Origin of the sequence: Streptomyces sp. NRRL F-5630 (assembly GCF_000719475.1) — a bacterium.
Lineage (GTDB): Bacteria > Actinomycetota > Actinomycetes > Streptomycetales > Streptomycetaceae > Streptomyces.
This window is the reverse complement of sequence record NZ_JOGO01000023.1, coordinates 1-57,671: the sequence shown is the minus strand read 5'-3', so window position 1 is coordinate 57,671 and position 57,671 is coordinate 1. Positions and strand designations below refer to the sequence as shown.

General features: G+C 73.8%; 37 protein-coding genes and 1 other RNA gene (1 of these 38 running past the window's edge). 13 read left to right on the top strand and 25 right to left on the bottom strand.

The genetic code is table 11. From position 1 onward, the window contains the following. The 10 genes from IF99_RS0113770 to ftsE all read right to left on the bottom strand — a co-directional run. On the bottom strand, positions 1-776 hold the 5' portion of the coding sequence (locus IF99_RS0113770; protein WP_030996740.1) for an MDR family NADP-dependent oxidoreductase. The gene continues 280 nt to the left of window position 1, outside the view; only the first 776 of its 1,056 coding nucleotides appear in the window; it begins with the start codon at positions 774-776; its stop codon lies off the left edge, out of view. Beyond that, complete coding sequence (locus IF99_RS0113765) at positions 773-2,488, bottom strand: phytoene desaturase family protein (RefSeq protein ID WP_199806494.1); 1,716 nt, start codon at positions 2,486-2,488, stop codon at positions 773-775. Before IF99_RS0113765 ends, IF99_RS0113770 begins: the two co-directional genes overlap by 4 nt. A 283-nt stretch (positions 2,489-2,771) precedes the next feature. Further along, entirely contained in the window at positions 2,772-4,466 is a 1,695-nt protein-coding gene (locus IF99_RS0113755; protein WP_030996737.1) for a phytoene desaturase family protein, read from the bottom strand. An 83-nt stretch (positions 4,467-4,549) separates the two neighbouring features. Next, positions 4,550-13,954 carry a non-ribosomal peptide synthetase/type I polyketide synthase gene (locus IF99_RS0113750; RefSeq protein ID WP_030996736.1) on the bottom strand — a complete coding sequence of 3,135 codons (9,405 nt, stop codon included), beginning with the start codon at positions 13,952-13,954 and terminating at the stop codon, positions 4,550-4,552. Between the two features lie 142 nt (positions 13,955-14,096). Next, positions 14,097-15,020, bottom strand: a complete 924-nt coding sequence (locus tag IF99_RS0113745) for a sterol desaturase family protein (protein WP_051703479.1) — start codon at positions 15,018-15,020, stop codon at positions 14,097-14,099. Positions 15,021-15,438: 418 nt separating this feature from the next. After that, positions 15,439-15,825: a transfer-messenger RNA gene (gene ssrA / locus IF99_RS32270) on the bottom strand. 160 nt (positions 15,826-15,985) lie between these two features. After that, complete coding sequence (gene smpB / locus IF99_RS0113740; protein WP_030996734.1) at positions 15,986-16,468, bottom strand: SsrA-binding protein SmpB; 483 nt, start codon at positions 16,466-16,468, stop codon at positions 15,986-15,988. Between the two features lie 18 nt (positions 16,469-16,486). Then, positions 16,487-17,647: a S41 family peptidase gene (locus IF99_RS0113735; RefSeq protein ID WP_030996733.1), complete on the bottom strand. Its 1,161-nt coding sequence runs from the start codon at positions 17,645-17,647 to the stop codon at positions 16,487-16,489. A gap of 144 nt (positions 17,648-17,791) precedes the next feature. After that, positions 17,792-18,709 (bottom strand): permease-like cell division protein FtsX, encoded by a 918-nt coding sequence (ftsX, locus tag IF99_RS0113730; RefSeq protein ID WP_030996732.1) that lies wholly within the window; start codon positions 18,707-18,709, stop codon positions 17,792-17,794. 57 nt (positions 18,710-18,766) lie between these two features. Then, complete coding sequence (ftsE, locus tag IF99_RS0113725) at positions 18,767-19,456, bottom strand: cell division ATP-binding protein FtsE (RefSeq protein ID WP_007822907.1); 690 nt, start codon at positions 19,454-19,456, stop codon at positions 18,767-18,769. A gap of 244 nt (positions 19,457-19,700) precedes the next feature. Here ftsE and IF99_RS0113720 point away from each other — a divergent pair, with 244 nt between their 5' ends. Then, complete coding sequence (locus tag IF99_RS0113720; protein ID WP_030996731.1) at positions 19,701-19,901, top strand: hypothetical protein; 201 nt, start codon at positions 19,701-19,703, stop codon at positions 19,899-19,901. Positions 19,902-19,971: 70 nt separating this feature from the next. On the opposite strand, the gene IF99_RS0113715 is transcribed toward IF99_RS0113720, so the two are convergent. Both IF99_RS0113715 and prfB read right to left on the bottom strand, forming a co-directional pair. Further along, a complete protein-coding gene (locus tag IF99_RS0113715) occupies positions 19,972-20,664 on the bottom strand; it encodes an LPXTG cell wall anchor domain-containing protein (RefSeq protein WP_030996730.1) in 693 nt (230 codons plus the stop codon). A 294-nt stretch (positions 20,665-20,958) separates the two neighbouring features. Then, complete coding sequence (gene prfB / locus IF99_RS0113710; RefSeq protein ID WP_030996729.1) at positions 20,959-22,074, bottom strand: peptide chain release factor 2; 1,116 nt, start codon at positions 22,072-22,074, stop codon at positions 20,959-20,961. Between the two features lie 78 nt (positions 22,075-22,152). On the opposite strand from prfB, the gene IF99_RS0113705 reads away from it, so the two are divergent. Continuing rightward, entirely contained in the window at positions 22,153-23,013 is an 861-nt protein-coding gene (locus IF99_RS0113705; RefSeq protein ID WP_030996728.1) for an LLM class flavin-dependent oxidoreductase, read from the top strand. 74 nt (positions 23,014-23,087) lie between these two features. Here IF99_RS0113705 and IF99_RS0113700 read toward each other — a convergent pair whose 3' ends face one another. Together IF99_RS0113700 and IF99_RS0113695 are read right to left on the bottom strand one after the other, a co-directional pair. Next, the gene (locus tag IF99_RS0113700; protein ID WP_030996727.1) at positions 23,088-24,332 is read right to left on the bottom strand and encodes a serine/threonine-protein kinase; all 1,245 of its coding nucleotides are present in this window, start codon (positions 24,330-24,332) and stop codon (positions 23,088-23,090) included. Positions 24,333-24,716: 384 nt separating this feature from the next. Continuing rightward, entirely contained in the window at positions 24,717-26,429 is a 1,713-nt protein-coding gene (locus IF99_RS0113695) for a serine/threonine-protein kinase (protein ID WP_030996726.1), read from the bottom strand. Positions 26,430-26,857: 428 nt separating this feature from the next. Here IF99_RS0113695 and IF99_RS0113690 point away from each other — a divergent pair, with 428 nt between their 5' ends. Then, complete coding sequence (locus tag IF99_RS0113690) at positions 26,858-30,439, top strand: FHA domain-containing protein (RefSeq protein ID WP_030996725.1); 3,582 nt, start codon at positions 26,858-26,860, stop codon at positions 30,437-30,439. A gap of 329 nt (positions 30,440-30,768) precedes the next feature. Here the strand turns inward: IF99_RS0113690 and IF99_RS0113685 are convergent, their stop codons facing one another. Beyond that, positions 30,769-31,134, bottom strand: coding sequence for a hypothetical protein (locus tag IF99_RS0113685; protein ID WP_030996724.1), 366 nt, complete (start codon positions 31,132-31,134; stop codon positions 30,769-30,771). Positions 31,135-31,153: 19 nt separating this feature from the next. After that, complete coding sequence (locus tag IF99_RS0113680) at positions 31,154-31,363, bottom strand: hypothetical protein (RefSeq protein WP_234340686.1); 210 nt, start codon at positions 31,361-31,363, stop codon at positions 31,154-31,156. A 460-nt stretch (positions 31,364-31,823) separates the two neighbouring features. On the opposite strand from IF99_RS0113680, the gene IF99_RS0113675 reads away from it, so the two are divergent. From IF99_RS0113675 to IF99_RS0113665, 3 genes are read left to right on the top strand one after another with little or no spacing between them, the layout of a single operon-like run. Continuing rightward, on the top strand, positions 31,824-33,170 hold the full coding sequence (locus IF99_RS0113675; protein WP_030996722.1) for an ABC transporter substrate-binding protein: 1,347 nt from the start codon (positions 31,824-31,826) through the stop codon (positions 33,168-33,170). A gap of 4 nt (positions 33,171-33,174) precedes the next feature. Continuing rightward, entirely contained in the window at positions 33,175-34,587 is a 1,413-nt protein-coding gene (locus tag IF99_RS0113670; protein WP_030996721.1) for a carbohydrate ABC transporter permease, read from the top strand. Further along, positions 34,584-35,504: a carbohydrate ABC transporter permease gene (locus tag IF99_RS0113665; protein WP_030996720.1), complete on the top strand. Its 921-nt coding sequence runs from the start codon at positions 34,584-34,586 to the stop codon at positions 35,502-35,504. The genes IF99_RS0113670 and IF99_RS0113665 overlap by 4 nt, the downstream gene beginning before the upstream one ends. Before the next feature lie 211 nt (positions 35,505-35,715). Here IF99_RS0113665 and IF99_RS0113660 read toward each other — a convergent pair whose 3' ends face one another. From IF99_RS0113660 to IF99_RS0113640, 5 genes are all read right to left on the bottom strand, one after another. Then, positions 35,716-35,940: a hypothetical protein gene (locus IF99_RS0113660; RefSeq protein WP_030996719.1), complete on the bottom strand. Its 225-nt coding sequence runs from the start codon at positions 35,938-35,940 to the stop codon at positions 35,716-35,718. Then, positions 35,937-36,374 carry a hypothetical protein gene (locus IF99_RS0113655; RefSeq protein WP_030996718.1) on the bottom strand — a complete coding sequence of 146 codons (438 nt, stop codon included), beginning with the start codon at positions 36,372-36,374 and terminating at the stop codon, positions 35,937-35,939. The genes IF99_RS0113660 and IF99_RS0113655 overlap by 4 nt, the downstream gene beginning before the upstream one ends. Before the next feature lie 89 nt (positions 36,375-36,463). After that, entirely contained in the window at positions 36,464-37,300 is an 837-nt protein-coding gene (locus IF99_RS0113650; protein WP_030996717.1) for a helix-turn-helix domain-containing protein, read from the bottom strand. Then, on the bottom strand, positions 37,297-38,043 hold the full coding sequence (locus IF99_RS0113645; RefSeq protein WP_030996716.1) for a DUF6879 family protein: 747 nt from the start codon (positions 38,041-38,043) through the stop codon (positions 37,297-37,299). The genes IF99_RS0113650 and IF99_RS0113645 overlap by 4 nt, the downstream gene beginning before the upstream one ends. Positions 38,044-38,228: 185 nt before the next feature. Beyond that, positions 38,229-39,167 (bottom strand): MBL fold metallo-hydrolase, encoded by a 939-nt coding sequence (locus IF99_RS0113640; protein WP_199806492.1) that lies wholly within the window; start codon positions 39,165-39,167, stop codon positions 38,229-38,231. 287 nt (positions 39,168-39,454) lie between these two features. Here IF99_RS0113640 and IF99_RS0113635 point away from each other — a divergent pair, with 287 nt between their 5' ends. The 3 genes from IF99_RS0113635 to IF99_RS0113625 all read left to right on the top strand — a co-directional run bounded on the left by IF99_RS0113635 (position 39,455) and on the right by IF99_RS0113625 (position 43,320). Further along, on the top strand, positions 39,455-41,215 hold the full coding sequence (locus IF99_RS0113635) for a hypothetical protein (protein WP_030996714.1): 1,761 nt from the start codon (positions 39,455-39,457) through the stop codon (positions 41,213-41,215). Further along, positions 41,212-42,801: a glycosyltransferase family 2 protein gene (locus IF99_RS0113630; RefSeq protein WP_030996713.1), complete on the top strand. Its 1,590-nt coding sequence runs from the start codon at positions 41,212-41,214 to the stop codon at positions 42,799-42,801. Before IF99_RS0113635 ends, IF99_RS0113630 begins: the two co-directional genes overlap by 4 nt. A gap of 141 nt (positions 42,802-42,942) precedes the next feature. Further along, positions 42,943-43,320 (top strand): peptidase inhibitor family I36 protein, encoded by a 378-nt coding sequence (locus IF99_RS0113625; protein ID WP_030996712.1) that lies wholly within the window; start codon positions 42,943-42,945, stop codon positions 43,318-43,320. Positions 43,321-43,549: 229 nt separating this feature from the next. Here IF99_RS0113625 and IF99_RS0113620 read toward each other — a convergent pair whose 3' ends face one another. Next, the gene (locus tag IF99_RS0113620) at positions 43,550-44,275 is read right to left on the bottom strand and encodes a TetR/AcrR family transcriptional regulator (protein ID WP_030996711.1); all 726 of its coding nucleotides are present in this window, start codon (positions 44,273-44,275) and stop codon (positions 43,550-43,552) included. Positions 44,276-44,404: 129 nt separating this feature from the next. Between IF99_RS0113620 and IF99_RS0113615 the strand changes: the two genes are divergently transcribed. The 4 genes from IF99_RS0113615 (at position 44,405) to IF99_RS0113600 (ending at position 50,504) form a co-directional block, all read left to right on the top strand. Beyond that, entirely contained in the window at positions 44,405-45,364 is a 960-nt protein-coding gene (locus IF99_RS0113615) for an ABC transporter permease (protein WP_030996710.1), read from the top strand. Further along, on the top strand, positions 45,357-46,223 hold the full coding sequence (locus tag IF99_RS0113610; RefSeq protein WP_030996709.1) for an ABC transporter ATP-binding protein: 867 nt from the start codon (positions 45,357-45,359) through the stop codon (positions 46,221-46,223). The genes IF99_RS0113615 and IF99_RS0113610 overlap by 8 nt, the downstream gene beginning before the upstream one ends. 235 nt (positions 46,224-46,458) lie before the next feature. Then, the gene (locus IF99_RS0113605; protein ID WP_030996708.1) at positions 46,459-48,783 is read left to right on the top strand and encodes a CDP-glycerol glycerophosphotransferase family protein; all 2,325 of its coding nucleotides are present in this window, start codon (positions 46,459-46,461) and stop codon (positions 48,781-48,783) included. Then, a complete protein-coding gene (locus tag IF99_RS0113600; RefSeq protein ID WP_030996706.1) occupies positions 48,780-50,504 on the top strand; it encodes a glycosyltransferase family 2 protein in 1,725 nt (574 codons plus the stop codon). The genes IF99_RS0113605 and IF99_RS0113600 overlap by 4 nt, the downstream gene beginning before the upstream one ends. A 66-nt stretch (positions 50,505-50,570) precedes the next feature. Here the strand turns inward: IF99_RS0113600 and IF99_RS0113595 are convergent, their stop codons facing one another. The 3 genes from IF99_RS0113595 to IF99_RS0113585 all read right to left on the bottom strand — a co-directional run bounded on the left by IF99_RS0113595 (position 50,571) and on the right by IF99_RS0113585 (position 57,271). Further along, on the bottom strand, positions 50,571-55,544 hold the full coding sequence (locus tag IF99_RS0113595) for an NAD-glutamate dehydrogenase (protein ID WP_030996705.1): 4,974 nt from the start codon (positions 55,542-55,544) through the stop codon (positions 50,571-50,573). A 527-nt stretch (positions 55,545-56,071) separates the two neighbouring features. Continuing rightward, entirely contained in the window at positions 56,072-56,746 is a 675-nt protein-coding gene (locus tag IF99_RS0113590) for an HAD family hydrolase (protein ID WP_030996704.1), read from the bottom strand. Next, positions 56,747-57,271, bottom strand: a complete 525-nt coding sequence (locus tag IF99_RS0113585) for a DUF6912 family protein (RefSeq protein ID WP_030996703.1) — start codon at positions 57,269-57,271, stop codon at positions 56,747-56,749. Between the last annotated feature and the right edge of the window lie 400 nt (positions 57,272-57,671).

The following is a 57,671-nucleotide window of genomic DNA, read 5'->3' as shown; positions in this document are numbered from 1 at the left end:
CACACGGCGACCCTGCTGTCCACGGTGAGCATCGAGAAGACGGCGTCCGTGACGGCCCCGCCGAGGTTGTCGAAGTAGCGGTCGACACCGTCGGGCGCCGCCGTCTCCAGGGCCGCGCGGACGGAGGCGAGGCTGTCGCCGTGGCGGTAGAGGACGACCTCGTCGAAGCCGAGGCCGCGCAGGTAGTCGCGCTTGGCCGGGCTCGACGTCGTGCCGATGACGCGGGCGCCCGCGCCCCGGGCGAGCTGCCCGGCGAGGGCGCCGACCGCGCCGGAGGCGCCGCTGATGACGAGGGTCTGGCCGGGGCGCACGTCGAGGAACTTGCTCAGCGTGCCCCACGCCGTCATCCCGGGGCCGCCCATCGCGCCGAGCGCCGTCGAGAGCGGCAGGCCCTCGTCGTACCAGTCGGGCCGCAGCCGTCGGTAGGCGGGGAAGACCATCGGGAAGGTCCCGGTGGCCCACAGCTCCGGTTTCCCGTCGCTCACCAGGTGGGTGCGCCAGCCCCCGTACCCCTGCACCAGCTCGCCCTCGCGGAAGGGTGCCTCGGGCCCGGCTTCGAGCACTTCCATGATCGTGTCGGCGCCCATGTGCGCGCCGATCGGGGTGTCGAGCGTGATGCCCTGGAGGTAGGGGTCGACGGAGACGTACCGCGTGCGCAGGAGCATCTGGTGGGGCGCGAGGTCGGTGGGGAGGTCCTCGTCCACGCGCTCGTAGACACGCGAGACGTCCGGGGCGCCCGCGACGTGCTCGCGCACGACCCACTTGCTGGCCCTCACCGGGATTCCTCCTTCTGCGGGACGCGTACGGACGCGGCCCCGTCGCCCGCGGGCCCCGTCGCGGGCCCCGGCACCCTCGGCCCCACCGGGATGACCCGGTGCGTGGGCAGCGGGCCGTGCGTGTCCACCGAGGCGGTGAACTCCTTGCCGTCGTCGCGGCACACGAACTGCATGACGTGCCGCCCGGCCGCCGCCGCGCGGATGAGGCCGCCGGTCGTGGCCCAGACCCCGGACTGGTAGAAGTTCCCGAGCCCGGGGACGCCCGGCCCGTGCTTCTTGATCAGCTCCTCCAGCGTCTCGCCGCTCTCCACGAAGGGCTGCCAGCCGAGCACGGTCCCGTCGAAGTTGCCCGTGTAGCGGACCTGCGTGAGCGGCGTCGAGACGTCCCGTACGGCGATGGACTCGCTCAGCCCGGGGAAGCGCTCCTCCAGGAACCCCACGAGCGTGTCGCGGACCTGGTGCTTCGCCGCGTAGTAGCCGCGCCCGTGCCTGACGGGCAGGGTGTGCAGTTCCTCGCCGCCCTTGCGGCGCGTGCGCTGCTCGGGGCCCTCGTCGAGCGCGCGCCAGGGCGCGATGTCGCAGAAGTACGTGGCGTAGACGACGCTCGTGCCGGGCGGGGACAGCTCCGGGTAGTGCCGGTCGCGGAACTGGACGTTGATGCTGGAGTGCCGGATGCCGGTGAGCTTCCCGGCCGTGGCGTCGTCGAGCAGGTACGTCGTGCAGGGGTCGGCCTCGGGGAACTCGCGCTTGAGGCCGAGGAAGAGCGTCACGTAGCCGGGGAAGACCATGCCGGGCTTCTCGATCGTGTCGGTGTAGAGGCGCTCGTACTCCTCTCCGAGGTCGCGGCCCCTGAGCAGCGAGCGCATCGTCGTGGGCCCGTCGCACGCGGCGACGACGATGTCCGCGCGCACTTCGCCGCCGTCGCTCAGCCGCACCCCGACGGCCGCGTCCCCCTCGATCAGGACCTCCTCGACCTTCGTGTTGTAGGAGACCTCCCCGCCGAGCCGCAGGTATCGCTCCTCGATGGAGCGCGCGAGCCCGAGCGACCCGCCCTCGGGGACGCCGGCGGAGAGGTTGGCGTGCGAGGCCATCTGGAAGTGGGTCGGCAGGACAGGGAAGTTGGGGTGGCGCTCGTAGAGGACGTAGTTGAACGCGCGCCGCAGCAGCGGGCTCTGGAACCTCTCCGCGTAGTCCCGCATGAGGACGGAGATCGTCTTGCGGACCGCGTTGAAGTACGGAAGGAACCCGGCGAGCATCCGCATCCGCTCGACGCGGCCCATGAGCCCGACCGGCTTGAGGAAGGGGTAGACGGCGAGGGCCTTGCGGAAGGAGCGAAGGTTGTCGCAGAAGCCCTTGATGTGGCGGGCGTCGGCGGGCGAGATGCCGGTGAGGTGGGCCTGGAGGCGGTCGGGGTCCGAGTAGAAGTAGACCGCGCGCCCGTCGGTGTCGCGGACGACGTTGAACACGTCGAAGTGGCGGATCTCCTTGCCCTGGAGGGCGCCGAGTTCGAGCCAGATCTGGTGCATCTCGTTGCCCGGGCCGCTGCCGAGCAGCCAGCTCACGCAGGCGTCGAGGGTGTAGTCGCCGCGCTCCCAGGCGGTGCAGCAGCCACCGGGGATCTCGTGCATCTCCAGGACGCGCGAACGGTAGCCGTTCAGCTGCGCGTAGACGCCGGTCGAGAGGCCGCCGAGCCCCGCGCCGATGATCAGCATGGTCTCGCGGCGCCTCCCGTCCGGCGCGGGTGGGCGCTCCTCCCCGGCGCGCTGGGCCGGGCGGGCGGTGGGGCGGCTCGTCATCGGGCCCGCCCTTCGTCGTACGCGGTCGTCATCGGCCCGGCCATCCTTCGCGCTCGCTCCTCGTCGGTCCCCGCGTCCCCGCCCGCCCGTGCTCCGGCGGCCTCGTCCGCCCGTGTTCCAGCGGTCCCGGCGCCCCCGTCCGCCCGTGCTCCGGCGGTCCCGGCGGCCTCTCCCGCCCGCTTGTCATCGGCCCGGCTCGTCATCGGCCCCGCTCCTCGCGTTCGTTCCAGCGGTCCAGCTGGGGGAGGCTGCCGAGCTTTCCCGGGTGCCAGGGCTCGGTGTTCTCGCTCTCGAACGCCCGGAAGGGGAGGCCGAGTTCGTCGCACAGGTACTGGACGGCGAAGCGCCCGGTCGACGCGGCGCGGATGAGCCCGCCCATGCCGACCCACTGGCCCGCCATCGAGAACCCGGCGAGACCCGGCAGGCGCATCCGGTCCTTGCCGACGAGCTTCGCGGAGAGGTCGTCGGCCTCGGAGAACGCCTTCCAGGCGAGGATCGAGCCCTTGTGGTTGCCGGTGTAGCGGCGGGTCGTCGCGGGCGAGGCGACATCGACCAGCTCGATGCGCCCGGCCACCTCCGGCCACTTCCGTTCCAGGAACTCCCGGACGAAGGCGGCGACTTCGCTCTTGCGGGCGCGGTAGGCACGGCGGTCGGCCGCGCGCAAGTCCGCCCAGTACCCGTAGTCGCTGAAGTACGTGCAGTGCACGACGGACCTGCCCTCGGGCGCGAAGCCGTCCGCGTAGCGGGAGCGGAGCTGCACGACGATGCTGGACTGGAGGCCGCCGGGCAGGCGCGCCGCGTCCTCCTCGTCGAGGAGGTACGTCGTGCTGTGCGCCTCGCCCTCGGGCAGGTCCCCCTCGACGCCGACGAAGGCCGAGACGACGGCGGGGAACAACGACCCCTCCTTCTCCAGCAGTTCCTCGTACAGCTTGTCGATCCTGGGGCTCGTGTACCGGCCGCCGAGCAGGCCCTTGATGGTGGTGTCCCCGTCGGCCGCGGAGATGACGTGCTCGGCGTAGAGCCTCTTCCCGCCGCGCAGTTCCACCCCGATCGCGCGGTCGTCCTCGACGAGGACGCGTTCGACACGGGCCCGGTAGCGGATCTCCCCGCCGAGCCCCGTGTACCGCTCCTCGACCGAGCGCGCGAGCCCGAGCGAACCGCCTTGCGGGAAGCCCGCGTTGCCGTGGTAGGCGCTCGCCATGTTGAAGAGGTACGGCAGGACGGGGAAGCCCTCGGGGTCCTGGAAGAAGATGTTGCGGAAGGCGGTCCGCAGCAGGGGGTCCTGGAACCTGTCGGCGAAGGCGTGCATCGGGGTCGCCGCGGTGCGCCAGAAGAGCCGGAAGGCGGGCAGGACGGTGCGCAGGGTGCGCAGCCGCTCGCCCCAGGTCTTCAGGGCGGGCGCGGTGAGGAAGGGGTACAGCTCGATCGAGAGGAAGCGCCGCAGGTCGCGGCAGTACGCGCGGATGTGCGGGGCGTCGGCAGGGGAAAGCTCCAGGAGGTGCGCTTCCAGCCGGTCCGGGTCGTTCCAGAAGACGACCTCGCGCCCGTCCGTGCCGACGACCTTGTTGAACAGCGCGAAGTTCGTCACCGACTTGCCGTCGAGCGCCCCGAGTTCGCGCCAGACCTGGTGCGCCTCGTTGCCCTCGGCGGTGCCGATGAGCCACTCGATGCAGTAGTCGAAGACGTACCCCTCGCGCGACCACGCGGTGCAGCAGCCGCCGGGCAGGACGTGCTTCTCCAGGACGAGCGTCCGCAGCCCGCTCATCCGCCCGTACGAGCCCGCCGCGAGCCCCGCGAGCCCGGCCCCGATCACGAGGACGCGGGGCGGGGTCCCGGGGGTGCGCTCGCGGGACTCCCAGTCGGTGGCGGGCGCCCCGCCCCGGACGCCCGGCACCCCGGCCGCCTCCGCCCCCACGGCCGACCCCGTTCCGGCCGCCTCCGCCCCCACGGCCGCGCCCGCCTCCGTCTCGGCCGCGCTCACGACGTCACCTCCGCGTCGAGCAGCCGCCGCACCAGCTCCGCGTTGCGCGGCAGGTGCTCCGCGTCGAGCATCTCGGCGTGCGTCCCGAAGCCGCACAGGACCCGGTGGCCCGCCGCCGATGACCCGTGCCAGGAGCCCGGCACCCCTTCCTCGTACAGGTCCGCCTTGTCCTCGTCCGTGAGCACGCTCACGGGTGCCGCGAGCGTCCCCGTGTTCGGTGTGCGCCCGCAGAAGCGCAGGTACTCGGCGGCGTGCTCCATGACCGCCGCCGTGACGATCTCCGAGCCGGTGTGCTGGTGGAGGTGGTGGCCGAGTTCGGTCTCGAACGCCTTCAGGACCTCGGGGCCGGGTTCGTACGCCTCCAGGGTGCGGCGCGAGTCGAGCACGACCACGTGAGCGACCTCCCGTCCGCGCGCCTCCAGTGCGCGCGCCACCTCGAAGGCGAGGTTGCCGCCGAGCGAGTACCCGAGCAGCGGCACCGGCCCCTCCGGCACGGCCGCCTCGACGAGATCCGCGTACCTGCTCACCTTGTCGTCGCCCGGGAGGTAGTTGAAGGCGATGAGCCGGTGGCCGGGCAGCGAGGCCGCGAGGCCCCGGTACACGAGCCCGTGGCCCCCGGCGGGCGGGAAGCAGAACAGCGGGCGCTCCGCCTCCGGGTTGAAGACGAGGTGCGGGACCTCGTCGGCCGTCGTGCCGGTGACGCGTTCCTCGACGGCGGCGGCCATCCCGTGCAGCGTCGTGACCTGGTAGAGACGGCTGACGGGCACGCCCACGCCGAACTCGGTGCGCAGGTGGTGCAGCAGCTCGATGAGCTTGATGGAGCTGCCGCCCGAGGCGAAGAAGTCGTCCGCGAGCCCGGCCCGTTCCAGTCCGAGCAACGCCTCCCAGTGCTTCGCCATGCTCACCTCGTAAAGGGTCACGGGCGGCTCGTACGCGGCCTGCGCGTCCTGTGCGCGCGGCGCCGGCAGCGCGCGCACATCCACCTTGCCGTGCGCGGTGAGCGGCAGCGCGGCGACCTCGGTGAGGTGCGCCGGTACGAGGTACGAGGGCAGCGCGTCCGCGAGCGCGCGGCGCAAAGCGGCGCGGCTCACCTCGGCGCCCGGCTCGGGCACGTACCAGGCGCACAGCGCGTCCTCGCCGCCCGTGCCGGGGCGGACCGCGACAACGGCGCGCGCGATGCCCGGCCGCGCGGCGAGGTGCGCCTCGATCTCACCCGTCTCGACGCGGTGTCCGCGCAGCTTGACCTGGCTGTCGGCGCGGCCGAGGAGGTGGAGGCGCCCGGCCGTGTCCCACCGCGCGAGGTCGCCCGTGCGGTAGAGCCGTTCGGCCCCGGCTCCCTGCAGCAGCTCGCGCTCCGTGAACCGTTCGGCGGTCAGCTCGGGCCGCCCCGCGTACCCGAGCGCGACGCCCTCGCCGCCGATCCACAGCTCGCCGGTGATCCCGGCGGGCAACGGGTTGTCGTGCGGGTCGAGGACGTGGAGCGTGGCGTGCGGGAGCGGGCGGCCGATGGGGACGGCGAGCCCGGGGTCGAGCCCGTCGGCCGGGCCCTCGAAGAAGGCGCTGTCGATCGTGGCCTCGGTGACGCCGTAGGAGTTCAGGACGCGGGTGCCCGGCCCCGCCAGTTCCCTGAGCCGTTCGTACTCGGCGACCTTCCACGTGTCGGAGCCGACGACGAGGAGCCGAAGGAAGTCGAGCCCCACGCCCTCGCGCACGCAGTGGTCCATGAGCCCGCGCACGAGGGCGGGCACGAACTCGGCGCAGTCCACGCGCTCCTCGCGCAGGACCTCGTAAAGGCGGGCGGTGTCCAGCAGCAGGTCGCGCCCGGCGAGGACGAGGGTCCCGCCGGAGCACAGGGCGCGCACGAGGTCGCCCGTGAAGACGTCGAACGACGGCTGCGCGCTCTGGAGGTGGACGCGCACCTCCTCGCCGAGGCGGTACTCGCGGTGCCAGGAGGCGTAGGCGGCGGCGAGGTTGCGGTGGGCGACCCGGACCGCCTTCGGCTCCCCGGTGGAGCCGGAGGTGTGGATGACGTAGGCGGGGGCGTCGAGGTCGTCGGCCGGTTCCCCCTCCGCGCGTGCCTCGGTGGCCGCGAGCGCGGTGACCGAGAGCCGCGGGCAGGGCAGCCCGTCCGCGGGCTCCGCCCCCGCCGCCGTGATCACCAGCGCGGCGCCCGCCCCCGTGAGCACCTTCGCGAGGCGCTCGGCGGGGAGCGCCGGGTCGAGCGGCAGATAGGCGCCCCCGGCCCGCAGCACTCCGAGCAGGTGGGCCACCAGCTCGGGCGACTTGGGCAGCGCGACCCCGACGACGGAGCCGTGGCCGACGCCGAGGGCCCGGAGCCGCGCGGCCACGTCCCCCGAAGCCGCCATGAGTTCCCCGTACGTCACGGAGGCGCCTCCCGGCACCCGTACCGCGACCGCCGGGGCGTTCTCGCGCGCCGCCCGCTCGAAGAGCCGGTGCACCGGGAGCGTGCCCGCCGTGAGCGCCCGGCGCCCGGCGCCGCTCGTCTCCCGTACCAGTTCCTCGCGTTCGCGCGCGGCGAGCAGGTCGAGCGAGGAGACGGGTGCCTCGGGCGCCGCGTGCGTGAGGCTGTCGAGCAGGTGGGTGTAGTGCGCGGCCATGCGGCGCACGGTGGCGGGGTCGAAGAGGTCGGTGTTGTACTTCAGGACGCAGTGGAAGCGCCCTTCCGCCTCTTCCTCGTACACGCTCAGCGTCAAGTCGAACTGGCCTTCTTCCTCCGGCAGTTCGATGTACTCCAGGCGGTAGCCGTACTGCTCCGTGGCGACCTTGTGGGTGAGGAGGATGAACATCGCCTGGAAGACGGCGGAGCGACTGGAGTCGTGCTGGAGGCCGAGTTCGTCGACGAGGAGCACGAAGGGGTACTCCTGGTGGTCGAGCCCGCCGAGCACCGTGTCGCGCACCTGGGCGAGCAGCGTTTCGACCCCCGGGTCGCCGGAGAGGTCCGCGTGCAGGGGCAGCGGGTTGACGAAGTACCCGTACACGGAGGAGAACTCCTGCCGGGTGCGGCCCGTCACGGGGCTGCCCACGACGAGGTCGTCCTGCCCGGACCAGCGGTGCAGGAGCACGTAGTACGTGGCGAGGAGCACCATGAACGGGGTGACGCCGTGCCGCTGCGCGAGGGTGTGCACGCGGGCGCTGAGCGCCTCGTCGAGCACGAAGAACTCCGAGGCCCCGTTGTGCGTCTGCACGGCCGGGCGCGGGCGGTCGGTGGGCAGGTCGAGGAGCGGGACCTCGGCGGGAAGGTGCGCGCGCCAGTAGTCGCGCATCCGGGCGGCCTCGGGCGAGGCGAGGAACTTGTTCTGCTGGTTGAGGAAGTCGACGTACCGCGCGGGCACGGGCGCGAGCGCCGGTTCGCGGCCCTCCTTCAGGGCCTCGTAGACTTCCAGCAGCTCTTCGATGAACGTGAAGGTCGACACCGCGTCCGAGACGATGTGGTGGACGGCCTTCATGATGATCCAGCGGTCGGGGCCGCGCCGGAAGAGCCGGAAGCGGAAGAGCGCGTCGTGCTCCAGGTCGTACCGCGCGCGGTACTCGTGGATGATCCGTTCCCTGATCTCCTCCCACTCCTGGCCCTCGACGTCGTACCAGTCGAGGTCGGGCTCGCGGCCGTCCCCGATGCGCTGCACGGGGCGGCCCTCGCGCAGGTGGAAGCCGGTGCGCAGCGCGGGGTGGCGGGCGACGAGCCTGCGCACCGCGGCGAACATCAGCTCGGGGTCGAGCACGGCCCGCACCTCGACGGCGCCGCCGATGTTGTAGGCGTGCCCGTCGGGGTTGAGCTGCTTGAGGAACCAGAGGGCCTTCTGGTTCTGGGTGAGCGGGAAGTCGCCGTCGTCGTCCCAGAGTTCGACGGTGGCGGTGCCTTCGGCGGAGTCGTCCCGCCCGAGGCGCTCGGTCAGCTCCTCGTACAGGCGCGTCGCCAGCTCGGCGACCGGTGTGTTGCTGAGCAGCGCGACGACGGGTGGCGCGACGCCCAGCTCGGCCTGCGAGCGGGCGCGCAGCTCCATCGCGAGGAGCGAGTCGAGGCCGAGGGCGCCGAGGCCGCCGGCGGGGTCGATCTCCTCGGGCGCGGCGCGGAGCACGGCGGCGACCAGGCGCGTGAAGCGCTCCGTGACGAGGGCGCGCCGCTCCTCGGGCCCGGCGGCGCGGAGGGCGGCGAGGAGGTCGCCCTCCTCGTCGGCCGCCCGGTCGCCCGCGGCGGCGGCGAGGTCCTGGACGAGGGCGGGCGGGGTGTCGTACCACGCGAGGAAGGTGCGCCAGTCGACGACGGTCGCGACGACGAGCTGGGCGACGTCCTGGCCGAGGACGCGTTCGAGGACGCTCATGCCCGCGTCGGGGCTCAGCGAGTTCATGCCCCGGCTGTGCAGGTAGTGCGCTTCGAGGCCCAGTTCCTCGATCATGCCGGTCGCCCAGGGGCCCCAGTCGAGCGCGAGCGCGGGCAGTCCGGCCGCGCGGCGGCGGTGCGCGAGCGCGTCGAGGAAGGCGTTGCCCGCCGCGTAGTTGGTCTGTCCCGCCGTCGTGAGGAGCGAGGCGACGGACGCGAAGAGCACGAAGTGCTCCAGGGGTTCGTCCCGCAGGTGCGTGTCGAGCAGGTACGCCCCGGTGGTCTTGGGGGCGTGGACGGTGTCGAAGGCTTCGCGGTCGATGTCGGCGAGGAGGGTGTCGCGGACCTGCCCCGCGAGGTGGAAGACGCCACGCAACGGGGGCGGGTCGCCCGCGCGGTACGTGGCGAGCCAGCCCGTGAAGGCGGCCTCGTCGGTGAGGTCGACGGGCGCGAGCACGACGCTCGCGCCGAGCGCCTCGATCTCCCTGACGAGCGCGATCGCCTGCCCGGCCCGGCTGTCCGGGTCGGTCGCGCGCCACGCGGCACGCGGTGGCAGCGGCGTCCGGCCCAGGAGCACGAGCCGCCGCGCGCCGCGCCGGACGAGGGTGCGGCACAGGAGCCGGCCGAGCGCGCCGAAGGCCCCGGTCACGAGGTACGTGCCGTCCGGGCGCAGGCGGGGCGGGAGGGGCCCGGTGAGCCGCTCCCCGGCGGGCCGCAGCCGCAGTGTGGCGCGGGTGGCGCCGCGCAGCCCGATCTCCTCCTCGTCGTCGGTGAGGAACTCGGCGAGCAGCGTCGCCGCCTCCTCGGCGGCGGGGGTCCTCGCCGGGTCGAGGTCGATCAGCTTCCCGCGGTGTCCCGCGAGTTCCTGGTGGCGCAGGACGCGCGTGACGCCCCAGGCGGGTGCCCCGAGCGGTGCCACGCCGTCCCCGTCCGCGACGGGCTGCGCCCCGCGCGTCACGACGTGCAGGCGGCAGGTGTCGCGGCGGGCGCGCAGCACGCGGGCGAGGGCGACGAGCGTCCACGCGCCGCGCGCGGTCGCCGTCGCGACCTCCGCGGCCGAGGACGCGGCCGGTGCCGGGTGCCCGAGGTTCCACAGATGCACGACCTCGCCGCGGAACGGCGCTCCCTCGCCGTCGAGTTCGGCGAAGAGCCGGTCCAGGTGCACGGGGTCCTCGGGGGTGAGGGTCACGTCCCCGGCCTCGTCCCGCGCGTACCGCGTCCCCGGCCGGACGAGACGGCAGCGGTCGCCCCGTTCCCGTACGAGCGCCGCGAAGGCGTCGGCGATCCCGGTGGTGTCGGCGAGGACGAGCCAGTCGCGGGGGCCCGGCGCACCGGCTTCCGGCAGCGCGTCGCGCTCCGGCAGGGGCACCCACTCCGGCAGCGCGAGCCACGAGTCCACGGTCGCGCGGGACACGGTCGTGGAGACCTGGTCGATGTCGGCGGCGCGGAAGCCGGTCACGCGCCCGAGTGCGGTGCCGTCCTCGGCGTCGTAGAGCGCGAGGTCGGCGAGCAGTTCCCGTCCGTCGTCGCGCGTCACCGTGCCGTGCACCCACAGCGCCCGGTCGCCGCTCGCGGCGAGGTCCAGCTCGCCGAGCGAGAGCGGGAGCCGGACCCCGGAGGCGGGGGGCCGCGCCGGGCCGCCGGGGATCTGCCGGGTGAGCAGCGCCTGGAAGCAGGCGTCGAGCAGGACGGGGTGCAGGTGGTGGTTCCCGGCGTCGGGGCCGAGGAGCCCGGCCGGGGGCCGCACCTTCGCGAGCACGTCGCCCTCGCCCGTCCACACCTCCTCGATGGCCTGGAAGGCGGGCCCGTAGTGGTAGCCGAGCGCCGCGAGCCCCGCGTAGCACGTCTCCGCGTCGAGACGGCGCTCCGTGCGCGCCCGCACCCCGGCGAGGTCCAGCGCCGGGCCGAGCGCGGCGGGCTGTCCCGAGCGCAGCACCCCCGCCGCGTGCACGACGGGCTCGGTGTCCGCGTCCCCGGGGGTCGCGATCGTGAACGCGGCCGTCTCGGGGTCGAGGCTGAACTGCACGGTGCGCGTGGCGTCCTCGGCGAGGAAGAGCGCCTTGCGCAGGTCGACACCCGCGAGGCGCACGCGCGGCGCGCCGGTCAGGGCCCGTACGGCCTGCGCGGCCATCTCCACGTACCCGGCGGCCGGGAAGACGGCGGTGCCCTGGATCTGGTGATCGGCGAGGTAGGGGAGCCGCTCGGTGTCGAGCGCGGACTCCCAGGTGGGCGCGGCGTGAGCGCTGCGGCGGCCGAGGAGCGGGTGGTCCAAGTGGCCGAGGCGCACCCGGGCGACGTTCGCGGGCTCGACCCAGTGCCGCTCCTCGCGCCACGGGTACGCGGGCAGCGGAACCGTCGTCCCGGTGGGCTGGAGCGCGTCCCAGTCGATGGGGCGGCCGAGGGTGTGCAGGGTCGCGAGCGAGACGGCGAAGCGCTCGGGCTCGTCCTCGGCACGGCGGATCGAGGGCACGGTGACGGCCTCGTGCCCGGCGGCCTCGGCGCACTCACGCAGCGAGTGGGCGAGCGCGGGGTGGGGGCCGACCTCCAGGAAGAGCCGGTGCCCGTCGCGGACGAGCCGGTCGACGGCGGAGCGGAAGTGGACGCGCTCGCGGACATTGCGCCACCAGTACGCGGCGTCGAGCCGCACCCCGTCCGCGTTCGCCTCCATGCCGGTCAGTTCCAGCGGGACGCGCGGCGCCCGCGGGTCCAGGAAGGCGAGCGCGTCGAGGAGTTCGTCCTTGATGGCGTCCATCTTGTGCGAGTGGTACGGGACTTCGACGGTCAGCGCCTTGGCGAAGACCTGCTCCCGCGTGAGGTGCGCGGCCAGTTCCTCCAGCGCGTCCGTGTCCCCCGCGAGGGTCACCGCGCCGGGGCTGTTCACGGCCGCGACGGCCACGCGCCCCCGGTACGCGCGCAGTGCGCGCTCCGCCTCCTCCTCGGGGAGTCCCACGGCGAGCATCCCGCCGGCCCCCGCGAGCTTGTGCTGGAGGCGGCTGCGGTGCACGGCGATCGCGCACGCCTCGTGCAGCGTGTAGACCCCGGCCTCGTGGAAGGCGGCGATCTCGCCCGTGCTGTGCCCGACGATCGCGTCGGGCCGCACGCCGTACGCGTGCCAGAGCCGGGAGAGCCCGTACTGGACGGCGAAGTTGGCGGGCTGGGCGAGCCATGTCTGCGCCATCCGCGAGGATGCGGCGTCCCGGCCCATCTCCTCCAGGAGCGACCAGCCCGCGAGCGCGTGGATCTCCCGGTCGCACTCCTCGACGGCGGCCCGGAAGACGGGCTCGCTCGCGAGGAGGCCCTGCCCCATGCCCCACCACTGGGGGCCCATCCCGGTGTAGACCCACACGAGCCGCCGGTCCTCGGGCTCCAGGCGCCGGTTCTCGACGACGCGCGGGTGCGGGGTCCCCGCCGTGTAGGCGTCGAGGGCCTCGCGCAGGGACGCGCGGGAGGAGTGGACGACGGCGAGCCGTGTCTCTAGGTGCTGCCTGCGGTGCGCGAGGGTGTGCCCGAGGTCGTCGAGCGCCACCTCCTGATCCAGCTCGGCCCGTACCTGCGCCGCCCGGCGCGCGAGCGCCTCGGGGTGCCGGGTGCTGAGCGGCAGCACCGTCCAGGGGCGCGCGGCGGCGGGCCCGGCGGGGGGACGGGCCGGGGCCTCCTCGATGATCAGGTGCGCGTTCGTGCCGCCGAAGCCGAAGGAGTTCACCCCGGCCCGCGCCGGTCCCTCGTGCGCGGGCCACGGCGTGGCGACGGCGGGGATCTCGTAGGGGAGGCTGTCGGCGTCGATCGCGGGGTTGAGCGTGTCGAGGTGCAGGTGGGGCGGGATGATTCCGTGCTCGACGGCGAGCGCGGTCTTGATGAGCCCGGCGATCCCGGCGGCCGACTCGGTGTGCCCGATGTTCGTCTTGACGGAGCCGACGTAGCAGGCGTCGCCGGGCCGGCGGCCCTCGGCGAGCACCCGCGCGAGCGCGTTCGCCTCGATCGGGTCGCCGACGGGCGTCGAGGTGCCGTGCGCCTCGACGTACTGGAGCTGACCGGGCGCGATCCCGGCCTCCGCGCAGACCTCCCGCACGAGGCGGGTCTGCGCCGCGCCGCTCGGCACGGTGATGCCGGGGGTGCGGCCGTCCTGGTTGACGCCGCTGCCCGTGAGCACGGCGTGGACGGGGTCGCCGTCGCGCAGCGCGTCCGAGAGCCGCTTGAGCGCGACGAGTCCGACGCCCTCGGCCCGCACGTACCCCTCGGCGCTCGCGTCGAAGGCGCGTGAACTGCCGCTCCGCGAAAGGAAGCCGCCCTTCGTCTCGGCGATCGTGTACTGCGGGGTCATGTGCAGCAGCACGCCGCCCGCGAGGGCGAGGTCCGTCTCGCCGCGCAGGAGCGCCTGGCGGGCGAGGTGCACGGTGACGAGCGAGGAGCTGCACGCCGTGTCGACGGTGAGGCTCGGGCCGCGGAAGTCGAAGACGTGCGAGATGCGGTTCGAGACCATCGTCATCATCGTGCCCGTCGCGGTGTGCGCGGCGAGGGTCTCGAAGCCGAGGTCGGCGAACTGGAGGATCTTGTAGTCGAGCGTGAACGCGCCGACGTAGACGGCCGTGTTGGAGCCGACGAGGTTCTCCGGGCGCTGTCCGCCGTCCTCCAGGGCCTCCCAGGCGACCTCCAGGAGCTTGCGCTGCTGGGGGTCCATGTGGTCGGCCTCGCGCCCGCTGATCCCGAAGAAGGCGGGCTCGAAGCGGTCGAAGCCGTCGATGTAGCCGCCGCGTCCGCCGGTGAGGCGGCCCGGCTTGTCGCGGTGGCGGCTGCCGAGCGTCGTCGTGTCGTAGCGGTCGGCGGGCGTGGGCGTCACGCAGTCCTTGCCGGTGATCAGGTTCTGCCAGTAGGCGCGGTGGTCGCCCGCGCCGCCGGGGAGCCGGCAGCCGATCCCGATGATCGCGATCTTCTCGCCGTCCGCGACCGGGGCGCGGGGCGGGGGCGGCGGGTCCTGGTCGGTGGCGGGGTGGTGGTGCGCGGGCTGCGGGGCGTCAGCGCGCGGGGCTCCCGTGGCCGGGGACTCGCTGTGGGCGGCGGCCATGTGGGCACACTCCTCGGGTTCGCGCGGCCTCCGGGAGCGGACCGGGGCGCGGCAAAGTCAGTGGTGGTACGGGGGAAGGGCAGAGGGAGTCGGGACGTCGGTACGGGGACGGACCGGGGCAGGGCGCGGGCGCGGGCCTCGCTCAGGCGCCCTGGTGGCCGTCCGTGGGGGCGACGGGAGCCTGCTCCTCCCGCGGGCGTGGGGAGCGCCGCACGGGGTGGAGGAGGCTGCCGAGGATGTCGCCGGTCCGCGGGAAGGAAGTGGGGTCGTGGAGCCCGATGGCGGCGGGCGTACGGCCCGGGTGCCAGGTGAAGCTGCCGAAGAGGTGGTCCCACACGGAGAGGTCGGAGCCGTAGTGCCCGGCCTCGGCGAGCCGCGTGCTGTGGTGCAGGCGGTGCTGCTCGGGGCTGGCCAGGACGTGGTTGAACGGGCCGATCCGGACGTCGATGTTGGCGTGGATGAAGTAGCCCTGGGCCGCGACGAAGAGTCCCGAGGCGAGCACGGAGTGGGCGGAGAAGCCGACGGCCGCGAGCAGGAGCTGCACGCAGCCCTGGGAGAAGACGATGTCGAGCACGTGGTTGACGCCGTTGTTCGCCACGTTGACCTTCGCCGGGACGTGGTGCACGCCGTGGAGCTTCCACAGGTGCCGGTTGGTGTGTCCGAGCCGGTGGGTGACGTAGCCGGCGAGGGAGCCGGCGAGGAGGGTGAGGGGCAGTTCGGCCCCGAGCGGCAGCACCGGGTGGCCGGTCGCGACGCGCGTCATGAGGGCCGTGACGAGGAACTGCGCGAAGGCGCTCGCGAGCATCGTGAGCACGAACCAGACGCCGTACCAGCGCCACTCGGCGGCGGTGGGCTGCCAGGCGCGCTCGTACGGGATGAGCCGCTCCAGGACCGTCAGGTAGACCACGACGGACAGGAGGAAGAACGGGCTCACCCGCTCCGGGTCCCAGTCCCCCGCGAGGGCCAGACCCGCGACGAGCACGGTGGCGACGAGCAGCACGGGATAGGCGAGGTAGCGCAGCAGCGCCCTGCCGGGCCCGGCCACGACGGATTCCCTTCTGCGCATCGCGCACCCCCCAGCGATCAGCGGCGCCCGGCCCGTCGAGGGCAGCGCGCAACCGTGACGAAAATCAAATGAATTCGGAAATGGATTCCGCAGCGGATTGAAGGAAGGTTTTCCGTTCCCGCGCCGCCCAAGCCCCACTTTCGGGCGAACCCCCGCGACGCAAGGTCGCACGGAAATCCCGCCGTGAGCCATTGAACAGGAGAGACGGCACCGCCCGATACCCGGGCCACTCAAAGGAGTTAAATAATAAGCTCATCAGACTTATAGGGCGCACGAAAAGAGGCAGGGGTCGCACGGAAGGGGGCACACCGCCGCCCCGTGACCCGGTACCGCGCGCCCCTCACCAGGCGGTCTGCCCCCGGACGCGAAAAAGCCTCCGGCCCGTGACGCGAACGCCACGGGCCGGAGGCCACAAAGGGAGTGGAGATGGCGGGAATCGAACCCGCGTCCAACGGTGCGGAAAGAGGGCTTCTCCGAGCGCAGTCCGCTGCGATTTTCTCGGCCCCGGAGATCACGCGGACAAGTCTCCGACGGGCTCAGTCACTGTTTGGTTTCCCTCTTACCCCCGTGACCGGGGTGAGAGGTTTAGTCCCCTAGCTGATGCCAGGATCCGGGTCGGGAACAGCCCCGGGCTGACACTCCGCGGAGTCTTCGCTAGCTGCTAATCAGGCAGCAAGGGCGAAGGCGGAGGAATCGCGCTTGGTATTGGCGATTATTTTTTGCGACATATGGTTTACGAGATCATTGCCGCTTCCTCGGCTCGCTTCCCCTGTTTCGACAGCCGCTGTCGAAACCGATCATCCCCTTGTGGTGTTGTCAAAGCCGTCGCCGCGAGGCTCCGGCCGCACACACCGCGAACGGTGCTTGCGCCATCGTACGGGAACAACGCCCTCACGTGCCAGCGCATTCCCGCCCGCGCGGAGCCGTCCCGCGAGCGCCGTGCGCCGCCCGGCGCACGGCCCTCTTCAGGCCGCCCGCTGCCTGCGCCGGGCCGCCGACATCGCGCGGTGCGCCTCGCGCGTGTCCTGCTTCTCGCGCAGCGTCTGGCGCTTGTCGTACTCGCGCTTGCCCTTCGCGAGCGCGATCTCGCACTTCGCGCGCCCGTCCTTGAAGTACAGGGCGAGCGGGATGATCGTGTGCCCCGTCTCCTGCGACTTCGCGTCGAGCTTCGCGATCTCCTCGGCGTGCAGCAGCAGCTTGCGCCGCCGCCGCGCGGAGTGGTTCGTCCACGTGCCCTGCGAGTACTCGGGGATGTGCACGTTGTGCAGCCACGCCTCACCGCCGTCGATCTGCACGAAGCCGTCCACGAGCGAGGCCCGCCCCTGCCGCAGCGACTTCACCTCCGTACCGGTGAGCACCATCCCGGCCTCGTAGGTGTCGATGATCGTGTAGTCGTGTCGCGCCTTCTTGTTCTGCGCGATCAGCTTGCGTCCTTTTTCCTTTGCCATGATCCCTCCATTTTCGCACTACGAGGGTGTGCCGAGGCCAGTCAATACCTCGCGGGCCCGCGCCTCCGCGGCTCCCGGAGCCGTGCTCACGTCGGGGGTGAGCCCCGCGCCCTCCACGCCGCGTCCCCCGGGGGTGCGCCACCGTCCCACGGTCAGTTCGGCCACGCTCCCGTCGGGGAGGGCGCGCGGCACCTGCACCGTTCCCTTGCCGAAGGTCGGCTCCCCGACGACGACCGCCCGCCCGCGGTCCTGGAGCGCCCCCGTCAGCACCTCGGCCGCGCTCGCCGTGCCGCCGTCCACGAGCACCACGAGGGGGCCCGTGCCCGCTCCGCCGCGTGGCGCCCCGAGCACGCGGCGTGAGCCGCCGTCCTCGTACGTCGCGACCTCGCCGCCGTCGAGGAAGGCGCCCGCCGCCCGTGCCGCCTCGGCGAGCAGCCCCCCGGGGTTGCCGCGCAGATCGAGCACGACGGGGGTACGGGGCGGCAGCGCGGCGACCGCCGCGCGCACGCGCTCCCCCGCGCCCCGTGTGAACGCCCGCACCCGCACCCGTGCGCCCCCGTCCCCGTACCGCTCGACGGACACGACGGCACCACCGCCGAGCCGCACCCGCGTGAGCACGAGCCGCCGCTCCGTCCCGTCCTCCCGTACGAGCCGCAGGGCGACCCGCGTCCCCGGCTCGCCCCGCAGCAGCCCCACCGTCCGTGTCACGGGCAGCCCCGCGACCTCCCTGCCGCCCACCGAGAGCAGCCGCTCCCCCGCCCGCACCCCGGCGCGCGCCGCGGGTGCGCCAGGGCGCACCCGCGAGACCCGGGGCGCGCCGTCCGCGTCGTGGGCCAGCGAGAGCCCCACGCCCGCGTAGGCGCCCGTCAGGCCCTCGCTCCACGCCGTGTACGCCGAGGGCCCGTAGACCGCGTCCCAGCGGTGCCCCGAGCGGCTCACGAGCGCCCGCGCGGCCTCGGTGCCCGAGCCTCCCCGCGCGAGCGCGGAGCGCACGGCGCCGTCGAGACGGGCGCCGGAGACGGCGGAGGCGCCTTCGGGGGCACGGGTCTGCGGGGGCTCGTACGACGGGAGCCACCCGCCGCGCAGCCCCGCCGCGAGCACGGCGGCGAGGAGCAGCGGCGCGGCGAGCGGGAAGCCCTGTCCGGCGCGGGGTCTCGGCACGCGGGGGCTCTCGGGCATGGCGGGGAGTCTAGTAACCCACCGGCCGCTCCGGGCCCGGTACCGGGAACGCCGCCCCGTCCCCCGCGCGGCGGCCCGGCCGCGCACGACGGGCGCCGCACGGCCGGTGACCGTGCGGCGCCCGTCGTGCGCGCGGTGGCCCGCTCAGACCTTCAGGTACTTGCGCAGCGCGAAGAACGCGGCGAGCGCGGGCATCACGATGCTCGTCGCGAGGACGAGCGGCAGCTTCGCGATGACCGGGCCCCAGCCGATGAACTCGATGAGGTTGAGCTTCGAGGAGAGGTCGAGGCCGCCGTCGATGATGAAGAACCGGCCGCCCACGAGCATCCCGCAGGCCACGATCCCGCCGATGAGCCCGGCGACCGCGGCCTCCATGATGAACGGCGCCTGGATGTAGAAGCCGGAGGCGCCGACGAGCCGCATGATCCCGGTCTCGCGGCGGCGGCTGAACGCCGAGACGCGCACGGTGTTCACGATCAGCATGAGCGCGACGACGAGCATCAGGGCCATGAGCGCGCGTGCCGCCCAGTTCATGCCGTCGAGCAGCCCGAAGAGGTTGTCGAGGATGCTCTTCTGGTCCTGGACCGACTGCACGCCCGCGCGGCCCTTGAAGGCCGTCGCGATGACCTCGTAGTCCTTCGGGTCCTTGAGCTTGACGCGGAAGGACTCCGGCATGAGGTCCGGGGTGAGCTGCGAGGCGATCGGCGAGCGGCTGAATTCCTTCTGGTACAGCTTGTACGCCTGGTCGGCCGTCTCGTGCGTGACCGTCTGGACGGCCGGCATCTTCTTGAGGTCGGTCTCGATCTGCTGGCGCTGCTCGGGGGTCACGGCCCCCTTGGCGCACGACGGGCTCTCGCCGACGTCGTTCTTGCCGCACAGGTAGACGGTCACGTTGACCTTGTCGTACCAGTAGCCCTTCATCGAGTCGACCTGGTCGCTCATGAGGAGCGAGGCACCGAAGAGGGCGAGGGAGAGGGCGACCGAGACGACGACCGCGAAGGTCATCGTGAGATTGCGCCGGAGACCGACCCCGATCTCCGACAGGACGAACTGGGCGCGCATGGCGTCCTTTCAGAACTCAAGGCGTCCGCGGGACGGCCGGCCCGCGGACGCCGGGTATCAGTGCTGGTAGCCGTAGACGCCGCGGGACTGGTCGCGGACGAGGCGGCCCTTCTCCAGTTCGATGACGCGCTTGCGCATCTGGTCGACGATCTGCTGGTCGTGCGTGGCCATGACGACGGTGGTGCCGGTCCGGTTGATCCGGTCGAGCAGCTTCATGATGCCGACCGAGGTCTGGGGGTCCAGGTTCCCTGTGGGCTCGTCGGCGATGAGGAGCTTGGGCCGGTTCACGAAGGCGCGGGCGATCGCGACGCGCTGCTGCTCACCACCGGACAGCTCGCCGGGCATCCGGTCCTCCTTGCCGCCGAGCCCGACGAGGTCGAGCACCTGCGGCACCGACTTGCGGATGTCGCCCTTCGACTTGCCGATGACCTCCTGCGCGAAGGCGACGTTCTGCGCGACCGTCTTGTTGGGCAGCAGGCGGAAGTCCTGGAAGACGTTGCCGAGCTGGCGGCGCATCTGCGGCACCTTCCAGTTCGACAGGCGTGAGAGATCCTTGCCGAGGACGTGGACCTGTCCGTGGCTCGCGCGCTCCTCGCGCAGGATCAGCCGCAGGAAGGTCGACTTCCCCGAGCCCGAGGACCCCACGAGGAAGACGAACTCGCCGCGCTCGACCTCGAGGGAGACATCCCTGAGTGCGGGCCGGCTCTGTTTGGGGTAGGTCTTGGAGACGTTGTCGAATCGGATCACGAGAACACCACGGATCGCCGGGAGCAGGTGAGCGTGACCATACGCGACCCCGGGGGCACCGCGCAGACACCGTCCCGGGGCCGTGCGCGGACGATCCTCCGTTCCGGGCACGATCGCGGGCAAAGCGGGCGCGAGGACGGCCCCGCCCGGCGCGACGGCCCGCGTACGGGCACGCGCGCCCGCGCCGCCGCGGCCGGGACCTGGCACAGTGGAGAGGTACGGCCCGGCCGGAAGGATGACGCGCATGACCTACGACCGACTGGTGTGCGCGCACTGCGCCGCTCCGGTGAGCGAGGGCCGCTGCCCGGTCTGCCGCGCGAGCCGTGAGCGCCTCAAGGAGACGCGGGGGCAGTCGCCCTTCTCCCAGCTCAGCCCGCCCACGCTGCTCGCCCTGCTGGTGGCGTGCGTGGCGGCGGTGGTGGTGGTCGCCGGGCGCTTCGCCTGAACGGCGTGGAGAGCGCGTGAAGAAAGAGCGGGGGCCGGGTGCGTGCGCACCCGGCCCCCGCTGTCCTTCGTCAGGCCGTGTCGCCCCCGCGCCCCGTGAGGCGGGGCAGGAAGCGGAAGCCGATGCCGCCCGCGATCATGGTCGCGGCACCGAGGACCAGGAAGGTCGTGTCGGCCGCGCCGGTCTCGGCGAGCTCGTCCTTCGGCGCCCCCTGCTCCACGGGCTGCTGCCCGAGGCTGTCGGGGCCGGCGCCGGTGGACCCGTTGCCGCCCCCGGCGGCGGGCGAGGACGCCCCGCCGGAGGGCTGGTCGCCCGGGTCACTGGGCTGCGTGCCCGGGTCGGAGGGCCCGGTGCTCGGGCCGGAGGGGTCGCTCGGGTCCGTGCCCGGGTCGGAGGGCTCCGTCCCCGGGTCGCTCGGGTCCGTGCCCGGGTCGGAGGGCTCGGTGCCCGGGTCGCTCGGCTCGGTGCCGGGGTCGCTCGGGTCGGTACCTGGGTCGCTCGGCTCGGTGCCGGGGTCGGACGGGTCCGTGCCCGGGTCGCTCGGCTCGCCGGTCGGGATCTCGGTGCCCGGGTCGGACGGGTCGTCTCCCGGGTCGGAGGGGTCCGTGCCCGGGTCGGTCGGGTCGGGCTCCTCGACCGCCGGGCCGTTGTCGCCGTTGAAGGTGACGGCGTGGGCGGCGCCCGCGGCCGAGAGGGAGGCCCCGGCCGCGATGGCGGCTCCGGCGGCGACCCGCGCCACGCGGACCCGCATTCTGTTCGTCATGAGCTAGCTACCCCCAGTAGCGATACGTACGTAGGTGGGACGACGCGGCGGGTCGCGCGGACAGGGGGCCTCCTGGATCGTGCCCCCGTGCGCACACGCCCCAGAAACGCGCATGCCATCCGCCACCCTCGCGGTCCGCCGCAGACACGTCAAGCGCCTTAAGAGCGCCTCGCCCGCCTTCGTACCGCTTTGCGCCTGTGAAGACTCCCGTAAGAAAAGGCTGCGGCAACTCCCCTCACGAAAAGGGAAGTTGCCGCAGGAAGATCAACGCTGGGCCGCGGGCCCGTCCCGGCCTCAGGCGCTCTGCTGCTCCTGCTGCTTGCGCCAGCGGATGCCGGCCTCCAGGAAGCCGTCGATCTCGCCGTTGAAGACGGCCTCGGGGTTGCCGACCTCGTACTCGGTACGGAGGTCCTTGACCATCTGGTAGGGGTGCAGGACGTAGGAGCGCATCTGGTTGCCCCAGGAGTTGCCGCCGTCGCCCTTGAGGGCGTTCATCTTCTCCTGCTCCTCCTGGCGGCGGCGTTCGAGCAGCTTCGCCTGGAGGACGTTCATCGCGGTCGCCTTGTTCTGGATCTGCGAGCGCTCGTTCTGGCAGGAGACGACGATGCCGGTGGGCAGGTGCGTCAGGCGCACGGCCGAGTCGGTCGTGTTGACGCCCTGACCGCCGGGGCCCGAGGAGCGGTACACGTCGACGCGCAGCTCGGACTCGTCGATCTCGATGTGGTCGGTCTGCTCGACCACGGGCAGCACCTCGACCCCCGCGAAGGAGGTCTGGCGGCGCCCCTGGTTGTCGAAGGGGGAGATGCGGACCAGGCGGTGGGTGCCCTGCTCGACGGAGAGGGTGCCGTAGGCGTACGGGACGTGCACGGCGAAGGTCGTGGACTTGATGCCCGCCTCTTCGGCGTAGGACGTCTCGTACAGCTCCGTCTTGTAGCCGAGGCGCTCGGCCCAGCGCAGGTACATGCGCTGGAGGCGCTCGGCGAAGTCGGAGGCGTCGACGCCCCCGGCCTCGGCGCGGATCGTGACGACGGCCTCGCGGGAGTCGTACTCGCCGGAGAGGAGGGTGCGTACCTCCATCTCGTCGAGCGCCTTGCGCACGGCGGCCAGCTCCTGCTCCGCCTCCTCCTGCGTGTCCGCGTCGCTCTCGTCGGCGGCCAGCTCGAAGAGCACGGCCAGGTCGTCGATGCGCCCGCGCAGGCCCTCGGCCTTGCGGACCTCGGCCTGGAGGTGGCTCAGCTTGCTGGTGATCTTCTGCGCCGCATCGGGGTCGTCCCACAGGGACGGAGCCGCTGCCTGCTCCTCCAGGGAAGCGATTTCCTCCCTCATCCTGTCGAGGTCCAGGACGGCCTCGATCGACTCCATGGTGGAGGAGAGGGACTTGAGCTCTTCGGATACATCGACGACTGCCACGTCCATCAGGGTAACCGGGCGGCGGGCGCTCGGGCGAAGCCCGCCCCTCCCGGAGGGGCGCGTGGCAGGCTGACGCGCATGACCGATTACGGGCACGACCTCCTCTTCGGCTCCTTCGTCACCCCTTCCTCGGCCCGGCCCGCCGAGGTCGTGGAGCTCGCCGTGGCCGGTGAGCGCGCGGGTCTCGACCTCGTGACCTTCCAGGACCACCCCTACCAGCCCGCGCTCCTCGACACGCAGGCCCTGCTGGCCTTCGTGGCGGCCCGCACCACGCGGGTGCGCCTCGCGGCGAACGTCACCAACCTGCCGCTGCGCCCGCCCGCCGTCCTCGCGCGTACCGCGGCGACGCTCGACCTGCTCAGCGGCGGACGCTTCGAGCTGGGCATCGGCGCGGGCGGCTTCCGCGACGCCGTCGTGGCGATGGGCGGCCGGGGCCTGCCGCCCGGGGAGTCGGTGGACGCGCTCGCCGAGGCGATCGGCCTGATCCGCGAGCTGTGGGACACCGGGGAGCGCGGTGGCGTGCGCCACAGAGGGACGTACTACACCGCCGACGGCGCCAAGCGCGGCCCGCGCCCGGCCCACGACATCGGCGTGTGGGTGGGCGCGTACGGCCCCCGGATGCTCGCCCTCACCGGGCGCCTCGCCACGGGCTGGCTTCCCTCGTACGACTACCTGAAGGGGGGCACGGCCGCCCTGCCCGCGATGAACGCCCGCATCGACGAGGCGGCACGGGAGGCGGGCCGGGACCCGCGCGAGATCCGCCGCTTCCTCAACATCATGAAGCCGGAGCAGGCGACCGCAAACTTCCTCACGGAGCTGGCCGTGGAGCACGGCATCAGCGGCTTCGTCGTGGGAGGGGACGACGAGGGCGCGATCAGGAGGCTGGGGGAAGAGGTGGCACCGGCGGTGCGGGCGAACGTCGGCCCCTCCGGCCCCTGAGGAGCCGGAGGGCGGGGTGGGCGCCCCGGAGGGGATGCCGCCCCGGGAGACGGGGTGAGCGACGCGGAAGGCGCTCACCCCGAGGTGACGGCAGCCGTTCCTGTCTGCTCGGCCCCGGAATCGCTGTCCTCGCCGCCCGCGACGAGCCACCCCGCCACGGCGAGGATCACCACCGCCAGCCCGGCCCCGACCCCGGTCCGCAGCCGCCTCCGCCGAAGCGCCGCCTCCCTGGCCCGTGCGGAGCCCGGCCGCGGCGCCCCCGGGGCACGCGGCACCCGTGCCGTCCCGTGGGCACCCCCGGACAGCTCGTCCACGCCCGGCACCCTCATGCTCGTGTGCGTGTCCCGGCCCGAGTCCTTGCCCGGGGCCGTCGGCACCAGCGACACCGCGCCGCGCGGCGCCGCGCCGGTCGCGGTCTCCTCACCCACCGCCTCGCCCGGCTCGGCCGGCTCCGGCTGCGGCTCGTCCACCTCCAGGGCCGGGAGCCCGTCGAGCAGCGGTGCCATCTCCCGCAGCCGCTCGGCGAGTTCGGACGCGCGCAGGCGCGAGGCCGGGGCCTTGGCGAGGCACTGGACGAGAAGCTGCCACAGCTCCTCGGGGATGCCGGGCAGCGGGACGACCGTCTCCGTCACGTGCCGCCGCAGGATCGCCCCGGGGTGGCCGCCGCCGAAGGGCGTGAAGCCGGCGAGGAGTTCGTACAGGACCGTCGCGAGCGCGTAGATGTCGACGGCGGCGCGCGGCGGCAGGCCCTCGACGATCTCGGGGGCGCAGTAGTCCGGCGTCCCGATGATCTTCGTGCTGCGGCCCGTGGGCGTGGAGCGGGGGCTGTCGATGAGCTTGGCGACGCCGAAGTCGGTGAGGAGCGCGGGGTGTTCGCCCGCGCGTCCTGGCGTGCCCGACATGTCGAGAAGGATGTTCTCGGGCTTGACGTCGCGGTGCACGACCCCGGCCTTGTGCGCGAAGGCGAGCGCGTCGGCGATGTCCGCGACGATCGCGGCCGCCGCGGCGGGGGCGAGGCGGTGGGCGGAGTCGATGCGCGTGCGCAGGTCGGTGCCGCGGACGGCGTCCATGACGAGCGCCAGGTCGTTGCCGTCCACGACGAGGTCGCGCACGGTGACGATGTGGGGGTGTTCGAGGCCGAGCAGCGCGGTGCGCTCCTGGACGAAGCGGCCGACGAGTTCCTGGTCCGCCGCGAGGTCCTCGCGGAGCAGTTTGATCGCGACGGGCCCCTCGGGTCCGTCGCCGAGCCACACACTCCCCGCGCTGCCCCGCCCGAGGAGCTGGTGTGCGGTGTACCGGCTGCCGATCTTGCGTGCCAAAACTGCTCCGACAGGTCGGGCCCCGGCGCGGCCGGGGACGTGGCGTTGCGACGTTTGCAAAGTCGTGGCGATGCGACGATGCGCAAAGTTACGCGCGTCCTGGGGTCTTCCGTGCCCAGGATCGGCCTTCGCGCCACATCGGGACGGCGATCCGTCCGGTTTTATGGGGGTTCGGTGGCCGAAGACATCCGCCGATTGTCGACTTGTCGCCGCACTCGCCCTCCGCGCGACGCGTCGCCGAGCCGCGCGGCGGGCACTGCTGTGCCGCGCACGACGGGTGCTGCCGTGCCGCGCGACGGGTAAGGCCGAGCCGCGCGGCGCACGAGGGGGAGCGCCGCGCCGGGGCATCGCCCAGGGGGCGGCGGCCCGGCGCACGGCCCGCCGCTAGCCGTTCAGCTTCGAGAACCAGCCCGAGATCTCCTTGACCCAGCTGCCGAGCTGGTCCCAGTAGCCCTTGCCCGTGCCGATCCAGTCCTGGAGCGGGCTGACCTCCCACACGATCCAGCCGACCACGAAGAGGATCACCACGGTGAACAGGCAGCCCTTGAGGCAGCCGAGGCCCGGGATGCGCATCGGGTTGGCGCTGCGGCGGCGCGGCTCACGGGGCTCGCGCGGCGGTCGCGGCTCGCGGCGCGGCGGGGCCTCGGCGGGCGGCGGGGCCTGCCGGCGCGAGGCGGGCGGGGGCGCGTACTGCTGGGGCTGCTGTTGCGGGGGCTGCTGCTGGTACGGCTGCTGGTAGCCGCCCTGCCCGCCCTGCTGGTAGCCGCCCTGCCGGTACGCGGGGGGCTGCGGCGGGTCGTAGGGGCCCGGTTGCGGCGCGTAGCCGTACGGGCCGGGGCCTTGCTGCCGCGGGGGCTGCTGCCGGTGCGGGCGGCGGCGCAGGGGGTCCTCGTCCGGGCCGAGGTACTGGATCTGCGTCTGCTCGTTGCGGTCGCGCGCCGCCCTGAGCTGGTTCTCCCAGGGGTGCGGGGCGTCGGGGTCCGCGCCGGGCGGTACGGGGGGCATGACGGCGGTCGGGTCGGCCTCACCGGGACGGCCGCCCGGCCCCGTACCGGCGCCCTGCCCGGTCGTGGGGAGCACGGAGGTCGGCGCCGCCGGGTCGTGGCCGCCCTGCGGGAAGCCGTCGCGCGAGAGGACCTCGGTCGGGGCCGCGGCGCCCGGTGTCTCCGGTACGGGGGCCGGGTCCGGGTCGGGCGCGAGGAGGGCGTCGACGCCCTCGGCCGCCGCGATCTGCGCGGAGTTGGCGTGCACGCCGACGCCCTCGGCGACGACGCGGAGGGCACGGGCGAGGTTCTCGGCGCTCGGGCGGCGGTCCGGGTTCTTGCTGAGGCAGCGCTCGATAACCGTCCACAGCGGCTCGGGGACGCCCGACGGGCGGCGCGGCTCCTCGCTCAGGTGCCGGTGGAGGACTTCGAGCGCGGACTCGCCCTGGAAGGGCGGGCGGCCGGTGAGCAGCTCGTAGAGGAGGATGCCCGCGCCGTAGATGTCCACGGCGGAGGTCTGCGGGCGGCCCTCGGCGGCCTCCGGGGCGACGTAGGCGGGGGTGCCGACGAACTCCTGCGTGCGGGTGAGGCCGGGGGAGTCGGCGAGGCGCGCGATGCCGAAGTCCGTGAGGAGGGGGTGCAGGCCCCCGTCGGGGTCGTCCTTCAGGAGGACGTTCGCGGGCTTGAGGTCGCGGTGCACGACGCCGTCCGCGTGGCTCGCGACGAGCGCGTCCGCGATCTGCGCGGTGAGCAGGCTCGCGGCGACGGGGCTGAAGGGCCCGTTCTCGCGCAGGTAGCGGTGCAGATCCGGGCCCTCGACGAGGTCCATGACGAGCGCGAGCAGATCGCCCTCGACGACGAGGTCGCGCACGCGCACGATGTTCGGGTGGGTGAGCCGGAGCAGCACCGAGCGCTCGCGCAGGAAGCGCATCACGATGTCCGGATCGTTCGCCAGCTCCTCCTTGAGGACCTTGATGGCGACGGTCTCGCCCGGCTGCCCCTGTACGGCCGCCTCGGCGCCCGCCGGGACGGTCTGGCGCGCACGCCAGACGGTGCCCGTGGCGCCGCGTCCCAGCGGCTCCTCCAGGAGGTACTTGCTGCCTACCGGCCGCACGTCATGCGCTCCCTGATCATCCGGCTCGCCCGCATCCGGGCACCTCTGGGGGCACCGGGCCGGCCGCGTTCGGGGCGGCGGCCCCCGGGGCCGCCGCTTCGGACAGTTCCGCCCACTGTAGTGCGCCGAAACGGCCGGGCGGGGGTGCGCGAAGCCCCGGGACCGTCCCGTTCCTCCCCGGCGGCCCGCCGCCGGACCCTCGTCCTCCGGCCCGCGGAGCGAATGGTTCCGGCCGATCGACCCCGTCCGACATGGAACTTTTCCGACCGGAGCAGATCAATCAAGATCAATCGACGGCGATCGGCGGGCGGGTTGTCTCTGGCAAGTGCGAGGATGCGTGTCTGTACGTACAGGCCGAGTGCCCGTGCGCGACGGGGGCGGAAGCCCTTTCCCGGCGTGCGCGCGCGCAGAGGGGACGCGTGACCGGGATGCAGATTCGGCTCAGCCTCCTGGCACGGAGGGGTGCGGGACGCGACTGCGACGTCCTCGTCACCGCCCCGGCGGGCACCCAGCTCTCGGCGGTCGCCGCCGGGCTGAAGCAGGCGGCCCGCGCGGGCGAGACGACGTCCTCGTGGTGGGTGGACGGCACCCGCCTCGACCCGCACCGCGCGGTGCTCGGGGAGCCGCCGCTCGTGGACGGCGCGGTGCTCGCGCTCGGTGGCCCGGCCGGACCTGGCGGCGAGCCGGACCCGGCGGCACCGCAGCTCCAGGTCGTCTCGGGGCCCGACGCGGGCGGCGTGCACGTGCTGCACGGCGGCGAGGTGCGCATCGGCCGCTCCTCCGACGCCGACGTGACGCTCGACGACCCCGACGTCTCGCGCGCGCACTGCGCCGTCGTGCTCGGCCCAGGGGGCCGCGCGGAGGTCGCCGACCTCGGCTCGACCAACGGCACGACCATCGAGGGCCGCCCCGTCGGCCGCACCCCCCAGCCGCTCCCGCGCGGCGCCCTGCTGCGCGTCGGCGAGTCCGTCCTGCGCGTCGTGGCGGGCGGCACGCAGCCGCCGGTGGCGACGGTGCCGGACGGCGAGGGGCACGTACGGGTACGGGCGGGGGCGGACGACGCGGTGCGGACGGAGGCCGGGGCGGACGACGCGGTGCGGACGGAGGCCGGGACGAACGACGCGGCGCGGGCGGAGGCCGGGGCGCCCCGGAGCCGTACGCCCGAAGCACCTCGCGGCTCCGAGGGACGCCGTCCCTCCGATGGGCCGCGCTCCGCCACCCCCGGCGGTGCCGACGCGACCCACGCCGCCCAGGACCTGCGCGGACCGCGCGCGGCGGGCGAGGCGCGCGGCGCGCGGCAGGCGGGCGAGGCGCGGGACGCGCGGCAGGCGGGCGAGGCGCGGGACGCGCTGGGCGCACGCGACGCGCGGCCGCATCCCTCCGACGGCACCCCCGAGATGGACGCCCCCGCGCCCCAGGACCCGGCCGAGACGAGGACGGTGCGGCGCAAGGGCGGGCTCGGCCTGTGGGGACGGCGGCGCGGCGCCCGCCCGGACGAGACGGCGGCCACGACGGCGGGGCAGGCGCCCTCGCCGGGGCAGGCCCCGCCGAGCGGGCCCGGCGGCACCGCGCCGGAGGCCCCCCTTCCGCCCGTCCCCGCGCCCCGCCCCGCCCGCTCCCCCGAGGCGTGGCCCGATCCCGCCCTCCTCCTGCTCACCGCGCTGGGCCCTGGCCCGCGCCTGTGGGAGCGCGGCCCCGGTCACCCCGAGGCGCTGGCCTGCCGCGTCGGCACGAGCGAGCACCCGCGTCCCGAGGGCGGCGCGCTGCCCGTCCCGCTCACCGTCAGCCTCGCCGAGAGCGGCTCGCTCGGACTCGCGGGCCCGCGCGAACGCCTCTCCGGGCTCGCGCGCGCGGTCCTCGCGCAGTACGCGGCGCTGCACTCCCCCGACATCCTCGAAATCGTCCTGATCAGCACCGATCGCCACCAGCCGCTCAGCGAGCGCGTCGCGCGCTGGGGCTGGCTCGGCTGGCTGCCGCACGTACGCCCGACGCGCGGGCAGGAGTGCCGCGCGCTGCTCGCCTATGACAACGAGCAGGCCGCCGCGCGCTTCGCCGAGGTCCGCGGGCGCACGCCCGGCCAGTACGAGGGACTGCGGACGCTCGTCGTGCTCGACGGCGACCCGGGCACGCCCGCGCTGCGCGAGGCGGCGGCATGGTGCGCGAGCGCGGAGGGGCGCGCGGCGGGGGTGCACCTCGTGTGCCTCGCGGAGACGGCCGCGGCCTCTCCCGCCTCGCCGGTCGCCGAGACCTTCGAGGCGGCGTGCGCGCAGGTCGCGGCGTTCCGCGACTGCGGGGCCGTGGCGCTGCTCAGCGGCGACGTCGCGACGGCCGTGCACGTGCTGCGCACGGCGCGCGGGCGGCTCGCGGGGAACGGCACGACGGGCACCGTGGACGCGGTCTCGGCGGCGTGGGCGGAGCGCTTCGCACGGGCTCTCGCGCCGCTGCGCACGGACGCGGCGCAGGGCGCGCCCCGTACCGCCGCCACGGCGGCCCCGCTGCCCCAGGCGGTGCGGCTGCTCGACGAGCTGGGGCTCGCGCGGGCCACGCCCGCCTCGTTGCTCGCGCGGTGGGCGAGCGCGGCCGAGGAGGCGCCTGGGGGGCGCGTGCTCGGGGTGCTCGGCGCGGGGCCCGAGGGCCCCGCGCACGTGGACCTCGGCGGGGCCCAGGGTCCGCACCTGATCATCGAGGGCCCGGCGGGCAGCGGCCGTACGGAGCTGCTGCGGGCGCTCGCGGCCTCGCTGGCGGCGGGCGAGCGGCCGGACCGGCTCGGGCTCGTCCTCGTGGACGGCGCGGGGGCGCCGCCGGACGGCGCGGGGCTCGGGGTGTGCGCGGACCTGCCGCACGTGACGACGGTGCTGCGCGCCCAGGACCCGGTACGGATGCGGGAGTTCGCGCAGGCGCTGGCGGGCGAGCTGAAGCGGCGGGCACGGCTGCTCGACGGGGGCGACGCGACCTCGGGGGGCGGGGAACCGGTCGTACCGGCGCAGGGAGGGCTGGGGGACACGGCCTCGGGGCGGGTCCGGGCGCGCGGGACGGCGGGGACGGGCCCCCGCCCGGGACCCGCGGCGGGACCGGCCGGCGGTGGGGGTCCCGCGGGCGACGTCGGCGGTACGGGCGCGGGGCCGGGCGCCCCGCGAGCAGCGGCCGTGTCGGTGGCCGCGCGGACGAGCCGCGTACCGGAGCAGGGCGTACGCGCCCGGGTCATGTTCGACCAGGAACAGCCCCCGCACGGACCCTCCTACGAGCGGGAGCGCTCGCGGTACGGCGAGGAGCGGGCCGCGCACGGGCCGTTCGGGCGCCCGCGCGTCCCGTACGACCAGGAGGCGGACCAGCGCCCGGCACCGCACCCGGCGGACGCGACGGCCGCGAACTCCGCCGACCACTCGGAGGCCACGGTCCCCGGGCAGTCGCGCGGCGTGGAGACCGGCGACATCGAGACGGCCCCGAGCCGCACACTCCGCCTGCGCCCGCGCACGTCCTCAGCCGGGCGGAACCCGCTCCCGCGCCTCGTGGTCCTCGTGGACGACGTGGACGCGCTGCTCGACCCGCCGCTCGGTGCGACGGGCCGTCCGGCGGCCGGTTCGGTCGTCCGGGCGCTGGAGGCGGTGGTACGGGAGGGGGCGCGGCTCGGCGTCCACCTGATCGCCGCGGGCGCGCGCACGGAGAAGGCGTCGGCCTCCTACGTGGCGCGCGCGGCGGGGGTACGGGTCGTGCTCGACGCCCCGTCCCCGGCCCCGGAGGACCCGGCCCCGGGCCGCGGACGCCTGCTGACCCAGGACGGGGCGGCCCTCCCCTTCCAGGCGGGCCGCGTGACGGGCCGCATCCCGCGCACGGCCACGCTCCGCCCGACGGTCACCCCGCTGGAGTGGCCGAAAATGGGCGACGCTCCCGAACGCGCCCGCCCGGTCCGCGAGTTGGGCAACGGCCCGACAGACCTCGCCCTCCTGGCCAGCGCGCTGGACCGCGCGGCGAGGGCGGCGGAGGCAAGACCGCAGGAGCCGCTGCTGTAACCGCCCCCCGCCCCCTCCCCCTCACCTGCGGACGCGCCTCGTACCACGACGGGGACATCAGCCCGCCCCCCACGGGCCGCCAGCGGCACGGCGCCGCGCCCCATGGGATGGACAGACCGTTCTCCGCCCGGCTGTCAGGTGGCCTGGCCCGGTGTCGGGCCGGGCCGGGCCGGGCCGGGCCGGGCCGCCGAGGCGACCAGAGCGGCCGGTTCCCTCGGCCGCGTCCCCTCGTCACGACGACCGCACCGGTACGCGAGAGGGGCACAGGTCCTTCTCCCGGGGACGGACGCGGCCGGAACCCCGGCCACGCCGCCACCTTCGTCAGCTTCTCAGTCCCGCTCCGCCTCGATGGCCTCGAAGATGTCCGCGTCCGTCTCCCGCTGCCACTCAGGGAGTTCGGACCAATCGGCCACGTACCCGGGCTTGGGGTCGGTGAAGGCGCGATACATCTGGGCCGTCCAGCTGATCGCGACGAACCGGCTCTTCTGTTCCCGGCTCAGCTTGGCGGCCCCGCCCTCGCTGGCCTCGATCAGGTCCCGTACCTGCGCGTACACCGCTCCGGCCGCCGACCGCTCCCACTCCGGCATCTCGTCCCAGCCGCTCACGTATCCCGGCTTCGGCTCCCCCGGAAAGTGCCGCCGCACCCCTGCGATCCATGCCGCGCGAAACCGCCGCCCGCCCTCGGTGTCCGACATGAAGGTTCCTCTCTTGTCCTCACGTGTGCAGCGAGTCGATCCGCTCGCTGAGTTCCAGAACCCTGCGGTCATGGCCGAACTCGGTGAGCTGGGCTCTCAAGTCCCCGACTCTACGGACGGCGTATCCGGAGGACGACGCCTGAGCAAGGCGTACGGCCTCTCCGCCGTACGCCAGCACTTGCTCGGGGTCCCGCCGCTTCACCCCGATGGACGCCAGGTCCGTGAGCACCGCTCCCCTGCGCCGGTAGGACAGTCCCGTGGCCAGGGCATGATCAAGGGCCTCTCTCAGGGCACTTGCGGCCAGATCGAGCCGCGCGAGGCGCAGGTACATCGAGACCGGACCAGTGATGCGCCCGGCCGCTTCGGCCCGTAGGCGCCGCCGCTCCTTGTCCGGCCGTGCGCACCGCGCGGGGCGTGCCTTGCCCGGGTGGCCCGTTCCGGGTCACAGCACGATCACAAAGGGCCGCGTCCGCGCAGGTCGTGACCTCCCACCCCCTTGCTTCCCGCGAGCGGGCGGGCGTAGATGTGCGGGAGGGGGGAAGAGGCCCCCTCCCGGCAACCACCGGGACACGATTCGTAGTTGAAGCGAGACGGAAGAGAACGGGGCGATGATGCACGCACCTCTTCGGGATGCACGGAGCCGGGCGCCACGCAAGGGCCGGGGGCGGCGCTCGCGCCGGCTGGCGCTCATGGCCGTCGCGGCCGGGACCGCCGTGGCGCTGACCGCCTGCGGCAGCGACGGGGACGGCGGGAAGGACAAGGGGGACGACGCGAAGAAGCCGTCCGCCTCCGCCGAACAGTCCTCCTCCGGCGTCCGGTTGCCCAAGCTCGACGGGCAGACCGTGAAGATCGCCGCCGTCTGGAGCGGGGCCGAGCGGGACGCCTTCGAGAAGGTGCTCGCCGACTTCGGGAAGCGGACCGGGGCGAAGACGGAGTACGTCGCCGCGCAGGACCCGGTCATCGGCTTCCTGGAGTCGAAGATCGCCGGTGGTGGTCAGCCGGACGTGGCCATGCTGCCGCAGGTCGGCGCGATCCAGCAGGCCGTGGAGCGCAAGTGGGCGAAGCCCCTGGGGCCCGAGGCGCAGGCCGAGCTGAAGAAGAACTACGGGCAGGGCTGGCAGGATCTCGGCGCGGTCGACGGCAAGCAGTACGGCGTCTACTTCAAGGCCGCGAACAAGTCCCTCGTCTGGTACAACACCGCCGTCTTCGACAACGCGGGCGCCGAAGTCCCCACCTCGTGGGCCGACTTCCTGAAGACCGCGCAGACCGTCGCCGACTCCGGCGTCACGCCCGTCTCCGTCGCGGGCGCGGACGGCTGGACGCTCACGGACTGGTTCGAGAACATCTACCTCTCGCAGGCGGGCCCGGAGAAGTACGACAAGCTCGCGCGGCACGAGATCAAGTGGACCGACCCCTCCGTGAAGCAGGCGCTCACGACGCTCGGCCAGCTCTTCGGCAAGCCCGACCTGCTCGCGGGCGGCGCGAAGGGCGCGCTCGCCACCGAGTTCCCCGCCTCGGTCACGCAGACCTTCACGGGCGGCGACCAGCCGAAGGCCGGAATGGTCTTCGAGGCGGACTTCGTCGGCATCAACATCGCCGAGACGGACGCGAAGATCGGCACCGACGCGAAGGTCTTCCCCTTCCCTGCTGTGGGCGGCGGGCAGGCTCCGGCGGTGGTCGGGGGTGACGCGGCCGTGGCGCTCAAGGACTCCGAGGGCGCGCAGGCGCTGCTCACGTACCTCGCCTCGCCCGAGGCCGCCGCGATCTGGGCGAAGACCGGCGGGTTCATCTCGCCGAACAAGGCGCTCGACACGTCCGCGTATCCGAACGCCGTGCAGCGCGGCATCGCCGAGGCGCTGCTCAAGGCCGGGGACGACATCCGCTACGACATGTCGGACCAGATGCCGCAGTCCTTCGGCGGCTCGCCCAACAAGGGCGAGTGGAAGGCGCTCCAGGACTTCCTCGCGAAGCCGAAGGACGTCACCGCGGTCCAGCAGCGGCTGGAGCGGGACGCGGCCAAGGCGTACAAGGACTGACGGGATGGCCACCGAAGCGGCGGGGGGTGCCGGTCCCGTACCGGTGCCCCCCGCGTCCCCCGGCGGGAGCGTGCCCGCGCCCCGTACCGCCCCCGACGGCCCCGGGAACCGGGGCCCCCAGTCCGTCACCCGCACGCGTCGTTCGCTCGCCTTCCTCTTCCTGCTCCCCGCGCTCGTCCTGCTCGGCGCGCTCGTCCTCTACCCGATCGTGTGGAACGTCGTCCGGAGTCTCTTCGACTCCTCGGGGGACGACTTCGTCGGCCTCGGGAACTACGGCGAGATGTTCTCGGACCCGAACATCAGGACGGCGATCAAGAACAACGCGATCTGGCTCGTCGTGGCGCCGACCGTCGCGACGGCGCTCGGGCTCGTGCTCGCCGTCCTCACCGAACGCATCAAGTGGGGAACGGCGTTCAAGCTGCTCGTCTTCATGCCGATGGCGATCTCGATGCTCGCCTCGGGGATCATCTTCCGGCTCGTGTACGAGCAGGACCCCGACCGGGGCGTCGCGAACGCGGTCGCCGTGACCGTGCACGACACCTTCGCGGAGTCCTCCGCCTTCCCGAAGGCCCATCCGCGCCCCCGCTCGGCGCTGGAGGCGGTCAAGGGCGGGGCGTTCTTGACGAAGGAGCCGGTACGGGCCGGAACGAACGTTCTCCTCCCCCTCGTCGGTGTCGCCCCCGACGTCATGCCCGACAGCGCGAAGCCCGCCGCCGTGCCCGCTCCCGGCAAGGACGGGGAGATCACGGGCACGGTCTGGCAGGACTTCACGAAGGGCGGGGGCGGCACGCTCGACAAGGTGGACCCGAAGGAACTCGGTTACCCGGGGATGCGGGTCGAGGCCGTGAAGGACGGCAAGGTGGTCGCCTCCGCGAAGGCCGGCGCCGACGGCCGCTTCACACTCCCCGCGGAGGCGGACGGCGCCCGTCTCCGGCTCCCGGCCGACAACTTCCGCGAGCCGTACGGCGGCATCAACTGGCTCGGTCCCTCGCTCGTCACGTGGTCGGTCATCGGCGCGTACGTGTGGATGTGGGCCGGGTTCGCGATGGTGCTCATCGGGGCGGGACTCGCGGGCCTGCCGCGCGAACTCCTCGAAGCGGCACGGGTCGACGGGGCCGGAGAGTGGCAGGTCTTCCGCCGGATCACCGTACCGCTGCTCGCGCCCGTGCTCGGCGTCGTGCTCGTCACGCTCATGATCAACGTGCTGAAGATCTTCGACCTCGTCTACGTGATCCCGCCGGGCTCGGCGCGCGACGACGCGAACGTCCTCGCCGTCGAGCTGTACAACACGGCCTTCGTGGACGGGGACGCGGGCGTGGCGAGCGCCATCTCGATCTTCCTGTTCATCCTGGTGGTGCCGGTGATGCTGCTCAACATCCGCAGGCTGCGCAGGGAACGCAAGGAGGAACGCCGATGACCGCCGCCGTACCCGGGACGGTCCCGGAACCCACGAGCACCGCTACCGGCAGGCGCCCCGGCAAGGGCGAGTCGTTCGCCGCCCGCGCCACGCGCCTCGCGGCGGGCGGTGTGCTGCGGATCTTCCTGCTCGCCGTCGCCGTGTTCTGGCTCGTGCCGACGATCGGGCTTCTGATCTCCTCGCTCCGCTCGCCGTCCGACATCGCGAACGACGGCTGGTGGAAGGTCCTCACGAGCCCGGCCCAGCTCACGGTCGAGAACTACGGCAACCTGCTCGACAACAGCGCGATCACGCACAGCCTGTGGTCGACGGTGCTCATCACCGTGCCGTCCACGCTCCTCGTCGTGGTGATCGGCTCGCTCGCCGGATACGCCTTCGCCTGGATGGACTTCCCGGGCCGGGACGGCTGGTTCCTGCTCGTGGTGGGGCTGTTGGTCGTGCCCGTGCAGGTCGCGCTGCTGCCGGTGTCCGAACTCTTCGGCTGGATAGGGATCTTCGAGTCCACGATCGGCGTGATCCTTTTCCACGTCGCCTTCGGACTGCCCTTCGCGGTCTTCCTGCTGCGGAACTTCTTCGCGGAGATCCCGCGCGAACTCCTCGAAGCTGCGCGGCTCGACGGCGCGGGCGAACTCCGCCTGTTCACCCGCGTCGTGATGCCGCTCGCGGGCCCGGCGATCGCCTCGCTCGGCATCTTCCAGTTCCTGTGGGTGTGGAACGACATGCTCATCGCGCTGATCTTCGCGGACTCCGGCAGCCCGCCGATCACGGTCGCGCTCCAGCAGCAGGTACGGCAGTTCGGCAACAACGTGGACATCCTCGCCCCGGGCGCCTTCCTGTCGATGCTCATCCCGCTCGTCGTCTTCTTCGCCTTCCAGCGGCAGTTCGTATCGGGGGTGATGGCGGGAGCGGTCAAGTAGGCGGCCAGGGGCCGCTGTTCCTCGTACGCGCCGACCGGGGCGCCCGAGGAACAGCGGCCCCTGCCACGTGCGCGGAGCACGCCTCCGGCGGGAACGGGTCCGCGGCGCCGCACGGGAGCGGGTCCGGGCTGCCGCACGGGAGCGGGTCCGTGTTCCCCTGTGAGTCAGTCCGCGTTCCCTCCAGGGGGCGCGTCCGCGTTCCCTGCGACGTTCATGGTGTCGGCCCCCTGGTGCCGACGTGGACGTGTGCGCAGTTGGGGCAGGCGCGTGGGAACCAGGCGCGGGCGGTGCGGGTGGCGGGGCGTGCGCCGAGGTCGATGTCGCTGATGCCGGGGTCGAGTGGCGTTTCGCACCACACGCAGGCGCGGCCTCGTCGCTGCTCGTCGGTGAGCGTTTCCACGGCGGGCAGGGCGACCTTGCCGGTGGGCACGCTCACCGTGCTGTTGCCCTGGCCGGGCCGAACGCGGCGCCGAGCGGTGCTGCGGGCGTGAGCTGCCCGCTTCCGTCCGGCGGGAGAAGCCACAACCGTCGGCTGCCGATGCCCTCGTGCGGGCTGTCGAGTGCCCAGCCGCGTGGGTGGACGGTAAGCCGACGGAGGTCGGCGAGGTCGTCCGCCTCCTCGGCCGGAACGAGCCACCGGGCGAGCGGTTCACGAACGGAGGCGAGGACGGGCCCGGGCGCGCCCGTGGGGCGGATGGCGCACATGGCGTCGATGCTGGGACAGAGCGGCGCTTGAGCGACCCGCCGGGCGCCGGTGGAGGGGACGGGTACGAGCCGGTCGTCGTGCGTCCATGTGCGGAGTGCTTGCTGTGGGTTCGCCACGGTGTGCGTGAGCCAGCGACACCCGATCTCACCCAGGATGATCATCATGACACGGACCGTAGACGCGGGCGCGAATCAGGGGCCCGCGTGATTCTCCGTGATTCTTCCGCTCGGCCGGGGGATGCGCGGGGATTCGCTCAGTGCACGTCCACGCCGGCCCGCGCCCGGCTGATGAGCCGGTGAGCGTGGGCCCCGTACACGGCCGCCGAGGCGAGCGCGTCCCACACGCGGCGGTAGAGGGTGACGCTTTCGCTGTCGTCGAGCCACAACTCCGCGTGCCAGTCCTCGGCGATGGCGAGGCGGTCGTCGTACAGCCAGAAGCCGTTGGCGGGCGGGATGCGTACCTGTGCGCCGAAGGGGATGATGCCGAGGCGTACCGTGTCCAGGCCGATCACGCCGCCGAGGCGGTCCAGTTGCGCGGCGAGGACGTGCGGGGCGCACACACCCGCGTGCAGCGCGGCCTCCCACATGAGGATGTGGAACACCCGCCCTTGCCCGTACAGGAGATCCTGACGGCGGATGCGGGCGCGCACGGCGTCGTCCACATCGCGCACGGACTGGTGAAGGTCCTGGTAGCGGTGGAAGACCGCGCGGGCGTAGTCGGGAGTCTGGAGCATCCCTACGACCATCGAACTCGACCACGCGCGCAAGACGGTGGAGCGCTCGTACTCGACGGTGAGCGTGTCCTGCACCGGGCGGTGCCCGGCCCGCAGTTGGCGGCGCCACGAGCGGATGTGCGACTCCAGGCCCGTGAGACGCGCGCACAACTCCCCGGCCGCCTCCGGATGCCCCGTCGCCTCCGCCCACGCCCGCAAGTCCTCAGCGGTGGCGGACTGACGGCCCGTCTCCAGTTTCGACACCTTCGACTGCGGCCAGCCCAGCCGGGCGGCCAGGTCCCGGCCGGTGACCCCGGCACGCAGCTCACGAAGGCGCGCACCGAGGGAGACCCGGCCCTGCTGGTAATCGGTGGTCACACGCCGAAGGTAGCGCCCGCCTGGTCGAAGGGCACGGCGAAGTGCTCGGCCGCCTCGCGTACCTGCGCGTACCGCACGACCTCCACCGGGTTCGTGATCAGCTCGACGCCCGTCATGGCGTCCTCCGCGTCGAAGTGGAGCAGTGCGACGACGCGGCCGTCGAACAGCCAGAAGTCTTCCGCCGGGAGGTCCAGTTCCTCGGCACGCGAGCGGGGCAGCACATGGATGCGCTCGCCGACAGCGGTGTTGCGGCGCGCGTTGTCGAGCAGGTAGCGCTGACCCTCGGTCGCGGGCTCGTCCAGGACACGCACCCGCTCGAAGCGCTTGCCGAGCGCCGCCTGCTCACGCCGGTTCACGCACCACGGGTCGTCCAGGTCCCAGCTCACGCGGCCTTCCGCGACGAACTGCGCGTAGGTGTCGGTGGCCTCGTCCTCCGCGTACCGGCGGCGAGTCTCCAGTCGCCACGCCGAATGCTTGACCTTGGCGAACATCCCGCCGAATTCCTCGAGGCTGATCCACCGCGGCACGTGTACGGGCTCCTTCGGGCCGAAGTTCGCCAGCAACTCCCGCGGTACCGTCACCGCTCCCTCGGCCGGCGTCAGGTTGTCGAGCTGGTCCAGCTCTCCCGGGTCGGTCACCCGGTCGCCCTGGACCACGTACCGATCCGTGCCCGGCACCTCGTACAGCGTCGGGCACCCGTCGTTGCCGGAGTTCGTACCCACCTTGCGCAGACGACGCGACATGCTTCCCCCTCGGGGCCGTGTGGATGATGCCGGGACCGTAACCCCCGAAGGAATCACCCACCAGAGCACCTGGGCGCTGCCCCCGGACACCTCTGTCAGGCCGCTGAGATGGCTGCGTCTTCGGCGTTCGCGATCGAAAGACTCCGGATAGCGGGTCGAGGTTTCGAAAGCGGCAACTCGCCGCTTCAGGGCGCTTGTTGGTCTCCAGCAAAGGGTGCGTCCCGGACATCTCCCGCGTCCCCCTCGTCCAGGGGTTGCCAGGCCGGGCCCGAGGGGCTGGGGCGGACGTGGCCGAAGACGACGTCGGCGAAGTGGACGCCGAAGCCGAGTGTGGCGGGCTCCCGCAGTTCGGCCACGAGGCGGCGCCGGTGCTCGGCGGCAGCGGCGGGATCGTCGTCCCAGACGCACCTCCACTCGGGGTGGTCCACCTGGATCGGCAGGTGCAGCGAGTCGCCGAAGGCGATCAGGCGGTGCCCGCCGCCGGTGATCACGAACTCGGTGTGCCCGGCGGTGTGCCCCGGGGCGAACCTGGCCCGGACGCCGGGGAAGATCTCCTCCCCGTCGGCCACCGTGCGGACCTGCGGCGCGAGCGCGGTGAGGGTCTCCTGCTGCCCGGCCTTCGGCCTCCGGTACCGCGCCCACTCCGGCTCGGCGACCAGGTACGCGGCGTCGGTGAAGGCGGGCCGGTCGGCACCGGGGGCGATGTGGGCGGCCCAGCCGACGTGATCGGGGTGCAGGTGGCTGAAGGCCACCGCCTCGATCCGGTCCGGGCGGCGGCCCAGCGCGGCGAGGTTGTCCAGGAGCGCGCCCCCGTGCGCGGGCCCGTTCGGCGTCGCCGGATCGGCGGGCAGGGCGTACGGGCCGAGACCCGCGTCGATCAGCAGCGCGCGGTCGCCGTGCTCGATCAGGAGGCTGCCGACGCTCGCCACCACGTAGCCCGAGGCGTCCAGGTACTCGGGGTGCTCCGCCCAGGTCCGCTCCGTGGTGTCCGGCAACCACGCGCCCGGCCGCCCCAGCAGCACCCCGTCCGGGACATACGACACCCTCGTCGCGCCCAGCCGCAGCGAGCGGCCCGTCGCGGGCCGCCGCAGTCGCTCGTCCGGGTAGGCCGATGCATCCGCCATGTCTCCCGCCCCCTCTCCGTCCGTCGCACCTCGCGTTCGCCCTCTGCGAGCATCGTCGCTCACGCGCTCCGGCACCCGGGTCCGCCACGAGCCATCGCCGCCCCTCCCCCGGCCACAGGTCCCGCACGCCGCAGCTCACGCGCGTGGGCAGCGCGGGCCTCCCCCGGCCCCCATACTTCGTATTGACCAATTAGTACGCTTTCAGGTGGTTTGCGCCCCGCCTGCGTGGGACGGATCTCCTGTCCGGCCCGTACGGGCGCCGTCCCCCGAGAGGAACCCCGCTCACCGTGGATTCCACCGACGCCCGGGCCCCGCACACCCCCGTCCCGCCCCCCTCGCCGCCCCGTGTCCACCGCCGCCGCAATCCGCCGGGTGCCACCGCGACCCGCGCGCTCGGCCGCTGGCGGCCGACGCCCTTCTTCGTCTTCGGCGGCCTCTTCTGGATCGGCGTCAGCCTCCTCGCGCTCTCGGTGCAGGCGTGCTGCGACCTCGGGCAGCACGCGGCGGTCGTCGAGCGGCTGCGCGCGAGCCTGCTGCACCCGCGCCACCCGGCGGCGGACCTGCCGGGCGCTGGCAGCCCGTACTACTCGCCGTACGCGCTCGCCGAAGGGGTGCTCGCCCGGCTCTTCGGGCTGAGCGGCTGGGAGACGGTGCGGCTCGCCGCGCCCGTGAACCTGCTCGTGGTCCTGCTCGGGCTCAACGCCTTCGTGAAGCGGTTCACCGCGAGCCGCTGGGCCTCGACGGTCGCCCTCGCGCTGATGGTGACGCTCTGGGGCACGGAACCGCTCGTGTGGAGCGGCTTCGCCGGGCTCGTCTCGCTCCCCGTCGTGGCCGGGTACCCGAGCACCTTCGCGCTCGGCCTCGCCCTCCTGACCTGGGCGTACGCGGCACAGCTGACCGATCCCGAGCGCGCGGACCCGCCCTCGCGGTGGGCACGGGGCGGGCTCGGGGCGCTGTGCGGGGTGCTGCTGCTCGTGCACCCGGTCAGCGGGGTGGCCGGGGTGCTGGGGACGGCGGTGCTGGTACTCGCACGGGTACGGGGCGAGAGCGGGACGCCCGTGCCGGAGGCGTCACCGGAGCCCGCGCGGGGCGTGGCCGAGGAGCCCGTACGGACAGGGGCCGGAGGGCCCGCGCGCCGTACCCCGAGCACCCGCTCCGGCGCCCCCGCCCGGCTCCGCGCCCCCGCCCGGCTCCGCGCCCGCACCACGCTCCGCGCCTGGGCCGCCTGGTGGCCCGTCCCGCTCGGCGCCGTCCTGGCCGCGCTCGCCTGGCTGCCCTGGTTCGACGTCCTCGCGCTCGGCGCCGGCTCCGGCGTGCTCGATCCCCCGCACGCCGCGCTCTACACCGGCCTCCTCGGGCACTTCTGGCTCCTCGGCCTCGTCGCGCTCCCCGCCTTCGCCTTGCGCCTGCGCCGCGACCCGCGCGACGCGCTCGCGTGGATGTGCGCGGCGTGCGTCGCCGTCGCCGGGTACGCCTGGGCGTCGGGGCACTTCACGTACGGGCGGGTCCTCGGCCTCGCCGTGCTGCCCGCGCAGGTCGCGGTGGCCGTGGAGGTGACGCGGGCCGGGCGGGGGCGCGCGCTCAAGGGGCTCGCGGTCGTGGCGGCGGCGGGCACCGGCTTCGCCTTCGCGCAGTCCGGCGCCGTCCTGCCCGAGAAGTGGACCCCGCCGCAGACGCGGCGGCTGCCCGACTGGCCCTCGTACGCGTGGGCGGCCTCGTCGGTCCGTCCGGGCGAGCCGGTCCTGACCGACCAGCGCGAGGGGGTGCGGAGCCTGCCGGGCTTCGGGATCGACACGGTCGCGCCCGTCTGGCCGGACCCCGCGCTGCCCGAGAAGGAGCGGCGGGCGCGGTGGCGGGCGACGCACCGCTACCTGTCCGGCAGGGCGGGCGCGGCGGAGCGCGCGGAGATCGCGCGGCGGTACGACATCCGGTGGCTGCTGCTCTCGCGGTGGCAGCGCGTCCCGAAGGAGGCGAAGGTGCTGGACTTCAGCCGCGAGACGGGCGAGGTACTCGCCAGACTCCCCGACCGGAAGGGGGGCGCGCGATGACGGCCGCCGGAGGAGTCACCGTCGTCGTGATCGGCTACAACGACGCCGCCCACCTCGCCGACGCCGTCAACTCGGCGTGCGCGCAGGGGGACGTGGTCCGCGAGGTGATCGCCGTGGACGACTGCTCGACGGACGGCAGCCCCCGTCTGCTCGCCCGCATGGCCGCGCGCGAGCCGCGCCTGCGCGTCGTGCGGCGCACGGTCAACAGCGGCGGCTGCGGAACCCCGCGCAACGAGGGCCTGGCACACGCGACCTCGCCGTACGTCCTCTTCCTGGACAGCGACGACGTGCTCCCGGCCGGCGCCGTGCGGGCCCTCCTGCGCGCGGCGCAGGCGCACGACGCGGACGTGGCGGGCGGTCTGTGCGTGCGGCGCGAGCTGCCGGGCGGGCGTGAACTCCCGTGGCAGCGCGAGCTGTACGCCAAGGAGCGCACGCTCGACGAGCCGGCCGCGCTCCCCCGGGTCGCCGCCGACACGCTGTGCGTGAACAAGCTGTACCGCACGGACTTCCTGCGCGCCCACGCGATCCGCTTCCCGCCGGGGCGCTACCTCTACGAGGACTTCGTCTTCACGGCGCGGGTCCTCGCGGCGCGCCCGCGTATGGCGCTCGTACCGGACCGGGTCTACCTCTGGCACGTACGGCGCGACAGGCGCCGTCGTTCGCTCTCCCTCGACAGGGACGGGGTCGAGAACTGGCGCGCGCGGGTGCGGGCGCACCGGCAGGCGGTGGCCGAGCTGTCGGGGCAGCCGCGTCTCGTCCGGGCGGCGCGCGCCGGTTTCCTCGATCGCGGACTGCGCATGTACGTACGGGAGTTGCCGCGCCACGATCCCGCGTACCAGCAGGCGTGGTGGAAGCTGGCGCGCGCGTACCTGACGGCGTTCGCGCCGGGGGACATCGCCGCGGCGGTCGCTCCGGCGCGCACGGCGGCGGGGGTGGTGCGGAACGCGGCGACGCCGCGCGACCTGGGCCGCCTGCGGGACCTGGTGTCCAAGCCGTCGCGCCTCCTGCCGCCGTACGCGCGCGACGCGGACGGCGCCCCGGTGTGGGCCGCCGACCTGCCCGGCGTCTCGCTGGCCCGCCTGGAGCACACCCCGATGGACCGCCTGCCGCTCACGGTGGACGCGATCCTCAAGCCGTCGGCGCGGGGCAGCCGGCTGCGGCTGCGCCTGCACGAGCTGTACGGGCGCGTCGAGGAGGCGGGGCCGGTCGCGGTCCAGGCGGCGCTGGTCCACCGCGACACGGGCCGTGTCGTGCAGCGCCGCAGCGCGAGCCTGGCCCCCGGACCGGCTCCGGGGACCTGGACGGCGTCGCTGCGCCTGCGCCTGACGGAGCTGGAGGCGGGCACGTGGGACGTGTGGCTGATGCTCGCCTTCGCGGACGGCACCACGCGCACCACCCGGCCGCGCGCCCTCTCCTCGCTGGGCCACCTCCGCCGCACCGCCATCCCGAGCCGCCGCCACGGCCTCGTCCTGGTGCACCCCTACGCCACGCACTCCGCCGCGCTGGCGCTGCGCGTCGCGCCGGGGGCGCGCGGGATGGGGGACGTGGTGCGGCGGAAGGTGGAGCGGTGGGTGGGGACGGGGTGAGGGGCGCGGGGGCGGACTCGCGGGCGCTCGGGGGAGGGCTCGGTGGTGTGTGCTGGGGGGCGGGGAGTTTTCGGGGGCGGAGGCGTGGCGAAGCTGTTCGCGGCAGGGGGACAGCCTTCCGACCAGTCAGAGGAGCGCCTCATGGGCCGTATGTCTTCGTTCGCCGTCTCCGCCGTCGCCCTGAGCGTGGCGGCGCTCGGCGCGGTCCCCGCGGCTGCCGCCGCACCCCGGCAGAGCCCCGCGGCCTACAGCTGCACCGCCGGGTACTTCTGCATCTACACCGGCTGGAACGGCACCGGGACCCGGTGCCAGTGGTCCCAGTCGAAGCTCGCCAACACCGCCGACAACTGCTCGTTCATCCAGCGTGGTACACCCGTCCGCTCGCTCTACAACCGCACCGGCCACCGCGTCCAGTACTACACCCAGACCAACTACAAGCACCGCGTCGGCTCCACACCGAAGAACGGCAAGGGCAACCTCCAGGGCAACTACCAGATCCGGTCCTTCAAGCCGCAGTAAGCGGTAGGGACGGCGGGGCGGGGAGCACTCCCCGCCCCGCTCCGGCACGGGCGGCGGGTTCGGTCGGCCCGTGCCGGAGGGAGATCACCCGCGACGCCCGCCCGGTACGGCCGCTGCCCGCGTCGCGCCCCCGGCCGCACGGCACCCACCCGCATGAGCACCGCCCGCCCCCGCCCGCCCGGCGGCGCTTCGGCTCTGGCGGCGCCCCTCGCCTCCGGTGGCGTGGTGCTCACGCGCTCCGCAGGCCCGCCGCGACCGCCTTCGCCAGGGCGGCGGGGTAGCCGCGCTTCGTCCTGGTGCGGACGACGAGGACGCGCCAGTACAGCGGGCCCGTGATCAGGTCGAGGGCGAGGTCGCGGTCCAGGGCCGCGCGGATCTCCCCGCGCGCCGCCGCCGCGTCGAGGACGCCCTGGGCCACACTGCGCTGTGCCTCGCGCAGGGCCTTCTCCAGGGCCTCCTGGAGGTCCGTGTTGCGGGCCGCCTCGGCGAAGAGGTCGGGGACGATCTGGGAGGCCGCGGGGTGGCGCAGGGCGCGCGAGGCGACCTCGTAGAGGAGGTGCAGGTCCGTTTCGAGCGACCCCGTGTCGGGCGCGGGCAGTCCCTGGAGGGCTATCTCGGAGACCAGGTCGAGCACGAGGTGCAGCTTCGAGCGCCAGCGGCGGTAGACGGCCGTCTTGCCGACGCCCGCGCGGCGCGCCACGCCCTCGATCGACATGCGCCCGTAGCCGACGGCGGCGAGTTCGGCGAAGACGGCGGCGCGGATCGCCTCGGTGACGTCCTCGCGCAGCACTGCGGCACCGGCGGGGGCGCGCCGTGCCTTGCCGGTGGAGGCCGTCCCGGCGCCGGCCGGGCCCGCGGTGCCGTCCCCGGCAGCCGTGCCGCCCCCGGGAGCCGCGTCCGCCCCGCCCGTTTCCCCGCTGTCTTCCTTCGCGCCACTCGCCATGTCCCTCAGCATAGGCGGGGCACGACGAAACGGTTGCGTTGCGACGTCTTACCGGCCTAGGCTGCGCAACGACGATACGGTTGCGTTCCAACGTAACGGCGTACCTACGACGTACCGACGTCCCCAGCGAAGGCGGCGCGTGTGAGCCAGGTTCTCGATCCCCTCCCCCCACGGCAGGACCCCGCGCGGGGCGCCGCACCGGCTCCCGCGGACACCGGCGGCCCCGACGCGGGCCTGAGCGGCGCCGAGCTCGCCGCCCGCTACGGCCTCTCGGTCAGCGGCGCGCGGCCCCCGCTCACGCGGTACGTGCGGCAGCTCTGGGGCAGGCGGCACTTCATCCTCGCCTTCTCGACCGCGAAGCTGACCGCCCAGTACAGCCAGGCGAAGCTCGGCCAGCTCTGGCAGGTCATGACGCCGCTCCTCAACGCGGGCGTCTACCTGCTGATCTTCGGCCTGCTGCTCGGCACCAGCCGGGGCGTGCCGGACTTCGTGCCGTTCCTCGTCACCGGCGTCTTCATCTTCACGTTCACGCAGTCGTGCGCCATGGCGGGGACCCGCGCGATCTCCGGCAACCTCGGCCTCGTCCGCGCACTGCACTTCCCGCGCGCCTCGCTGCCGATCTCGTTCGCGCTCCAGCAGCTCCAGCAGCTCCTGTACTCGATGATCGCGCTCGTCGTGATCCTCTTCGCCTTCGGCGTGTGGCCGCGGCCGTCGTGGCTGCTCGTGGTGCCCGCGCTGCTGCTCCAGTTCGTCTTCAACACGGGGCTCGCGCTGATCCTGGCGCGCGTCGGCGCCAAGACGCCGGACGTCGCGCAGCTCATGCCGTTCATCACGCGGACCTGGATGTACACCTCCGGCGTGATGTTCAGCCTCCCCCACATGCTCGCCAAGCACGACCTGCCGAGCTGGGTGCACACCGTCATGCAGTGCAACCCCACGGCCGTCTTCATCGATCTCATGCGCTTCGCGCTCATCGACAGCTTCCACTCCGACCAGCTCCCGCCCCACGTGTGGGCCATCGCCCTCGGCTGGGCGCTGCTGAGCGGCGTCGGCGGCTTCGTCTACTTCTGGAAGGCCGAGGAGAGGTACGGACGTGGCTGAGACCCGTACGGAGAAGACCCCCGCATCCGCCCCGGGCCAGACGCCCGCCGGAAGCCCCGCGCCCGCAGGGAGCCCCGCCGCCGGAACCGCACCCGCGACCGGCGCCCGCCGCCCCACCGTCATCGCCGAGAACGTCGACATCGTCTACCGCGTCCACGGGGTCAGGGGCGGGCGCGGCTCCGCGACCGCCGCGCTGAACCGGCTGGTCCGGCGCCAGGGACCGGGCGGGCGGCGGGTGCACGCGGTGCGGAACGTGTCGTTCACGGCGTGGCGCGGCGAGGCGATCGGGCTCATCGGGAGCAACGGCTCCGGGAAGTCCACCCTGCTCAAGGCCATCGCCGGGCTGCTGCCCGTCGAGTCGGGCCGGATCTACACGGACGGGCAGCCCTCGCTCCTCGGCGTCAACGCGGCGCTCATGAACGACCTCACGGGCGAGCGGAACATCGAGCTGGGCGGCCTCGCGATGGGCATGAGCCGCGCGGAGGTGCGCGAACGCGCGCCGCAGATCGTCGAGTTCTCGGGCATCAACGAGAAGGGGGACTTCGCGAGCCTGCCCATGCGCACGTACTCCTCCGGGATGTCGGCGCGGCTGCGGTTCTCGATCGCGGCCGTGAAGGACCACGACGTGCTCCTCGTCGACGAGGCGCTCGCGACGGGCGACGCGAGCTTCCGCAAGCGCTCCGAGGCGCGGATCAGGCAGCTGCGCGAGCAGGCGGGGACGGTGTTCCTCGTGAGCCACAGCAACAAGTCGATCCGCGACACGTGCGAGCGGGCGCTGTGGCTGGAGCACGGGGAACTGCGGATGGACGGGCCGACGGCCGAGGTCCTGCGGGAGTACGAGAAGTTCTCGGCCCGCTGACGCCCGGCGGCCCGGGGGCCCCGGGGCGGCGGGGCGGGGCGGCACGCCGACGACGCGCTGGGGCCGCACTGGGGCCGCCGAACCGCAGCCCCCTGGCCCGCCCGGATTTCCCCGCCCGGGACTCGGTGTACCCGCCACGGGCCCCCGCCCTCGCGCCACCCGAACAGCCCACACCACAGGAAAACACCCCCTTCCGGACGCACACTGACGAGTGCCGAGGGAAAGGGGCCCCACCGTGCCGCCACGTGTCACCGTCATCGTTCACGGACCCGACGTCCGGGGTTCCTTCGCCGAGTGTCTGGCAGGGGTGCTGCGCCAGCTCCCCCCGCCCGGGCACGGCGAGAGCGGTGCGCGCGGCGAGCGGGGCGAACCCGCGGGACAGGGCGGGCACACGGGGCACGGGCGCGACGCGGGCGGCGCCGCCGACGCCGAGGTCGTCGTCGTGCCGACGGACGCGGAGGCGCGTGAGGCGACCGCGCGGGCGGTGGCGCGGGACGGGCGCCTCCTCGTCGTCGAGGTGCCCGAGGGGACGTCCGAGGCGGAGGCGCGCGTCGCGGGGGCGCGGCGGGCCGGTGGCGAGTGGCTCCAGTTCGTCGCGGGCGGGGACCGGCTCCCGGCGGGGAGCCTGCGCGCGCTGACCGGCGCGATCCAGCTCTGCTCGGTCCCGGCGGGCCGCCACCGCGCCGAGGTGATCCTCCTCAACCACACGCGCTCGACGTGGTCGACCGAGGGCATCCCCTCCCCCGACGGCCCCCTCCTGGACAAGGCGGGCCACAGCCCACTCCCGCTCGTGACGTTCCCCGGCCTGCTCCGCCTCGCCCCGCTGCTCGGCACGCGCCTCGTGCGCGCCTCGTTCTGGCGGACGCACCAGGAGGTGCTCACGGCGGGGAACGCGCTGTACACGGCGTACGCGCTGCTGCTCCTCGCCGACCGCGTCGCGTGCAGCGACCAGATCGCGCTCGACGCGCGCACCCAGCGCGCCGTGACGCTCCCGCCCCCGGCCGCGAGCGGCCCCGAGGGCCGCGTCGAGCCGTACGTGGCCGCGTACCGGCTCCTGGAGCCGAGCCCCGCCACCGAGCCGCTGCGCCGCACGCTCTACGACCTCATGACCGAGGACTGGCTGCACGTCATCGCGCGCGAACAGCGGGGCGAAAACCGCGCGTTCTTCTCCGCGGCGGCCGAGGCCGCCCGCGCCTGCAAGCCGGAGGGGCACCGGGCGCCGGAGGGCGTCGACGGGGTGCGCCAGAAGCTGCTCGAAGCGGGCTCGTACGAGCGGTACGTGCGGCTCGCCGAGTTCAACGACCGCCGCAGGCACTGGCGGGCGCTGGCGCGGAAGCAGAAGAGCGCGCTCGGCAGGAAGGTCCGCGCGCACCGGGGCCGCGCCGCCCGCAAGGCACCGCTCGACCCGGAACTCGCCGTCTTCACCGCCTACTGGAACAGGGGTGTGACCTGCAACCCGGGCGCGATCGCCGCGAAGCTCGCCGAGATCGCCCCGCACATCAAGCCGGTGTGGGTGAGCGGCCGGGCGCGGGTGCCGCTGCTCCCGCCGGGGACGGATCACGTCGTGCCGGGCACGCCCCGCTACCAGGAGGCGATGGGCCGCGCCACCTACCTCGTCAACAACGTCAACTTCCCCACGAGCTGGGAGAAGCGGCCCGGACAGCTCCACCTCCAGACCCACCACGGCACCCCGCTCAAGCGCATGGGCCTGGACCAGATGCCCTACCCGGCCGCCGCCCACGGGCTGGACTTCCGGCAGTTGCTGCGCCGCGTCGACAAGTGGGACTACAGCCTCACCTCGAACCGCCACTCGACCCTCATGTGGCGCCACGCCTACCCCTCCGGGTACACCGAGCTGGAGCACGGCTACCCGCGCAACGACATCTACTACACGGCCGGTCCCGAGCTGGTGCGCGCCGTGCGGACACGGCTCGGCATCGCGCCCGGCACGCGGGCCGTGCTCTACGCGCCGACGCACCGCGACTACGAGAGCGAGTGGCACCCCCGGCTCGACCTCGCGCTGCTCGCCGAACGCCTGGGCCCCGAAACGGTGTTGCTCGTGCGCGGGCACTACTTCTACTCCTCCGCCCCGAGCGAGCTGGCCGGACTGCGCGCGACCCGCCGGGTGCTCGACGTCTCCGCCTACGAGCCGGTGGAGGAACTGGCACTGGCGGCCGACGCGCTCGTCACGGACTACTCCTCCCTCATGTTCGACTACGCGCACCTGGACCGCCCGATCGTGATCTACGCCGACGACTGGGAGGTCTACCAGGCCACGCGGGGCGTCTACTTCGACCTCCTGGAGCGCCCCCCGGGCGCGGTCGCGCGCACCGAGGACGAACTCGCCGAGATCCTCGCGGGCGACGCGTGGCGCGACCCCGCCGCGCGGGCGGCGCGCACGGCCTTCCGGGAGCGGTTCTGCGCCTTCGACGACGGGCGTGCCGCCGAACGCGTCGTCCGGCACGTGTTCCTGGGCACCCCGGACGCCGAACTCCCCCCCGTGCTCCCGCTCTCGGAACGCACCCCCGCCCCCACGCCCGAGGAGGCCGTGTCCGCATGACCGCGACTCCGACGACCGACCAGAAGAACTCCCCCGCCGGAGCGGCGGCACCGGCGACCCCGCCGCCGCCCGACGTCACCGTCGTGGTCATCGCCTACAACGACGCCGACCGCCTCCCGCGCGCCGTGCGCAGCGTCCTCGCGCAGACCCATCAGGCCCTCGAAGTCGTCATCAGCGACGACCACTCCACCGACGCGACCCCCGAGGTCGCGCGCTCCCTCGCCGCCGCCGACCCTCGCGTGCGCCACCTGCGCCTGCCCGAGAACAGCGGCGGGTGCAGCGTCCCGCGCAACCGCGCGCTCGACGTCACGAAGGCCCCGTACGTGATGTTCCTCGACAGCGACGACGAACTCCCGCCCGACGCCGTGGCGAACCTGCTGGCCGCGCACCGCGCGCGCGAGGTCGACTTCGTGATGGGCGCGGTGCGCAGGGTCCGGGTCGACACGGGCAGGACCTCGCTGTGGATGCCCCACCTGGTGACGGAACGGCGCACGGTCGAGGGCATCGGCCAGGAGCCGGAACTCCTCTTCGAGCCGCTGGCGACGTCGAAGATGTACGCGCGTGCCTTCCTCGACCGGGCCCGGCTCCGCTTCCCCGAGGGCGTCCATTACGAGGACCAGCTCTTCTCCGCGCAGGCGTACTGCCTCGCGCGTGCCTTCACGGTCATCCCGGACCCGGTGTACGTGTGGTACATCGAGCCGTACGCGGCCACGGAGAGCGCGTCGATCTCCAACCAGCGCGACCGCCTGGAGAACGTCGCCGACCGCGTTCACGTCCACCGGCTCATCGACGCGTTCCTGGAGGAGAGCGGGCACCGCGCGCTCCGCCCGGAGAAGGACTACAAGTTCCTCAAGCACGACTTCCGGATGTACGCGGGCGATCTGCCCCGCCGCGACCCGGAGTGGCTCGCGGCCTTCGCCGCTCTCGTCACGCCGTACCTGGACACGCTCGCCCCCGAGGCGTACGCGCGGCTGCCACGCACCGAGCGCGTCGTCCTGCGGCTCGTCAGGGACGGGCGCTTCGAGGAGGCCCGGCGCGCCGCGCGCGGCCTCGGCCTGCCCGTCGGGCCCCGGCAGGTGAGCCACGACGAGGACGGGCACGTCTACTGGGGCGAGGCGCTGCCCGGCTCGCGGGAGGCGCGCACCGAGCTGGACCTGAGCGAGGAGGGCGTCGAGGCGGGCCCGCTCTCTGCGGCGCTCTTCCGCCACGAGGTACGGGACCTGGAGACGGGCCCCGGCACGGCGCTGCGGTTCACGGTGCGCACCTACGACCCGCTCCTGCGGCTCCCGGTCGGCCCGCAGGTCGCGCGGCTCGCGGTGGCGCCCGGCGGCAGGCGGTACGAGGTCGCCTTCCGCATCGACCCGGTGCTCCCCGGTGTCTTCGAGGGCCGGGTGCGCTTCGACCCGGGGCAGGCGCCGCTGCCCGTACGGGGCTTCGACGGCGTGCGCCACCCGGTGGTCGAGCTGCGGCAGGGGCGGGGCCGCCACACCGCGCCGCTCCTGGGCCCGCTCGACTTCCCCCCGGTCTCCTCGCGCCCCCGCGCCCTCGGCGGCACCGTCGAGCACGTGGTGACGGTCTCGCCCGAGGCGGCGGGCGCGGCGCGGATCGAGGTCCGCTGGCGCCCGGCGGGCCCCACGGCGAAGCTCGGCCCCCTCGCGGGCCGCCTCAGCCGGTCGGTGGTGTCCAGGGCGGCGAAGGTGATCCGCGGCGCCTTGCGCTGACAGGGGAACGGCCGAGGGCGGCCTCTTCGCGAGAGACCGCCCTCGGCCGGGTCCTGCGGGACTGCCTCACCCGTGCGCGCGCAGCAGCGTGCGCATCGTCCGCATGGCCACCGACAGGTTCGCCAGGTCGAAGCTGTCGCTCCCCTGGATCTCCTCCAGCGTCGCCCGCGCACGCGTCAGGATCGGCGCGTTCTTCCCCGCCCACACCTCGAAGCGCCGCTCCGGGCTGTCGCCCGGCTCGCCCGCCGCGAGGATGTCCTGCGTGAGGCCCGCGTGGGCCGCGTACAGGTCCTCGCGGATCGAGGCGCGTGCCATGGACTGCCAGCGGTCCGCGCGCGGCAGCTCGATGATGCGGTCCATGAGCTGGGTGACCCCGAGCCGGTCGGCGACGTCGTAGAAGACCTCGGCGACGGCGAGCGGCTCGTTGCCCGTGCGCCCGGCGACGGCGACGATGTCGAGCGCGGGGAAGACCGAGGAGAAGCCCGCGACGCGCGCGGCGAGTTCCTCGGGCACGCCCTCGCCGGTCAGCTCCTTGAGGATCGACCCGTACCACTCCGCTTCGGCGCCGCGCAGCAGTTCGGGCAGGCGCGCCCACACCGCGCGCACGTCGTCGCGGAACACCTCGACGGTCTGGGCGAGCTGGAGCGGCTGCGGCCGGTTGTTGAGCAGCCAGCGCGTGCCGCGCTCGACGAGCCGGCGGCAGTGCAGCCGGATGCGCGTCAGGACCGCGGCGGGCACCTCGTTGTCGAGCCGCTCGACCGCGTCCCACACGGCGCCGAGGCCGAAGATCTCGCGCGCGACGAGCTGCGCCCGCACGATCTCCTCCAGCGAGGCCCCGGTCTCCTCGCGCAGGCGGTGCAGGAAGGAGATCCCGCCGGAGTTCACGGTGTCGTTGACGAGGACGGTCGTGATGATCTCGCGGTGCAGCGCGTGCGTCTCGATCTGCTCCGCGTACTGCTCGCGGACCTCCTCGGGGAAGTACGCGAAGAGCAGCCCCCGCAGGTGCGGGTCGTCGGGCAGCGAGGTGCCGATGAGTTCCTGCGCCGCGGTGATCTTCGTGTAGGCGAGGAGCACGGCCAGCTCCGGCTGGGCGAGCCCGCGGCCGGAGTTGAGCAGCTCGCGCACCTGCCGGTCGCCGGGCAGGAACTCCAGCGCCCGGTCCAGGTGGCCGTCCTTGACGAGGCGGCGCATGAGGCGCTGGTGGGCGTGGAGCAGGCTCGGCGCCTCGGCCTCGGCGTTGGCCAGTGCCACGTTCTGCGCGTAGTTGTTCCGCAGCACGAGCCGGCCGACCTCCTCGGTCATGCTCGCGAGGAGTTCGTTGCGCTGCTTGACGGTCATGTCGCCGCTCTGGACGACCGCGTTGAGCAGGATCTTGATGTTCACCTCGTGGTCGGAGGTGTCCACACCGGCGCTGTTGTCGATCGCGTCGGTGTTGATCTTGCCGCCACCGCCGCCGTTGCCGAGCCGTGCGAACTCGATGCGGCCGAGCTGCGTGAGTCCGAGGTTGCCGCCCTCGCCGACGACCTGCGCCCGCACGTCGGCGCCGTTGACGCGGATCGCGTCGTTCGCCTTGTCGCCGACCTCCGCGTCCGTCTCGGTGCTCGCCTTGACGTACGTGCCGATGCCGCCGTTCCACAGCAGGTCCACGGGGGCCCGCAGGATGGCCCGCATCAGCTCGGCGGGGGTGAGCTTGGAGACGCCGTCGTCAATGCCGAGCGCGCGCCGGATGTGCGCGTTGAGGGGGATCGACTTGGCGGTACGGGGGAAGACGCCGCCGCCCGTGGAGAGCAGTTGCGTGTCGTAGTCGGCCCAGGACGAGCGGGGCAGCTCGAAGAGGCGGCGGCGCTCGGCGTAGGAGGTCGCGGCGTCGGGCTCGGGGTCGATGAAGATGTGGCGGTGGTCGAAGGCGGCGACGAGGCGGATGTGCTCGGAGAGCAGCATCCCGTTGCCGAAGACGTCGCCGGACATGTCGCCGACGCCGACGACGCGGAAGTCCTCGGTCTGGGTGTCGTGGCCCAGCTCGCGGAAGTGCCGCTTGACGGACTCCCAGGCGCCGCGCGCCGTGATGCCCATGCCCTTGTGGTCGTACCCGGCCGAGCCGCCGGAGGCGAAGGCGTCGCCGAGCCAGAAGCCGTAGGACTCGGCGACGCCGTTGGCGATGTCCGAGAAGGTCGCGGTGCCCTTGTCGGCCGCGACGACGAGGTACGTGTCGTCCCCGTCGTGCCGCACGACGCGCTCCGGCGGGACGACCTTGCCGCCGACGAGGTTGTCGGTGATGTCGAGGAGCGCCGAGATGAAGGTCTTGTACGCGGCGACGCCCTCGGCCATCCACGCGTCGCGGTCCTGCGCCGGGTCGGGCAGTTGCTTGGCGACGAAGCCGCCCTTGGCGCCGACGGGCACGATGACGGTGTTCTTGACCATCTGCGCCTTGACGAGCCCGAGGATCTCCGTACGGAAGTCCTCGCGCCGGTCCGACCAGCGCAGACCGCCGCGCGCGACCTTCCCGAAGCGCAGGTGCACGCCCTCGACGCGGGGCGAGTACACCCAGATCTCGTAGGCGGGACGCGGGGCGGGCAGGTCGGGGATGGCCTGCGGGTCGAACTTCATCGACACGTAGGCGTGCGGCTCCCCGCTCGCCTCCTTGCGCTGGAAGTAGTTCGTCCTCAGCGTCGCCTTGATGACGGTGAGGAAGCTGCGCAGGATGCGGTCCTCGTCGAGCGAGGCGACCGAGTCGAGCGCGCCGTCCAGCTCTTCGAGCAGCCCGTCCGTCAGCTCGGTCCCCGCGCTGCGCCGCTCGGGCGACAGGCGCGCCTCGAAGAGCGAGACGAGCAGGCGGGTCGTGTGGATGTTGGTGCGGAGGGTGTCCTCCATGTAGTCCTGGCTGAACTTCGCGCCCGCCTGCCGCAGGTACTTGGCGTACGCGCGCAGCACCATCGCCTGCCGCCAGGTGAGCCCGGCGCCGAGGACGAGGGCGTTGAAGCCGTCGTTCTCCGCCTTGCCGCTCCACACCGCGCCGAACGCCTGCTGGAAGCGCTCGCGCGCGTTCTCGCCGATCGGCTCGCTGCTGCCCTCGGGCATCCGCAGGCCGAAGTCGTAGATCCAGGCCGTCGTGCGGTCCGCGCAGCGCAGCTCGTAGGGGCGCTCGTCGACGACCTCGACGCCGAGGCGGGTCAGCACGGGGAGCACCGAGGAGAGCGAGATCTCGCCGCCGAGCCGGTAGATCTTGAAGCGCTTCTGGCGCGGGGCGGCGCCGAGCGGCTCGTAGAGCGAGAGGGCGGAGTCCTCCGCGCCCTGCCCGCCGCGCAGCCCCTCCAGGTGGGCGAGGTCGGCGACGGCCGCGCGCGGCGAGTGGTCGGCCTTGTAGCCCTCGGGGAAGGCGTGCCCGTACGTACGCAGCAGCTCGGCGGCGCGTTCCTCGCCGAACTCCTCGCGCAGGGCCTCGCCGAAGCCGTCGTGCCACGAGCGCGTCGCGTCGATGAGCCGCTGTTCGATGCGCGCGGCCTCGCCATCGCTGAGGTCGGGGACCTCGGTGCCGGGCGCGACACGGACGACGAAGTGCAGCCTGGACAGGACGGATTCGGTGTTCCAGGCGGTGAAGTCGACCGTCTCGCCGCCCAGTTCCTCCTTGAGGATGTCGATGATCCGCAGCCGCACCTCGGTCGTGTAGAGGTCGCGGGGCAGGTAGACGAGCGCGGAGTAGTAGCGCCCGTAGACGTCCTTGCGCAGGTAGAGCCGCAGGCGGCGGCGCTCCTGGAGGTAGAGCACGGAGGTGACGACGGGGAGGAGTTCCTCCGGGGTCGTCTGGAACAGCTCGTCGCGCGGGTACGTCTCCAGGATCTGGAGCAGGTCGCGGCCGTCGTGGCTGTTCGGGGTGACCCCGGCGGCGCGCAGGACCTCGTCGACCTTGCGGCGGACGACGGGGACGCGCTTGACGGACTCGGTGTAGGCGGCCGAGGAGAAGAGGCCCAGGAAGCGGCGCTCGCCGACGACCTCGCCGTTCTCGTCGAACTTCTTGACGCCCACGTAGTCGAGGTAGCTGCGGCGGTGGACCGTCGCGCGGCTGTTCGCCTTGGTGAGGACGAGGAGCGTGTGCTCGCGGGCCTTCGCGCGCGCGTCGGCGGGCAGGCGGCCGAAGCTCGGGCTGACGGGGTGTTCCTCGGTCGTGTCGTGGTGCGGGTCGGCGCGCAGGATGCCGAGGCCGGTGCCGGGCACGGGGGCGAGGGCGTCGTCGGCGACGAGGTCGTACTCGCGGTAGCCGAGGAAGGTGAAGTGGTCGGCGGAGAGCCAGCGGAGCAGTTCGCGGGCCTCCTGGACCTCCTGGTCCCTGAGCCCGGCGGCGGCGGGGCCCTTGGGGAACTCCTCGGGGAGTTCGTCGGCGACGCGCAGCGCGGAGTCGCGCATCTTGTCCCAGTCCTCGACGGCCTCGCGGACGTCGGAGAGGACCCGGAGCAGGTCGCTGGTGATCTGTTCGAGGTCGGCGCGGTCGCTCTCGCGATCGATCTCGACGTGGATCCACGACTCGGTGAGCCGGTCGTGCGCGGCTTCGGCGGGCGGCTCGGGGAAGACCTCGATGAGCTTGCCGGCCAGGTCGCGGCGGACCGTGAGCTGGGGGTGCACGACGGCGTGGATGCCGCGGCCCTGCCGGGACAGCTCGTTGGTCACGGAGTCCACGAGGAAGGGCATGTCGTCGGTGACGACCTCGACCACCGAGTGCGGGGACGACCAGCCGTTCTCGTCGACGGTCGGGGTGTGCACCCGCACCTTCGCCGTGCCCTGCGGACGCTCGGCCGCGAGCTTGAGGTGGGCCATCGCCGCGCCGTAGAGGTCGTCGGGCTCACGGCCCTCGACATCCTCGGGGGCGGTGTGCCGGTAGTAGCGCTGGAGGTAGGGGAGAACACGGGCGCTCTCGAAACCGGGGGCCCCCGGCGAGATGCCGGCCGGAACGGAGATCGGCGGGTGGCCGCCCGTCGTCGGGTTCTCAGCGAGTCGGGCCGCCCGTTCGAGCAGCTCGTCCTTGGCGTCGTCCAGCTTGGTCCGCATGATCCTCTGGCTCCTGTCGCGCGCCGTTGCGTGACGTAGAAGGAAGGTGGCGGCGGCACGTTCCTGCGGTGCCGCCTCTGCCGGTATCCGGGCCGTCGGCGGCCGGAGCGGCCACCTCCGGCTGCGCGCGGTAGCCGCGCGGTCGTTCAGCGGCGCCCGGGGCACGGAGTGCGTGCGCCGGACGAAGGGTGGGGGCCTCGATGCCCGCACGGCCTATCGCGCTGATCACGGACCCAGGCTAACGCCCCCCGCCGGGCCCGCGTCATGAGCCGTATGTGTACAAATCACGGCCGTGGACTTTGACGGTACGCACAGCGCGCCGCATCTGCCTTGTCACGTAAGGACACTGGCATCGCCCACGCCTCATCAGGGCCCCGACCAGGGCGTCCCGTGAATTTGCGCGCTTCTTACCGGGGCGACACACAAGGCCGCCGAGTGTGACGCGATAGACATGCGCCCGGGGCGCGCCGACGGGCGCCGCAGGCCGGCCGAGCCGCCCCGCCGTTCCCGCCGCGCACGGCCCCCTCTCAGGCCCCCGCCGCCAGCGCGACCGCCTCCGCGAGCGAGTCGGCCACCGGGAAGCCCGTGCGGGCCAGGCTCGCGCGGCTGTGGGAGCCGCCGGTGTAGAGGACCGCGCGGGCTCCGGCGGCGCGGGCCGCGTACCCGTCGTCCGCCGCGTCGCCGATGACGACGGTGCGGGCGGGGGCGACCTCCCCGGAGAGCGCCGCCAAGTGCCGTACGAGGTGCTCGGCCTTGCTCCCGCCGGAGGGCCCGGTCCGCCCCTGGACCCGTACGAAACGGTCCGCGATGCCGAAGCCCTTGACGAGCGGGACGAGGTCCTCGTGCCCGTGCATACTCAGGAGCGACTGGCTGCGGCCGGAGCCGAGCCACCCGTCGAGCACGTCCACGGCCCCGGCCGTGAGCCCGCACCGCGCGCTCTCGCGGGCGTAGTGGCGCTGGAACGTACCGTCCATCAGCAGCCATTCCTCGGGCGTGGGCGCGCGCCCCATCAACGCCTCGTAGAACTCCGTGACCGGCACGCGGTACAGCTCGCGGAAGCTCTCCAGCGTGAGCGAGCGCAGTCCCGGGATGCGGAGTTCGGCGAAGGCCGCGTTGGTGGCGCCGAGCACGGCGTCCATGTCGTGGAACAGCGTGCCGTTCCAGTCCCACACGAGGTGCTGGGCCGATGGCGCGACGCCCACTCAGCGCTCCTCGGCGGTCGGGGCGAGGAGGTACGGGATCTCCTGCGTCGCGAACCACAGCAACTCGTGGTCCTCGGCCCCGTCCACGACGAACTGCGCGTCCGCGTCGCCCTGGTCGGCCGCGCCGAGCGCCTCCGCCGCCGCGGTCACGTCCTTGACGGCCTCCTCGCCGTCCGCGTGCACGGCGGCGGCCTTCGCGAGCCGGAAGGGGCCCGCGAGCCGCACCTCGCCGACGGAGGCCGGGTCCATCCCGTGGTCGGGGTCGGGGCGGGCCGCGCTGTCCGCCACGTCGATCGCGAGCACGACCCGGCGCCGGGCCTCGGCGGGATCGACGGCGAGGAGGCGCAGCGAGGCGGCGGCGGCGCGGCTGAGCGCCGCGTACTCCAGCTCCTCGATGTCGTCGGACACGTACCACTCGCGCAGCGCGGGCGTCACGGCATACGCCACCACGGACTCCGCCCCCAGCTCGCCCCTCTCATGGGCTCGCGCGAGCGCACTGAGAGTCAGCGGGACGTACACACGCATGGCAACCGCATCCTTTCGCCGGTCCGGCAAGGATACGTGCGGCGCGCGGGACTCACCCGGATCGGTGAACCCGCGAGCGACCCCACCGCACACGCACAGTGACGGGTCGCAGCGCGGAACTCCCCAACTCTCCCGCTACCAACCAGTAACAACCTTGCGTTTCCCGGAGAGAGGTGCCACCGATGCCCACGACCGAGAGTGACGATTCCCCGCGCGTCCCCGCCCAGCGCCGCCGGCGACGCGGAGCCACCCGCGGCCCCTCGGGCCCGGCGGGGCCCGGGCGCGGGTTGTGCTCGGTATCCACGGGGCGGAAAGGGCGGCCCCCCCCGGCCCCCGGGGGGCCGGGCGCCCCCCCCCCGGGGGCCGGGCGGCCCGGGGGGCCGCCGCCGCGAGCCCGTCC

What these genes read in the sequence shown, in the direction of transcription:
- IF99_RS0113765 (WP_199806494.1), bottom strand. Translation starts at nt 2,488, where the DNA reads ATGCTGATCATCGGCGCGGGGCTCGGCGGCCTCTCGACCGGCGTCTAC.
- IF99_RS0113750 (WP_030996736.1), bottom strand. Translation starts at nt 13,954, where the DNA reads ATGGCCGCCGCCCACAGCGAGTCCCCGGCCACGGGAGCCCCGCGCGCT.
- IF99_RS0113745 (WP_051703479.1), bottom strand. Translation starts at nt 15,020, where the DNA reads ATGCGCAGAAGGGAATCCGTCGTGGCCGGGCCCGGCAGGGCGCTGCTG.
- smpB (WP_030996734.1), bottom strand. Translation starts at nt 16,468, where the DNA reads ATGGCAAAGGAAAAAGGACGCAAGCTGATCGCGCAGAACAAGAAGGCG.
- IF99_RS0113735 (WP_030996733.1), bottom strand. Translation starts at nt 17,647, where the DNA reads ATGCCCGAGAGCCCCCGCGTGCCGAGACCCCGCGCCGGACAGGGCTTC.
- ftsX (WP_030996732.1), bottom strand. Translation starts at nt 18,709, where the DNA reads ATGCGCGCCCAGTTCGTCCTGTCGGAGATCGGGGTCGGTCTCCGGCGC.
- IF99_RS0113720 (WP_030996731.1), top strand. Translation starts at nt 19,701, where the DNA reads ATGACCTACGACCGACTGGTGTGCGCGCACTGCGCCGCTCCGGTGAGC.
- IF99_RS0113715 (WP_030996730.1), bottom strand. Translation starts at nt 20,664, where the DNA reads ATGACGAACAGAATGCGGGTCCGCGTGGCGCGGGTCGCCGCCGGAGCC.
- IF99_RS0113705 (WP_030996728.1), top strand. Translation starts at nt 22,153, where the DNA reads ATGACCGATTACGGGCACGACCTCCTCTTCGGCTCCTTCGTCACCCCT.
- IF99_RS0113690 (WP_030996725.1), top strand. Translation starts at nt 26,858, where the DNA reads ATGCAGATTCGGCTCAGCCTCCTGGCACGGAGGGGTGCGGGACGCGAC.
- IF99_RS0113685 (WP_030996724.1), bottom strand. Translation starts at nt 31,134, where the DNA reads ATGTCGGACACCGAGGGCGGGCGGCGGTTTCGCGCGGCATGGATCGCA.
- IF99_RS0113675 (WP_030996722.1), top strand. Translation starts at nt 31,824, where the DNA reads ATGGCCGTCGCGGCCGGGACCGCCGTGGCGCTGACCGCCTGCGGCAGC.
- IF99_RS0113670 (WP_030996721.1), top strand. Translation starts at nt 33,175, where the DNA reads ATGGCCACCGAAGCGGCGGGGGGTGCCGGTCCCGTACCGGTGCCCCCC.
- IF99_RS0113665 (WP_030996720.1), top strand. Translation starts at nt 34,584, where the DNA reads ATGACCGCCGCCGTACCCGGGACGGTCCCGGAACCCACGAGCACCGCT.
- IF99_RS0113655 (WP_030996718.1), bottom strand. Translation starts at nt 36,374, where the DNA reads ATGATGATCATCCTGGGTGAGATCGGGTGTCGCTGGCTCACGCACACC.
- IF99_RS0113645 (WP_030996716.1), bottom strand. Translation starts at nt 38,043, where the DNA reads ATGTCGCGTCGTCTGCGCAAGGTGGGTACGAACTCCGGCAACGACGGG.
- IF99_RS0113640 (WP_199806492.1), bottom strand. Translation starts at nt 39,167, where the DNA reads ATGGCGGATGCATCGGCCTACCCGGACGAGCGACTGCGGCGGCCCGCG.
- IF99_RS0113630 (WP_030996713.1), top strand. Translation starts at nt 41,212, where the DNA reads ATGACGGCCGCCGGAGGAGTCACCGTCGTCGTGATCGGCTACAACGAC.
- IF99_RS0113625 (WP_030996712.1), top strand. Translation starts at nt 42,943, where the DNA reads ATGGGCCGTATGTCTTCGTTCGCCGTCTCCGCCGTCGCCCTGAGCGTG.
- IF99_RS0113620 (WP_030996711.1), bottom strand. Translation starts at nt 44,275, where the DNA reads ATGCTGAGGGACATGGCGAGTGGCGCGAAGGAAGACAGCGGGGAAACG.
- IF99_RS0113600 (WP_030996706.1), top strand. Translation starts at nt 48,780, where the DNA reads ATGACCGCGACTCCGACGACCGACCAGAAGAACTCCCCCGCCGGAGCG.
- IF99_RS0113595 (WP_030996705.1), bottom strand. Translation starts at nt 55,544, where the DNA reads ATGCGGACCAAGCTGGACGACGCCAAGGACGAGCTGCTCGAACGGGCG.
- IF99_RS0113585 (WP_030996703.1), bottom strand. Translation starts at nt 57,271, where the DNA reads ATGCGTGTGTACGTCCCGCTGACTCTCAGTGCGCTCGCGCGAGCCCAT.